Source organism: Rhodococcus sp. NPDC079359 (assembly GCF_040702585.1).
In the GTDB taxonomy this organism is placed as follows: Bacteria; Actinomycetota; Actinomycetes; order Mycobacteriales; family Mycobacteriaceae; genus Rhodococcoides.
This window is the reverse complement of the sequence record NZ_JBFBLH010000008.1, coordinates 1-56,228: the sequence shown is the minus strand read 5'-3', so window position 1 is coordinate 56,228 and position 56,228 is coordinate 1. Positions and strand designations below refer to the sequence as shown.

Genomic DNA, 56,228 nt, shown 5'->3' with positions numbered 1-56,228 from the left:
CTCGTTCTCGGCAAAGGGATACGAGTACGCGACGGACGGGGCATCACCACTGCCCGCCTTGCAGACAGTGAGCCGGAAGGTTCCGCGCAGAGAACCTTCCATCGCGGTCAGCGCCACCTCCCCGTCGCCCATCGCCATGTGCGGATCGCCGACGTAGAACAACGCACCCTCGGCGAACACCGGGAGGTAGAACGTCGATCCGACACCGAGCAAACCGACGTCGATGTTGCCGCCGCCGAGCGTCGGCGGAATCGAGTTCGCGTTGGGTGACGTCAGGCCCGGGTCGCTGGCGAACGCCACGCCCATCATGCCCATGAACGGGCGCAGCGGAAAGCGCACGGCCGCATCGCCGTAACGCATCACACCCTGCCCGTCCTCGACGGCGGTGAACGTGGAGACGTTGCCGTACTGCGTCGGATCACCCGACGGCCTGCCATCGCTGCCGATCGGCGGCATCACCTCGTCCAGGCTGATACCTGCGGGTGCCTCACCGGACGCGGTCACCGCCAGAGAACCCTTGCCGTGCCGGCTCGACACCACGCCGTACGGCACGCGGGGAATCGCCTCGAGCGTCTCGATCTTGAGCACATCACCACGCTGCGCACCTTCGACGAACACCGGGCCCGTCACCACGTGCGGTCCGTCGACGTCGAAGTTGCGGACCGTCCGGTCGTACCCGCCGGCGATGTCGATGGCGTCCTGCAGCACATCGGATTCGGATACACCTTTGCCGCCGAAGAACTCGACGGGATCGCGGCCCTGGTCTTCGAGAATTCCCTCGTGGCTGAGCGCATCGATGGTCACCGTCTCACCGGACTTCATCTGCAGCACCGATTCGGACTCGACCGTCGGGACGTACCCCCACAGAACCTTGTCGACTTCGGAACTCAGGTAGTGATCGCCGGAGATGTCGCCCGCGCCGGGCTGAAGAATCCCGACCGGTGCCGGGGCCGACGAACTCGCGGCGGCGGCGGTCGTCGACGACGACGTCGAACAGGCTGCCGTTCCGGCGATTCCGACGCCCGCGCCCAGCGCTGCCACCGCCTGAATGAATCCGCGACGTCCGATCCCCTTGGTGATCGTCTCCGCTGCCTGCTCCGCCATCGACCGCGCCATGATGCCTCCTGAATTGTCCGAAACCCGAACGTAGACCGGAGGTGTTTCTCGGCAGTTACGATCACGCGTCGCGGCAATTGCTCAGCAGCTCAACTCGGATCGCTGCCGCCGATCGCGGACCACCAGACAGCGGTGACGGCGGCGAGGTCGTCGAGCAAGATTCGACGCGCCACTTCGGAAGGGTTCACCTGATACGTCTGCGCGAGGAACGGATAGTCGATAAAGCGACGTAGGTGGAAAATAGGTGCTCTCCACTCGAATCGGTAGATTCACGACCATGACCGCAGCTGCCACACCCGACGGATTCGCCTACGAACGATTCGACGTCACCGACGCCGGATCCATCGCCACGGTCTTCGCGGCCAAGGAACACCGAGCCGGGCTCTACGTTCTGCACTTCACCGACGGCTCGGCCTACGCGGGCTACGCAGATTCGGTCGCCGCGCGGTTCGCCGCGGACCTCGACGTGTGGGCCGACATCGAGGCACTCGATTTCGCGGCCGGAACTGCAGATCAGCTGGAGCAGCTGCAGGAGCTCGTGTCGCGCCTGACCCGCCTCCGCGAACGCCCTTCCGATCCTGGCGCGATCGGCGAAGCACCGAGCGCGAAATCCGCACTGCCGAAAGAAAGAGCCAAGCGGGCGACGTTGCTCGACACGGCAGTCGGCAAGGCACGCAGGCAGTTCTGGGAACTGTCCGACCACATCGCGTACCCCGCCATCCGCAGCATCGTGGCCGACTACATCAATTCCTCGATCCCCGACCCGGCGAACACCGAGAAGTACCTGTGGCAGATCGCTGCCCTGTCCGAAGACCTCGCCGAGACCGGTCCGCGACGCTTGGTGACGCTGACATGCGGCGGCTTCGAGACGCTCCGCGTCGACGAGATCGTGCACGACGACGACACCATAGAACTCGACCTGCGCATCAACACCAACGTTCCGCGCGACCGCACCGACGAGCAGCTCGAGGTCTCCAACGAGACGGTCAGCGCAGGACGCGGTCCGCACCGGGACGAACGCGTGTGGTCGTGGTCGATCGACCTCGGCGCTCTGTTGGAAGAAGACGTGGACGTCGACCTCGGCATCGACGACGACGCGTTCGACGACCTCGCCTACGGTCTCAACGCCCGGCTGATGCGATCCGGAAACTCAACGGGCGCAGCATCACACAACCACGACCTCGCGTCCGACCTGCTCGCCGAGGCATACCGGCAGCTGTTCGAGACCGAGTGACCGATCGGCTGTGGTACGTCTCGTACGGGTCCAACCTGCTGCGCGAGAGGTTCCATACCTACCTGACCGGGTCCGACGAGCGCTCCGAATTCGGTGCGCACCCACCGGCACCCACTGCGTCACCACCCGCCGAAGAACGATGGCTGTGGATCGATCATGCGCTGTATTTCGCGGGAGTCTCCCGGCGCTGGACCGGAGCGTCCGCATTCATCTGCACGACGGTCGATCCGGCGAATCGCTCTGTAGGGCGCGGATATCTGATCGAGCGAGCCCAGTTCGCTCATCTGGCCGCGGTCGAGAACGTCGTCGCAGCCGTCGATATCGGGGCGACGGAGACGCTCGCCATCGGACAGTGGGCGCAGCTGACAGTGGACCGAGAGGGCGAGAGCTTCCGCGGGAAATATGATGCACTGCTACGGCTTCCGGACATCCACGGAAGGTCCGCCTTCACGCTGACCAGTTCGACCGTGCGCGAGCCCGGCGAACCGTCGAGCAGGTATCTTTCGACCACTCGCCGCGGACTGCTCGGCGCAGACCTCGATCTGGACGTCGACGCCTACCTCTACGCGGCGATCGAACGATCGATGCAGATCACTTCAGCGCATCGAGGTTCGTCTTCAACAGCAGCACGTTGTAGTCCGACCACCGAGAAGCAGTGAAGTACAGGTCTTTTCCGCTCGACATAGGGTGAATGAACGGCGCGTAGATGCCGCCGGCCGTCTGATTGGCGTCGAGGATGGTCCTCGGCGCACTCCACGGACCCTCGGGGTTGTCTGCCGTTCGAGCGACCAGAGTGCGAGAGTTCTCGTCCCCGTACATCATCACGTAGCGGCCGAGGTAGTCGTTCCACGCAACCGACATCTCACTGACCGGGCCCTTGACGACGGCGACTGTATCGCCGATGTTCTTCGACCACTGCTTCGTCGGATCCGGATCCTGCGTCGAGTACTCGTACGCGTCGAGATCCTCGATGTCCGCAGGCGCGACCCGCGAGACGAAGGCGTCGCCGAATCGTCCGTTGGGAGTACCGAACTGGTACAGGTACTCGCCGTCGCGGCCCAGGACGTACGCACTCTGCTGGAACTTGCCCTGGCTTTCGTGGACGTTGGTGAAGCCGGGGATGGTGACACCCTTGTTGACGCGGATGGTCCTGGGATCCGTCGTCCAATTCTGGCCGTTGTCAGTGGATTTCGCGGTCGCGGAGTAATTCGTGACCCAGCGACCGGGTGTGCCCCAGCTCTGCACCGACATGTAGTTGATGAACTGGGTGTTGCCGATCGCGATGGCCGCCGTGGGGATGGTCGTGTCCTCGACGCTGGGTAGCTTTGCGCTCGAGATGATCTCGGCCGCATAGCGTGGGTTGTCTGCACGCACGACGGCACCGGACGTGTTGTCCGCGGGATCGGCTGGACCGATCTCGATGCCCTGCGCCAAGTTCGTCGACGCCTTGTCCGAGCGGAACAGCGCGTTGCTGCGCCACTGGGCATTGCCGGAGGAGCAGTCGCCGAACGTGTCACCGAACGCCATCAGGATCTGGCCGGCACCGTTGTCCCAGCTGATCCCGAGGTCGGTACCGGACATCGCAAGGTCGTTGTAGGTGTTGTTCACACTCTGCGGACCGGTGACCCAAGCGATGCTCTGCGTGTTGCCGGTGATCCGAGGAAGCGGCCCCTGCGGACCCTGCGGGTTCTTACCCGACATGCCCGCGCTGCCCGACGACCCGAACAGCGGAGACGAGCCCGGCCCGCCGAGCCCACCACACGGTTCGGCCGACACGGTGGGCGCAGTCAAAGCGCTGAGTCCGCTCACTGCCAGCGCCAGGACAGCCCCGACAGCGATCTGCCGACTACGTACACGCATAGACGAACCCACCGTTTCCCGTGTGACCCACGATACTGATGTGACTGATGGGACGAGTGTTACGCAAATCTACTGATCGCGCAACAAATCGGGCATGTCGGTACTTGACAAAACACCTACGGAGAGAATGACACTCGTGTGATTAGCCGGCAATCATGCGGGCGTGAGTCGTGTCCAGCGCGAGCAGTGCAGCGCCCTGCACGACGACGGCAGTGCCGTGACCCACGGCCTGGTCAGCAGTGATCCGGCCGCCGAACCGAGGCTTCCTGACGGCGATGTGCGCACCGGTCGCGATGTAGAGAACGTCGAGACCGGCATTGATCCACAGCAGCCGACTCAAACTCGCGGCCGTCGGGGGCTTCGAGCTCAGCGCGCCTGCACCCGCGATCGCCAGATCGATCGCGCCCCACCCCGCCGTCTGCAACCCGAACGCCCGCCGGGCAGGCGAGGACCCGCGCAACGCCAACATCGTTCCGGCGAGCACACTCCCACCGCCCCACACCGCGAGGCGACGGCCGAGCTGCTGGGCAACGATGGGCGCTTCGAGTGCTGTCATGCACTCCAGTGTGCCGCCTCGGGGGAGATGCCGGTTCGTAACGCGCGGTCGGTTGCAGCCGATTCCATGAGCACTGAGCATTCGCGCTCGAAACGAACGGAGCCACCATGCTGAAGAAGGTCCTCGCCGGAGTCGCGCTGGCGATCGGCGGCGCAGTGCTCGTCGCGTCGACAGCGTCCGCAGCACCCGACGACAACCCGTTCGGACCCAAGGACTCGACCGCGAACTTCGTGAGCGCCCTCGACCCTGCGGCATACGGTGCAGCGAGCGCCAAATCGTTGATCGTCAGCCCGTTCGGCACGAGCCAGCAGATCGACTGCTCGTCGTTCCACGGCCAGAGCTGGTGCACCCAGAACGGGCGAGTCCTCACTCAGATTCGAATCCCGGCCGGATCGTCGGAATGGGACTATCGGACGCTCTACGTCTATAACCCGTTCTGATGATCGCCGGCCGCACCCTGTGCGGACTGGCTCTCGTCGCCCTTACCGGTTGCGCTGCAACGCAACCCGAGCCGACCATCGAGGCGGCGGTGAACGTTGCGCCGTCGTCGTTCCCGGCACCTCCTCCCTCCGTCGCATCCTCCGCCATCCCGACCCCGGACGAGGCGACCGCCATCTTCCGCACCGTCTTCGACTGGACCGCCGAGCGGTCCGACCGCGCCGACGCGCTCGAGGGATCTGCCGAGGAGAATGCCGCGGTGTTCGACAGCGGTGGGATCATGTCGGAGGCGTCGTTCGACCGCATCGACGTCGTCGCACCCGGCCGGGTCGAGGCGAGCGGAACGTCCGTCGGGCGAGTGTCCTCCATCGACTTCGTTGTCTCCGAGGGCCGTTGGAAGCTGGAACGCGCAGCGGCGTGCGGAATCACCGGGGCATGTTGACCGACGGATCAGATCACCATCCGAACGGGTCAGAGTCGGACCCGGGCATCCAACTGTTGCCGGGCCCGACCCACCCTCGGGCCTTGATCATCTTCTTCGCTGCGCGCTGACTGCGGCCGATCAGACGGTCGAGGTACAGGTGACCGGCCAGATGGTCGGACTCGTGCTGCAGACACCGCGCCAGGTAGCCGTGCCCCTCGACGGATACGGGATTGTTCTCCACATCGACACCGGTCACGCGGGCCCAGTCCGCACGGCCGGTCGGGTACCGCTCCCCCGGGACCGACAGACACCCCTCACCGTCCTCGGGGTCCGGCATCGTCTCCGGGATCGCCGATGTCCCGAGCACTGGATTGACCACGTGCCCGCGATGACGGACTCCGCCGTCCTGCAGGTCGTAGACGAACACCGCACGCGGATCACCGACCTGGTTGGCGGCAAGACCGGCGCCGTGCGCCGCAGTGTTGGTCTCGAACAGGTCCTCCACGAACGCGGCCAACTCCGCGTCGAACTCGGTGACGGGAGCCGCACAGGTCGTCAAACGTGGGTCGCCGGCAACGAGGATGGGTCGAATCGCCATGCGAGAAGGTTACTGTCGAAGCATGGCTCATTCCCGTCGCTCCCCCACGGCTCACCCCGCGGACAAGGTCTGCGCATCCTGCGGACGGCGAATCGAATGGCGCAAGAAGTGGGAGAAGAACTGGGATGACATCAAGTACTGCAGCGACGCATGCCGGCGGCACAAGGTGAGCACCACCGACAAGGAACTCGAAGACAAGATCCGTTCCCTGCTCGACGCCCGATCCCGCGACTCCACAATCTGCCCTTCCGACGTCGCACGAGCACTGTCCGACGACAATTGGCGTGAGTTGATGGAGCCCGTCCGCCGCGCCGCCCGCCGCATGGTCGACGCGGGAGAAGTCGAGATCACCCAGAAAGGATCCGTCGTCGATCCGTCGACCGCGAAGGGGCCCATCCGCATCCGATGGACGCGCTGACCAGCGACACAGAAGTTGTCGGTGGGTGGGTATAGCTTTCGTGGTGTGAAGACATGGGGGGATGTGTTCGGGCTCGGTGACCAGGATTTGGTCTCCGAGCTCGCTGGCGTGTCCTCCCTCGAAAACGAGCTCGCTGCAACGCGATTGACGCTGCTGGCGGAGATGGACCGGCGTGGTTTGGCTATGAAACTCGGCTACTCGTCGGTCACCCGGTGGTACGCGCGATCGGTGCGCATCACCGACGGGTCCGCGGCCCGTCAGATGGAGCTGGGGCAGTGGCTCACCGACCGGCCCAGCGTGTTGAATGCCCTCGCAGGTGGCGATATCCACGCCGCGCACGCCTCGGCGATCGCCGACGGCTACGCCACCGTGGTGGTCGCCGACCCCACCCTCGACGAACAACGCCGCGAGGCTGTCGTCGCCGAACTGCTCGAAACCGCCATGCGCAGCACCGCCGGGCAGGTCGCCTCCCGCGCGCAGGCACTGGCGCATTCCGCGGCCGAGGACGCCAGAGCCCGCCACGAGCAGGCCGAGAAGCAACGACAAGAACAGGAGCGGACACAGGAGCGGGACCGGGCGACCCGAGCTGATGCCGGTGGCGCGGGTGATGCAGGTGGCTCAAGTGAGCCCGAACCTGCTGGGCCCGATCCTGTTCCAGCTGGACCGCCGCCGATACCGGTGTCGGAGAACCCGGAGTTGAACCGTTTCGATGTTCACCCGCTTGCCAGTGGCCGCTTCCAGATGGGTGGCAACGTCGACCGGCTCCTGGCCGAGAAGCTGCTCACCGCGCTGTCGGCGTTGACCGCGCCGCAGCCCGGCCCTGGAGGTGAACGCGATCGACGTGGTCCGTCGAAGCGGCGGGCGGACGCACTCGATCGGATCCTCGACCGGCACCTGAGCGGTGGTGGCCGCGGATCGGCGGGCGGGTCGCGGGCATCGGTGCACCTGATCGTCCCGCTGCGGGACCTGCTCGCCGACCGCGGACACACGCAATCGAACAGCGCAACAACGGGTTCGACGGCATCCGGTACCGGCGGCCACTCACAAACAAGCGATACCGAGGGCGGTCCCGATCGTGGCAACGGTCGTCGCGTTAGCGGGAAGCGTGCTGGTTTCGGCGACAGTTCACAAACGAGCGATACCGAAACGCCTCCCGTGGCTGGCGCTGACGGCGGGCACCAGGTGAGCAAGAGTCGTGCTTGTTCCGATGCCAGTTCACGGGCCGGTGATACCGAGGCCGGTCCCGATCGTGGCAACGGTCGTCGCGTCAGCGGGAGCAGTGCTGGTGTCGGCGGCAACTCACGGACAAGTGATGCCGACACGGGTCCCGACGATGCTGGCGGCGGTCCCTACGCCAGCGAAAGCAATGCTGGTGCCGGCGGCAACTCACAGACCGGTGATACCGACACGCCTCCCATTGCTCGCGCTGACGGCGGGCACCACGTGAGTGGGAGTGTCGGTGCCGGTCCACGGAACGGTGATCCCCGCGGCGATCGTGTCGGTCCCAGCGCTGGTGCCGGTGACCATTGCGGGCAGAGGTCTGCACCTGAGCCCGGTGATGCCGACTGGCCGTTCCACTTCGACTGGACCGGGCCGATGAGCCGCGCCTTCGCCGAACTTCTCACCTGCGATGCCGACCTCACCCCGGTCATCGTCGACCACCACGGCGTCCCCCTCGCCCTCGGCCGCAGCACCAGACTCGCCAGCGACGACCAACGCATCGCCCTGACCATCCGCGATCGATGCTGCGTGATGTGCGGCCGCCCCGCACAGTGGTGCCAGGCCCACCACATGAAGTTCTGGGAACACGGCGGCCGCACCGACCTGAACAACCTCGCGCTGGTCTGCGGAGAATGCCACCGCCTCGTCCACCACGGCGACTGGCAACTGCTCATGGGCGACGACGGACACCCCTATGCCATCCCACCCGAATCCATCGACCCCACAAGACAACCCATCCCCAGCTACCACCGCCGAAAACGTCGCGCAGCGTGACAACAGGTCAGCTGCGCAGCTCACGCTTGAGCAATTTTCCGCTCTGATTGCGCGGCAATTCGTCGACGAAGGTGACGGTCTTGGGTACCTTGAACGGCGCTATCCGCCCCTTCACGTGGTCGATCAACACCTGCGACGACAGCTCACTTCCGTCCTTGAGCACGACGACGGCCGTCACCGCCTCGATCCACTTGTCGTCGGGCGTCCCGATCACCGCGACCTCGGCGACCGCCGGATGGGTGTAGATCGCATCCTCCACCTCGCGGGACGCGACGAGGATGCCGCCGGTGTTGATGACATCCTTGATCCGGTCGACCACGGTGATGAACCCCTCGGCGTCGCGTGTCACCAAGTCACCGGAATGAAACCACCCATCCGAGAACGCATCTGCCGTCGCCTCCGGCTTGTCCCAGTAGCCGTCGCACAACTGAGGAGAACGGTAGAGAATCTCACCGGGCTCGCCGTCCGGCACATCGTTGCCGTCGGCATCGACGACGCGGGTCTCGACGAAGAACACCGCACGTCCGCACGACGCCGGCCGCGCCTCGTGCTCCTCGGGCTGCAATACCGTTGCCAATGGCCCGATCTCGGACTGCCCGAAGCAGTTGTAGAACTCGATGTCCGGGTACCGCTCACGCAGCCGAGTGAGAACGGTGACAGGCATGATCGAAGACCCGTACTGTGCCTTCTTCAACGACGAGAGATCGCGCGTCGCCAGATCGGGGTGATTGGCGAGCGGAACCCACACCGTCGGCGCCAGGAACAGAGACTTGATCCTCTCCTCTTCGATCCGGCGCAGGATCTCCGGAACGTCGGGCCTGCGCATCAAGCGGACCGTGGCACCCACCGACAGGTACGGCAGCATGAACACGTGCATCCCCGCCGAGTGGTACATCGGCATCACGAGCAGCGGATCGTCGTCCTGGGTGAACCCGAGCGCGATGACGCACGAGACGTACTCCGCGACCAGCGCGCCGTGAGACATCATCGCGCCCTTGGGTTTCGACGTCGTCCCGGAGGTGTAGAGCAACTGAGCGAGGTCGGTCGCATCGGCGACGGGTTCGAGTTCGGAGCCGTCGCCGTCGATTCCCAGCACATCGGGAAGGGAGACCACGTGCTCGATGCTCAGCGTGCCGCGAACCGAATCGAGAGTGCCCGCCAACTCCGGGTCGACCAACACTGCCCGAGAACCCGATTGCTGCAACAGGTACTTCAATTCGTCGCCCACGAGCGCATAGTTGATCGGGACGTGCACCAATCCGGCTCGCGCACAGGCGAGGAACGCGACCACGTACGCGTCGGAGTTGACGCCGTACGCCGCCACGCGGTCACCCTTGTTCAATCCCAACGCGATCAGTCGTCGAGCGGCGCGGGTGACCGCGGTATCGAGTTCTGAATAGGTGTGACTGCGTCCCTCGAATGTCACGGCGAGGCGGTCCGGGAATTTCGCGGCAGACCGCCGCAGGACGCCGTCGACGGTGTTCACTCGTGTTCCGCTGCTCATCACCCGACGTTATAGGACGTCCAAGCATCTCGTGCCGTGTTTGGCTGCCCTCAGGGTTCGATCGATGCCATTGGGGCATGCGGCAAGACATGACAGCGAAACAAGCCCTCGACAGCCTCGAATCTGCCTCGTTCCTCGACGGAGCGAGCAATGCGATCAACAGTGTCCTCAAAACCGCACTGGACGACACCGCCGTCGGCGCAGGTCTACGCGGCCGGTGGATCGGTCACCCCATCCACCCGGCTCTCGTCAACGTCACCATCGGAAGCTGGACGAGCGCCGTCGTCCTCAATCTGCTGAACCACCAGTCCAGGGCGAGCAAGCTGGTCATCTCCCTCGGGCTTGTGTCCGCGCCGGCAGCCATCGCCACCGGATGGGCCGATTGGTCGACGATGAACACCCGCCAGCGCCGCGTCGGGATGATCCACGCGGCGTCCAACGCAACCGGCGTCTTCCTCTTCCTCGGCTCCTACTTGCGGCGCCGGAAGCAAACCGATGGCACCGCCAAGGCCCTGGCCGCTGCCGGTCTGGCAACGGCGAGCGTCGGCGGTCTCATCGGAGGCCACCTCGCCTACAGCTCGACCGAGCAGGAACCGGCTCCGGCAGGCAAGCACAGCATCCGCCGATAGATCAGCAGTTGTTCGGCTCCCCGATCTTCACCGCGGACAGCAGAGCATCACCCTCACCGACGAGCACCCCTGCTTGCGGATCCTGCGCCACAACGATCCAGTTCGAGTCGTTGACCTGCATCCGGCTCGCACCGGACGCGTCGACGCTCCTGGAGTAGAAGATCCCCGCCGCCTGGATCGCGTTCTGGGCGGACTGCAAGTTCATGCACACGACCGAAGGCATGGCGGCGAGGACGGGCTCTGCCGCGGGCGGCTCGGACGCGGTGGTGTCCGGGACAACGATCCTGTCGACCGGCGTCGGTGCGGGCGCGGTCGCCTCGACGGTCACGGTCCGCACTTCGGTCCGGACTTCGGGCTCGGCGGAGTCCGTGGATCCGCAGCCCGCGAGGACGAGCGCAGGAAGGGCAAGCGCGAGGACCGAGTGCACGCGGGAACGACTACTGCTCGTCATGAAAACCCTTCGACCGACCGATGGCCTGGCGCAACCGGTACCCATGGGAGATCGTCAGACCGGTAAGTCTGTTACTTCCCGTCCATCGGTGGCGTTTCCGTACACCGTACGGTAAACTGCGTCGGCCCCGGGCGAACCAGCGTCGGGGGCGGCGAAAGGCGACCGAAGCGCACATGACCCAGGCCCAGCCGACGACACCGACTCAGCCATCCATCGACGAACTGTCCACGATCCTCGTTCGCGGAGCACGCGAGAACAATCTCCGCAACGTGAACCTCGACCTGCCCAAACGCTCGCTCGTCGTCTTCGCGGGCGTCTCAGGGTCAGGGAAGTCATCACTCGTCTTCGACACCATCGCTGCCGAAGCTCAACGGCAGATCAACTCGACGTTCACCGCGTTCGCGCAGACGTTCCTTCCGTCCTACGGCCGTCCCGACGCCGATCTCATCGCCAACCTGTCGGCCGTCGTCATCGTCGATCAGAAGCGTCTGTTCGGCGGCCCGCGCTCGACCGTCGGCACCATCACCGACATCGGCGACTGGCTGCGCATGCTGTGGTCCCGCGGCGTCACCCCGACGATCGGGTTCGCGAACGCGTTCTCGTTCAACGACCCGGCCGGCATGTGCCTCGAGTGCGAGGGGCTCGGCGAGGCGAAGGTCGTGGACCTCGGCGAACTGGTGGACGAGTCGAAGTCCTTGCGCGAGGGGCCGTTCAAGCATCCGGACTTCGAGGTCGGCAAATGGCCGTATCGGGTGTTCGCCGACTCGGGCCTGTTCGATCTCGACGTCCCGATCGAGCAGTACTCCTCCCGCGAGCGCCACATCTTCTTCGACGCGAAACCCGGCGAGTTCGAGGTACTCAACCCCGACGCCGTCATGAAGAGTTACGAGGGGATCGTGTCCCGCTTCCGGCGCAGCTACCTGGCCAAGGACGCCGACGCCCTGAAGGGCAAGGCCAAGCTCGCGTTCGAGCGCATCGTCACGCGCGGGGTCTGTGAATCCTGCGGCGGCTCCCGCTACAACGAGACCATCCGCGGCGCGACCCTGGAGGGCCTGTCTCTGCCCGACGCGTTCTCGATGCAGGTGTCCGAGCTCGCCGACCGCATCGACGGGTGGCAGATCGACGGCCTGGGTACCGTCACCGCCGAAATCGTCACGCAGCTGCGAAGACTCGTCGATCTCGGTCTCGGCTACCTCAGCCTGGACCGCGCGACGTCGTCGCTGTCGGGCGGTGAATCCCAGCGCATCAAGATGGTCCGCCACCTGGGAGCCACCCTCAACGACATGCTCTACGTCTTCGACGAACCGACCACGGGCCTCCACCCCCGCGACGTCCACCGCCTCGACGACATGTTGCTCGCGCTGCGCGACAAGGGCAACACCGTCCTCGTCGTCGAGCACGACCCCGAGGTCATGGCCATCGCCGACCGCATCGTCGAGATCGGCCCCGGCGCGGGAAAGGCGGGCGGCACAGTCGTGTTCGAGGGAACCTACGACGAGCTGCGCCACGCCGACACCAGGACCGGTGCCGCGTTGCGGCGCGAGGATGTCGTATTGCGTACTCCCCGAACTGCTTCGGGCTGGCTGAGCATCACGGGAGCCAGCACCCACAATCTGCGCGACGTCAGCGTCGACATTCCGCTGGGAGTCCTGACGGCCGTCACCGGCGTCGCCGGTTCCGGGAAGTCGAGTCTCATCCACGGGCACCTCCGTGAGGCCGCACCGGACGCCGTCATCATCGACCAGGCACCCATCCGCGGATCGCGGCGCTCTTCCCCCGCGACGTACACCGGTCTGCTCGATCCGATCCGCGCGTACTTCGCCAAGAAGACCGGCCAGCCGCCGTCGCTGTTCTCGCCCAACTCCGACGGCGCGTGCCCCGACTGCCAGGGCAGCGGTGTCATCTTCACCGATCTCGGGTTCACCGACCCGGTGACGAGCACCTGCGAGACGTGCCAGGGCAGGCGATTTCGGTCGGGCGCGATCCGACACACCGTCGACGGCATCAGCATCGCCGATATCTTCGAGATGTCCGTAGAAGACGCCCAGGACTTCTTCGAGGTCAAAAAGATCCGCGACATCCTGCGCCGGTGCCGGGACGTCGGGCTCGGCTACCTCTCGCTCGGCCAGAACCTGTCGTCGCTCTCCGGTGGCGAGCGGCAGCGGCTCAAGCTCGCCACCGAACTGGTCGGGTCGTCACCGGTGCTGGTCCTCGACGAGCCGACGACCGGTCTGCATCCGTCGGACGTGTCGAACCTGATCGCGTTGCTGTCCGGGATGGTCGACGAGGGCAGGTCGGTGATCGTCATCGAACACAACCTCGACGTCATAGCCGCCGCCGACTGGGTCATCGACCTCGGCCCCGACGGCGGGCACAACGGCGGTCTGATCACCTTCACCGGAACCGTCGACGAGTTGGTGGTCTCCGACACCCACACCGGCACGTACCTGGCACGGAGCCTGGGCCGGTGACCACCACCCGATAGTGTTGGCGCTCCAGGGGCATCGGACACACAGGAGTGGCAGTGCAGCGTCGATCGGCACGAATGATCTCAGCAGGGTTCGCGGTCGTCGCGCTGGTCGCGACCGGCTGCGGCAGCACGACGGCCGACTCCCCGCCGGCGACCACCTCGGCTACGGCGTCGAGCGGGGAGTTCCCGAGGACGATCGCGTCGGGCTCGGACGGCGGGACCGTCACCATCGACGCGATGCCTCGTTCGATCGTCTCGCTGAGCCCGACGGCGACGGAGACCCTGTACGCCGTCGGGGCCGGTGAGCAGGTGGCGGCCGTCGACGATCAGTCGGACTATCCCGCCGACGCACCGAAGACCGGGCTGTCGGCGTTCACACCGAGCCTCGAGGCGATCGTCGCGTACGACCCCGATCTGGTGATCACCTCTACCGACCTCGGCCTGGTGACGTCCACTCTGGCCGAGGCCGGTATCCCGACGCTGCTGGTCCCGGCCGCGACGAGCCTCGACGACGCGTACTCGCAGATCGAGCTCGTCGCGGACGCGACCGGGCACGACGCCGAGGGCGACGCGGTGGTCACACAGATGCGCGACCGAATCGATGCCGCCGTGGCGAGTGTCCCCGCGCGCTACGAGCCCCTGACGTATTTCCACGAACTCGACGACACGCTGTACACGGTGTCGAGCGCCAGCTTCGTCGGTCAGATCTACGGTCTGTTCGGTCTGACCAGCATCGCCGACGGCTCCGGCGCAGGCGACTACCCCCAACTGTCCGCCGAATCGGTGATCACCGCGGATCCCGATGTCGTGTTCCTGGCCGACGCCCAATGCTGCGGCGTCACAGCCGAATCGGTTGCGGCTCGACCGGGGTGGGGATCGATGACCGCCGTCCGAGACGGCAGGATCTTCCCGATGGACGAGGATCTGTCCAGTCGGTGGGGCCCCCGCATCGCGGACCAGGTCGAGGCCGTCGCCGCAGTGATGCAGCAGATTCCGGCGTGAACCCAGCGACGATGGGGTAACGCGTCACCCAGCCACAGCCGCCTTCCGCTGCACTGCAGCAGATTCCGGCGTGAACCCAGCGACGATCGGGTAACGCGTCAGCCGGCCACGGCCGCCTTCCGATGTGGTGCAGCAGGTTCCGGCGTGAACCCAGCGACGATCGGGTAACGCGTCAGCCGGCCATGGCCGCCTTCCGATGTGGTGAGACAGATTCCGGCGTGAACCCAGCGACGATCGGGTAACGCGTCAGCCGGCCACGGCGGCCTTCCGTCGTCGTGCAACAGACTTCAGTGTGTCCCGAGGACCGGCCCGATGGCGCGTCCATCGGCAACGGTCCCCTTCGGCAGTGCTGCCGAAGGGGACCGTTGCCGCGCACTGGCCGTGCTCTACACGACGCTGTCGCGCCGCATGGCCTCGATTTCGTCGGCGCTGCAGCCTATTTCGGTGAGCACCTCGTCGGTGTCGGCCCCGTGCTTGCGGCCGGTGTACCTGATGCGGCCGGGGCTGCCACCCATTCGCCACATGACGTTCTGCATCCGGACGGGACCGAGGTCGTCGTCCTCGACGGTCGTCACCATCTCGATGGCGTTGACCTGTGGATCGGACAACAGATCGCTCGGCTTGTAGACGGGAGCGACTGCGGCCCCTGCCTTCTCGAACTCGTCGATCACCACGTCCTTCGTCCGTTCGCCGATCCAGCCGCCGACGTACTCGTCCAACAGGTCCGCGTGGGCGGCGCGCTGACGCCCGGTGGCGAACCACGGTTCGTCGAGCACTTCGGGGTGACCCACCAGCACGAGCACGCGTTCGGCTATCGAATTGGCGCTCGTGGAGATGGCCAACCAATGCCCGTCTGCGGTCTTGTACAGGTTGCGGGGCGCGTTGTTGCTGGACCGGTTCCCGGTTCGCTCCTGATCGATCCCCAGCTGGTCTGCGTAGATGACGCCCGGCCCGACCGCGGCCATGATCGGGCTCAACAGATCCAGATCGATCTGCTGGCCGATGCCGCCGTTGTTGGTGCGGTGCAGCAGAGCCATCGACACGGCCGACGAGCCCGCGATCCCGGCGAGGGAATCGGCCAATCCGAACGCCGGAAGTGTCGGCGGCCCGTCGGCTTCACCGGTCAGGTGCGCGAACCCGCTCATCGATTCGACGAGCGTGCCGAAGGCGGGCCTGGTGGCGTACGGTCCGGTCTGACCGAAGCCGGTGACACGCAACAGGATCAGACCCGGGTTGAGCTCGGAGAGCACGTCGTATCCCAGCCCCCAGCGTTCGAGGGTCCCGGGCCGGAAGTTCTCGACCACCACGTCGGCCTCTGCGGCGAGGCGGCGAAAGAGCGCCCCGCCCTGGGAGTTTCCGAGGTCGAGGGTCATCGTGCGCTTGTTCCGCCCGATCATCGTCCACCAGAGTGGGTGACCGTCCTTGTCCAGACCGTGTCCGCGCATGCCATCCGGCTTGGTGGGGTGCTCGATCTTGATGACCTCTGCCCCGAAGTCGCCCAGGATCTGCGCGACGAGGGGGCCTGCGAGGATCGTCGAGATGTCGAGAACCTTGATGCCCTCCAGTGGGCCCGTCACAGGTACGGACGGTGCAGGTAGCGGCCTGCGGGAGCACCGGCGACGGCACCGTCGGCGAGTACCCGCTGACCACGGACGAACGTGTCGGTCACCTTGGCACCGAGCTCGAATCCCTCGAACGGCGTGTATTCCTGAGCCGACTCGGAATCCTCCGGGCGCACGGTCCAGGTGTGATCGGGGTCGATGAGGGCGATGTCTGCGTCCATGCCGACGGCGATGTCTCCCTTGCCCGGCAGGCCGTAGCGTCGGGCCGGGTTCAGTGACGTGAGCTCGGCGATACGACGCCAGCTCAGGCCGCGCTTGCGTCCTTCGCTGACGAGACCGGGCAGCAGGTATTCCGCACCACCGAAGCCGGACTTCGCGGCGAAGATGTCGCCTCGGTCCTCGGCGAACTTCTTCTCGTCCTTGCAGCAGGCGTGATCACTGACGACCCAGTCGATGTCACCCGCGAGCAGGTGCTCCCACAGCGCTTCGACGTCGTCGCGCGGGCGCAGCGGCGGGTTGACCTTGCCGCCGAGTCCGTAGGCGGTGTCGATGTCGGCCAGCAGGTGCCCGATGGTGACCTCGCGGCGGAAGTTGACGTGCGGGAACGCCTTTGCCATCCGCATCGCCGCGGTCAATGCCTTGCGCGAGGACAGGTGCAGCAGGTTGATGTTGGGCAGCTGCGTCTCGTCGGCGAGGAACGACGCGATGGTGACGGCGAGGCCCTCGGAGTGCGGTGGCCGCGACGCACTGTATGCCGCGAGGCCCTCGAGAGTGCCGTCCTCCTCGACGATCTTGGTGTACGCGCTCATGATCTCCGCGGTCTCGCAGTGCAGCGACAGCGAGATGTGATCGGCCTTGTCGCCCATCTGCTCTCGGGCAGCCTGGATGCCGCGCATGACGAACTCGAAGTGCGCCAGGTCGTAGCGCTCGCCCTCGGGTGTCATGAGGAATTCGCTCTGATCGGTGGACCGGCCGTGCAGCCCGTGGCTGCCGTAGAACATGAAGATCTTGAACGACGTGACGCCGTGATCTGCGATGAGCGCGGGGATTTCGTCGATGTGTTCCTTCGACATCGGCGCGAGGTGGTACGCATAGTCGACGTAGGGGCGTCCCTCGGTGGCCGCGAGAACCTTGGGGAACACATCCGCGTAGGAACCACCGGTGTTCATGTAGTACTGCCCGGTCCGCATGTAGGACAGCGACGTGGTGACGCCGCCCTGGACACACGCCCGCGACTCGGTCTCGGCGTCGTCACCGAGGGAGTTGTAGATACCCCAGTGCTGGTGTGCGTCGACGACACCCGGGAACGCGACCTTGCCGGCCGCGTCGATGACGGTATCCGCTGCCAAGGCATCGATATTCGCTTCGATGCGAGTGAACTTGCCGTCTTCGATCAGCAGGTCCAGAAATTCGCCCTCGTCGGGGGCGTCGGATCCTGGTCGAACTACGCGCGCATTGGTGATCAACAGCGTTGACATGGTGGTCCTTTCGAATTTTTTCACAAGAGTTGGGTTGTTCGAAGCGAACTTGCCGCGAGGTATGCGAGTCCGAGCGCCGGGAGCAGTCCGTTCCCCGCGAGATACCCGGCAGCACCGTGGCCGGAGATGCCCATTGCGGCACCGCCCGAAGCGAACAGACCGGTGATGGCGGAACCGTCGGTGCGGAGAACACGTGCGTTCTCGTCGACGACGAGCCCGCCCTGGGTGTGGAACAACGCGGGCACGATCTTGATGGCTGCGTACGGTCCGGTGAGCGAATGCTCGAAAGAGGTGCGGCCGAACGGATCCGACGCCTCTCCCCGTGAATACTTTTGCACAGCGGCCAGCTCCTCCGCCACTGCCGCAGGTGGAAGCCCCGTTGCGGCAGCAAGGCCGTCCGTGTCGTCGGCCCACACCGCGGCACCCGAGTCGACGGTCTGCTGGAAGTCCTTGAACGACAGGCACTTGTCGTAGATCTCGCGGTCGATGACGACCCAGCCCTCCGAGCCCGGCCTGGCGGCCAGAATGGCTGCGTACTCGGAGTACCCGGTCGTCTCGTCACCGAACCGGTGCCCGGATGCGTCGAGCACGACGCCGCCGTGCATCACCGTCGCCCATCCGACGAGAGTCGTCGCCTGCTTCGAGAGTGCCGCGTGTCCCTGGTACGCATCCAGATACGCCGAATCGGCACCGAGACGGCGCCCGATGGTCAGCGCGTCACCGTTGGAGTGCTCACTTCCGTGATAGCGCGCCGCGGATATCTCCGGTACGTGCTCTGCCACCAACTCGGCGTTGGCACCGTAGCCGTTGGTGGCCAACAGGACTGCGCGCGTCGGAACTCGGTCGACGCTGCCGTCGGGCATCGTGATCGTCACGCCGTCGACGGCCCCGTCGGAATCGACGGACACATCGGTCAGCCGGGCGGGCATCAGCATGTCGATGCGCGGCTCGGCGGCGACCGCTCGCGCAAGATGCTCGAGCATCCCACTGCCGTGACGGCCTTCGACCGTGTGACAACGAAACTGCGAATGGCCGGGGTATGCGAAATCGGTGACGAGCGTGAGGGGCAGCTGCACGTGATCTGCGAGCCATTCCACCAACGGCGCACTGACATCGGCGAGGGTGGACGCCAGCCGCAGATCGGCAGTGCCCTTCGTTTTGCGCAGGACGTCGTCCAGGAACTGTTGCGGCGAATCGTCGATTCCGGCCGCTCGCTGCCACCGTGAGCCGGCACCGGGGATCATGGCCGTGGACATCGCCGTGTTGTTGCCCCGCTTGAAGTGCGCACTGGCCTCGACGACCAGCACGTCGAGCCCCAGCTCGGCTGCACGCAGAGCAGCGACGAGGCCACCGCCCGCGCCGGCCACCACCAGGTCGGGTCCGTCCTCGCTCACGCGGAGACCTGCAGCTCGGAACGCAGACCCAGCAGCCGCAACGCCGTGCCGGTCGGGTCCACCACCTGCGGTGACGTCGGTGGATCGACGAGATCGACGGCAGAGCAGGCGTTGATGGCGATGGTGCAGCGGAGCTTGCCCGCGTGTTCGGAGACCGCTCTCCCCCAGGTGCCGGTGTCTGCGATGTCGTGCACACCGAGCCCGAGTACTCCGGTGGCCTCGGCGACGATCCCGTAGAACCCGAGTCGGCGGTCCAGTTCCGCAGCGATCGCGTCGTTTCTCGCCAGGGCACCGATCCGGTGCCCCTGGGAGGCATAGAACGAGGCCGTCAGCCGGGTGAGGCCGTAGAGCGGCCGAGCGAACGAATCCGCTTCCTCGGCGCAGGGGTCGAGCACGCAGTCGGGCAGGAACCCGTCGGCGTGCGTGTCCGGCACGGAACGAAAGGCCCGTGACAGCACCTGTTCCGACCGTCTGACGTCGAGTTCGGTATCCAGTGCGCTCGGCGCGTCGGGCCCGACGTTACGGAGCTCGACGGTGATCCCCGCGGGCGAAAGGTGGTCGTACCGATCCTGCCGGCGCTGCAGTTCTGCCGCGTCGACGTCGATCGGGGTGAAAGCCAAGAGATGCATGTGAGGTGAACTCCTAAATACCGAGGTAGGCAGCTTTGACCCGCTCGTCGTGTGCCAGTTCGGGCCCGGTGCCGGTCAGCACGATGGACCCGCTCTCGATGACGTAGGCCCGATCGGAGATCGCGAGTGCCTGCGCGGCGTTCTGTTCGACGATCAGTACGGTCACACCCGAGTCACGGATACGCACGATCGCCTCGAGCACCTGAGCTGCCAGCTTGGGAGCGAGCCCGACGGACGGTTCGTCGAGTGTCAGTACTCGCGGCTTGGACATCATGGCGCGGCCGATGGCGAGCATCTGCTGTTGACCGCCGGACATGGTGTCGGCCCGCTGCTCTCGTCGTTCGGCGAGAATGGGGAACAGGGCGTAGACCTGGTCGAGGGATTCCTTCACGCCGCTGCGCTTCTGGGTGTACGCGCCCATCTCGAGGTTGTCGGCCACGGTGAGGCTGCCGAACAACGCCCGATCCTGGGCGACGTGCACCAGCCCCGCTCGCACGATCCGGTCCGCCCGCATCCCGTGAATGGCGTTGCCGTCCAGCATGATTCTGCCACCGGACGTGGACACCATGCCGGAGAGCGCACGCAGCGTGGTCGTTTTCCCCGCGCCGTTCGCGCCGATCAGGGAGACGATCTCGTGCCGATCGACCGAGAGGTTCACCCCGTGCAGGATCTCGAGACGACGGTATCCGGCGTGCAGGTTGTCGATTTCGAGCATCATGCTGTCTTCTCCTCACCGAGGTATGCCTCGACGACGCGGTCGTCGGCAACCACCGTGCGTGGGTCGCCCGAGGTGAGCACCGCCCCCTCGTGCATGACCACCAGACGTTCGGACAGGGCCATCACCGCAGCCATGATGTGTTCGACGAACAGCACCGTCTGACCCTGCTGATGCACCGTGCGCAGCAGTTCGATCATCGGTGCTCGCTCGGCCGGGACGAGCCCGGCGAGAACCTCGTCGAGGAGCACGACGCGTGGCTCCATGGCCAGGGCGCGAGCGAGTTCGAGTCTCTTCAGGCCTGCCGTCGACATGGTCGAGACCTTGCCGCCGACCTGGTCGGACAGTTGCACGCGGTCGAGGACGTCGAGGGCATGCTGCCGGGCGTCTTTGCGTGACTTGCGCTTCGACAGTGCGGCGATGGTGACGTTCTCGAGCACCGACATCGACTCGAAGGGGCGCATGAGCTGGAACGTACGTACCAGCCCGGCGCGCGCGATCTTGCTCGCCGGCCATCCGGTGATGTCCGTACCGTCGAAGATCACTCGGCCTGCTGTCGGGGGCTGCTCACCCGACAGCAGGGAGAACAGGGTCGTCTTGCCTGCCCCGTTGGGGCCGATGATGCCGAGAAATTCGTGCTCGGGCACGTCGAGGCTGACCTCGCGTACCGCGTGGATTCCCGAGAAGGATTTGCTCAGGTTCTCGATGGTCAACAAGCTCATCGGTTCCACCTCTCACGGATCGTGCCGAAGATTCCCTTGGGCAGGAAGATCACGATCGCGATCAGAATCACCGAGTACGCGGCGACGTCCAATCCGATTGTTCCCTGCAGGAATTCGAGGAAGGCGGGCGGGTTTCTGAGCAGTTCGTTGATCAACTCCGACAGCGGCCCGATCACGGCGGCACCGATGACCGGGCCCCAGATCGTTCCGATGCCGCCGATGACGGCCGGCACGATCGCTTCGACGGAAACCGCCGAACCGAAGGCCTGCTCGGGACCGACGAAGAAGTAGTACTGCGTGTAGTAGACCCCGGCTACGGCGGTCAGCGCACAACTCGCCGCCACGGCGATCAACCGATACTTCATCGTGTCGATACCGAGCGAGGCTGCAGCGGTTTCGTCGTCGCGGGTGGCCTGGACGAACTGCCCTGCGCGGGAACGGGTGTAGAAGATGGTGCCGAGAACCGCGAGCGTCAGAATGACCAGCGGAATCCAGACGTAATTGGGGCTGCCCTTCTCGAACTGCAGCATCCACCACGAATCACGCGGCAGGATGGGCACATTGAAGCCCTCGGTCTTGTTGAACACCTCGAGGTTCTGCACCAGCAGCAGAAACATCTGCGCGAAGGCGAATGTCGCCAGTGCGAAGTACGACCCGGCGAGTCGGTAGCGCAGGCACAGGTAGGCGATGAGTGTGCCCACCGTGGCCGAGAGGACTGCCGCGACCACCATCGAGATCCACGGGGAGATTCCGTGCTCGACCAGAAGATACGCACCGGAGTACGCACCGATTCCGAAGAACGCGGCGTGGCCGAAACTGAACATGCCGCCGAACCCGCTCATGATGTTCCACGCCACGGCCATCACGGCGAAGATGAGCGTGCGCACGGCAACCGTCTGGGCCTGCTCGCCGAGGAGCAGCGGCAATGCCGCCACGACGACGAATCCGATGACCAGCGTGATCAATTGGCGGCGTAGCCACGTGTCCTTCAACCGCGGATCGTGCTGCACCGGTGTGGGTGCGCTTCTTGTCGTAGTCATCGGCGCGCTCCGTACAATCCTTCGGGCTTGAGAAACAGAACGAGAACGAACACCGCGAATACCAGGATCAGCGAACCTGTTCCGGGGAGGTACAGCGCGCCGACGGTCTGCACGAGGCCGATGACGAGCCCGCCGACCATGGCTCCGACGACACTTCCGAGTCCGCCGAGAACCACGATGACGAACGCCAGGATGGTGAATTGTTCTCCGACCGACGGCGTCAGGCTGGTGAACGGTGTCATCAACCCGCCGGCAACCGCGACACAGGCTGCGCCGATACCGAAGGTGAGCGCGTAGACCCGACCGATGTCGACGCCGACGAGCTTGGCTCCCTCGGAGTTGGATGCGACTGCGCGGATGGACAATCCGAGCGGCGTCCGCTTCAGTACCGCGGTGAGCGCGACGGCGACCAACGCGGCCCCGATGAACGCGATCACTCGCGGCCACGACGCGACGGCACCGAGCACGTCGAGGGAACCGTCGATCGGAGCCTGCACCGATTGCGGTCGCCCTCCGAAGATCATCAGCAGCACGTTGATGATCAGCAGCGACAGGCCGAGGGTGACCAGGAGCGGGCCGTCGTGACTGCCGCTGATGGTCAGTTTCGTCAACAAAGTTGCTTGAACGACCATGCCGAACAAGAACATCACCGGAACGGCGACCAGTGTTGCAACGTAGACCGGCAACCCGGCGGTGGACAGCGCGTAGACGATGTACATCGCCATCGTCAGCATCGCACCCTGGGCGAAGTTGACGATGCCGAGAACACCGAAGATAAGCGTCAGTCCGACGGAGATCAGTGCGTACACACCGCCGAGAAGGAGTCCGGAGACGACCGACTGTGTGACCAGGCCCTGGTCTTTTCCACCGACGAGGTAGATCACCGCCATGATGACGACGATCGCTGCTGCGACCGGGATACCGGGGTTGAGCCCCGCGAGACCTTTGTTCCCCGCTTTCTCTGCGGTCGAGGTAGCGGCCGTCACTGGCCGGCTCCCGCGGGGAACTGGATTGCGTCCGTTGCGAACTCCTCGGGGAAGACCTGAGCGACTGCTCCGTCGCGAACCTGCATGACGATGACGGTGGCGTTCTTGTTCTGGCCGGTCTCGTCGAACTCGATCGGTCCGTTGAACGCGAGAAGCGGATCCTCGATCGAGACGCCGGAGATGGCGTCGCGCAGATCCTCGGGATCACTCGACGCACCGTCGTTCAGTCCGGCCGCGATGACCTCGACTGCCTGGTAGGACAGCATTGCTGCGGTCTCCATCGGGCGTCCGTACTCGGCCTCGAACCGCGAGCGGATGTCGGTGACGCGGTCGCTGGTGGCGTCGAAGTGGTAGTTGGCGCTCAACACGCCCTCGCCTGCGGCACCTGCGTCACTGGGGAACGAGCTGTCGTCGAACGCGCCGTTGGCAATTCCGTAGACGCCCTTGACGTTCAGGTTCAGCTGCTCGACCGCACGTGCGATCAGCAGCCCGTCCGGGTAGTAGCCGGTGGCGACGATGACGTCGGGGTTGGACACTGCAGCCTCACGCACCTGCGTGGTGGCGTCGGAGAAATTCGTTGCCGGATAGGTGATTTCCTGCACCGACGAGATTCCCTGGTTCGCGGCCTCGGCCTCGAATGCGTTGAAGACGCTGTCGCCGAAGGATCCCTCGATGTGCAGGTAGGAGACGCGGTCGATCGGCTGACCGGTCTGCTCCTCGATCGCGGCGAGCGCCTTGGCACCGTCGGTTCCCATGCTGGACGCATTCGGCTGCATGCGGAAGGAGTACTGGTAACCCTGGTCGAGGATCTTGTCGTCCACCGCCACATCGATCACGAGCGGAACCCGAGATCGCTCGGCAACCGAGGCGACGTTCTGTGTGACGTCGCTCTGGTACGTGCCGATGAGCGACACCGCGCCGTCGTCGATCAGCCGCTGCGCCTCACTCTGTCCGACCTCTGCTTTGCCCTGACTGTCGCCCGACACCAACTCCAACTGCCGACCGTCCATGGACGAAATGCCGCCTGCTGCATTGATATCGGCCACGGCGAGGGCAGCACCGTCGTTCATCAGCCCGCCCACTCCCGCCAGAGCTCCGGTGGTGGGATGAACCGATCCGATCTTGATGGGGCCGGAGTCGTCCGAGCCGGTGGAGGAGCCACATGCTGCCGCACCCACGACTGCAACGGCTGTCAGCACGCCTACGAGCTTCTTCATTGTTGAGTCTGCCTTCCGCGCCCATCGGCGCCGAGTCGAACCACTGGGCGGAACCTATCGTTCCGCTGAGCGCACCATCAGATTGATGATTGATCTCGCTGAAATCGAGTATGGCACGCATCACGGCCTCAGAACAGGCTCTTCCGTCAATTTCTTGTTACGGGTATGGTTCGCTCAGCGGAACGCACGCACATCCGAAAGGTGACACTTATGGTCAGCAGGCCTGCACTGGAGACGTCGACGGGAACAGAGTCCGCCGATCGTGTCGCCGATGTGCTCATCGCCTTCGCGCAATCCGATCGGGCACTGGGCGTGTCCGAGATCGCTCGCACTCTCGACCTGAGCAAGGCTGTGGTGCACCGCATTCTGCAGTCGCTGGCATCGCGGTCGATCGTGCAGCCGGTTGCGGGCGAGTCGACGTATTCCCTCGGCCCGGCGGCGATCGGACTCGGCACCAAGGCGTGGAGCCAGCTCGACGTCCGGTCGATTGCGGCTCCCGTGCTGCGCGCGCTTCGCGCGAACACACGCGAGACCGCAACGCTGTCGGTGCTCGTGGGGCACCGTCGTGTCTATCTCGATCAGTACGAGAGCCCCCAGGAGGTGAAGATGGTGGTCGAGATCGGCCCTCAGTACGCGTTGCACTCGGGAGCCTCGAGCCGAGCGATCCTGGCGTTCCTCCCCGATCGATTCGCGGACGAGGCCTTCCAGGAACTCCGCAGCAGTTCCCCCGACGCCGACGAGACCCGCTTCCGCGCCCGCCTCGCAGAGATCCGTACCAACGGATACGCAACCTCGACGAACGAGCGAAACACCGGTGCAGCGTCGATCGCCGCGCCGTTCTTCGACGCCGCAGGGCACGTACTCGGATCGGTCAGCTCCTCGGGCCCCGCTTTCCGCTACTCCTCGTCCGCGGACGACGAACACATCGTTCATGCTGGTCAGGTCGTCGCGGCGGCCCAGTCGATCACCACCATCCTGGAAGCGCGTGCAGCTCGATGACCCCTACCTCCGCCCGGTCGTTCCTCTACGTACCGGCAAACAAGCCCGAGTTGTTCGACAAGGCCGTGCGCGGTGCCGCAGACGCGGTGATCATCGACCTCGAGGACGCGGTTCCGTTGGCGGACAAAGGCCGAGCGCGTGCCGACCTCGCGGGGTGGTTGGCCTCGACGGCGTCGACCGATACCCAGATCTGGATTCGCATCACCCCCGAATTCATGACGCAGGACCTCGAGGCCGTCGCCGGAGGCGGTGTCACCGGCATCATGGTGGCGAAGTGTTCGGTCGAGTCACTCACGCGCGCAGACCGATTGCTCACCGAGCACAACCTGCCCGGGGTCGAGCTGATCGGGCTGATCGAGACGGCTCACTCCTTGCGCGCTCTGCCGGAGATGGCTCGATGCAACAGAGTGCGAACATTCGGGATCGGTGAAGTCGACCTCCTCGCGGACCTGCGCATCACCCGTTCGGAATCGACGGAAGCGATGATCGACGCACTCAGGCTGAACGTCGTGATCGATTGTGCTGCTGCGGGATTGGCAGCACCGATTGCCCCGACGTCGACCGATTTTCGCGATCTGGACGGGTTCGTCGGCACCACGGCCCGTTTCGTGCAGATGGGTTTCCGGGGCCGGACGGCATTGCACCCCAGTCAGGTTCCGATCATCAATGCCGCGCTCACCCCGACCTCGGACGACATCACCACAGCACGTCGACTGGTGGAGCTGTACGAGGTGTCTCAGGGAGGACCGACCGTCGACGACAACGGCAGATTCGTCGACGAGGCAGTGGTGCGGGGCGCACGGGAAATCCTCGCCCGGGCCTGAACCGACCGAACTGCAGCTCGGGCACCGCCACACGAGTGACGGTGCCCGAGCCGGTGGGACAACTGTTCTATTGTTGCGTGGTCGATTTCAGGTCGGTCAACGGTGCGAGCAGTGTCCCGATATCGGTCAGGTCCCCGAGACGATCGCATCGGCCGGCCAGTTCCTTCAGCTCGACGTCGGAGAGGAACGGCCCCGCGTTGCTGGTGAACTTGGTCGAGACCTCACCGAAGGTCAGCGGCCGTTCGGGTCCGCCACGAGTGGTGAGCACCTCTTCGACCACTACTGTTCCGTCGGTCAGAGTTGCGGTCAGCACCGCCGGGAATTGGTGCGGGAAGATGGCGTCGCACTTCGGGTTCGGAACGACGTCGACCTTGGCCATCAGAGCTCGCCGATCTGCTGACTTCGCCAACTCGTCGGTGTAGTCCTCGAGCGCAGCACCGAGTCCTCCCCCGCCGAGCAAGCCGACCACCACTGCGTACGGTCCGCTGAACTGCGCCATGTACCCGGTCTCGGGCGTGCGTTTGACGTCGATGGGTTCACCGATGGTCCGCAGGTTCGCCGCGGGCACTCCCAGCTCGAGCTTCTCGATCTGCTCCGGCCGGATTCCTCTCGCCCGCAGCGCTGCTCCTGCGTCTATTGCCGCATGGGTGAAGTGATTGGCGGGGTACGGCTTGAAGAAGATTCCGGGAACGGCCCACTCGGAGCCGAGTCCGTCCAGAATCTCGTTGGCTCGGCCAGGTTCGTGCAGCCAGGCCTGGAAGAAGCCGAACCGTCCTTCGAGGACCGTCGGTGGCCCGGTGATCCCATGACGCGCAAGGCCTGCGGCCGAGAGCGCGGAATGCGCAGCCCAACCGCAGTGCATGCGCTTGACGGTGCCCCCGGTGCGATTGGCCTCGATGATGCCCGACGCCATCGACGCGGCAATGCCCATCGTGTCGACGATCTGCTCCTCCGACGCACCACCGATGACAGCGGCAGCCACAGCGCTACCCATCGCACCGCAGATGGACGTCGCGTGCTGTCCGTGCTCGAAGAACACCGAGTTCTTGGTCTCCGGGTCGAACCCCGCCATACCGATGCGCACACACACTTCCAGCCCGATCGCGATGCCGCGGACGAGTTCTCGACCGTCGGTACCGTGCTCCTGAGCAGCCGCGAGAGCCGCGGGCACGACACTGGCGCTCGGATGCAGGATCGATGGAAGATGCGTGTCGTCGAAATCCAGCGAGTGTGCGAGCACTCCGTTGACGAAAGCGGCGAGGGCCGGAGGGAGAGCGATGTCGAGGCCGACCGCGGATGCCGTTGCTGCCCCGCCTTGTTCGCGGGCCCATGCGGTCGCAGCCTTGCTCGTCTCGAGGTCGGTGGCCGCAACCGCGATCCCGAGCGTATCGAGCACCCGCATCCCGACCGAGTTGACGACGGCGTCGGGTAGATCCTGATAGTGGGTGGTCGCGGCGAAACGCGCCAGGTGCTGCGCGAGCGTACGTTCGCTCATGCGGACGTCACCGCCAGCGGCCGTACCGGCGAACCCGTTGCGCCGAAGATGTTCAGGGGAACGAGAACGAACGTGAACTCGAACAGTTCCTGCTGGGAGAGCTCTTCGAGGTCGAGTGCTTCGATGATGTAGATACCGCTCTCCACCAACAGAACTCGGTGCGCGGGGAGCAGCGCGTGACCACCGCCCGGGGCGAGCCGCTCGAACGCGATGGTGTCTGCGCCTGCAGCGTGTACACCCTTGTCCGCCAGCCATTGCGCGCCTGCTTCTCCGACTCCGGGAACTCCGGACGGGCCGCCGACGTACGGCGATCCCTCGGCGAACAACTGCCCCCATCCGCTGCGAATCAGCACGACATCGCCGCGTTCGATCTCGATTTTCTCTGCAGCACATGCCGATTGCAGATCATCGACAGTGATCTCGTACCCGCCCTCGCAGCGACCGACACCGAGGAGCCTCGGGATGTCGAGCAGCACGCCGCGGCGGATCATGGGTTCGATGGTGTGGACGCCGTGTTCGACATACTTGCCGCCCAGGCACGACTGCCCGGCATCGGCACCGCCGTGCAGCTTTCCGTCGTGGCTGACGTGAGCGAGAGCGTCGATGTGAGTGCCCACGTGCGTTCCGGTGGTGATCATGTCGTTCGCGGCGCTGCCGCCGTCTGCTCGAGTCACGTCGCCGTGTCTGCGCGGCAGGGTGTGCCAGAACTGAGGATGATTGGGCGACTGCGGCATCCCGACCCTCAACTGTCTACCGAGATCGACCGCGCGCACGCCCCCCTGGACTGCACGAAGAAGTTGATCGGACATTGCTTCGTCTCCTCGTTCGACGCTGCGTGCGAACCTCACACCAGCGTTGTTTCGTTTCGCTAGCCGGAACGGTTCTGAGCGGTATGGACTCGCGCCGGCGGTAGGCCGAGCCTAGCAGTCGGCAGGTTGCACGTCTCGATCATTGACTCTTTCTTTCTGAGCCTTCTACAGTCCAGTCATGGACGGTTCAACGGCGTTTCGCTCAACGGAACACACGCGCGCGGTCGACGCCTTGGCCACCGCGATGGTCGACCTACGGATGTCACCCCTCCCCGCACCGCTCGGCGATCGAGCGCGGTTGATTCTGTTGGACCTGCTGGGCGTCACCCTTGCCGGTGCCCGCACCGGCGAGATGGTCGAACTACGGAAGAAGTGGGACTCGGAACCAGGATCGACGTACCCGATAGGCGGAAGCACCGGCACCACCATCGAGACTGCGGCCGAGCTCGACGCCATCGCATCGTGCTGCCTCGAGCTCGACGAGGGCAACAAGTACGCCGCCGGACATCCTGCTGCGCATGTGCTTCCTGCAGCGATCGCCGCGACCAGGCTGGCATCGACGCCGATCTCGGGCCGGGCCTTCTTGACCGCCGTCGTGGCGGGATACGAGGTTGCCGCTCGATTCGGCTGGGCTCTGACCCGGCACAGTGCGTGGCACACCCATGGGCACTGGGGTGCCACGGGCGCGGCCACAGCAGCCGCGTCGATTCGTGGTGCCGATGCGAACGAGGTTGCCGCGGCGATCGACTCGTCGTCTGCGTTGATTCAGGTAGCGCCCTGGGCTGTGGTTCTCGACGGCAATTTCTCGCGAAACCTGTGGATCGGCGGTGCCGCACGGGCCGGCGTGACCGCGGCCAGGCTTGCTCGATCGGGGGCAGTGCACAACTCGGGGACCATCGAGCACACCCTGGGCGCTCTGGTCGGGACACTGGACACGTCCCGACTGACCGAGGATCTCGGCGAGCGATGGCTCACGCTGGAGGGCTATACGAAACAGCACGCCAGCTGCTCGTACACGCACGCCGCCGTGGACGCTGTGCAGAGCCTGCGCGCTGACGCCGAATGGTCCGCCGCCGACATCGAACATGTTCGGGTGCTGACACATTCGTTGGCGGAACCCCTGTTCCGCCGACATCCGTCGAACAGGTTGGGCGCGATGTTCTCGCTGCCGTTCGTGGTGGCCGCAGCGTTCGTGTCCGACGCGATAGACGTGGATTCTCTGGATCCCCGAGGTGCGACATTCTCGGCGGCCGAAGCGTTCAGCGCCCGAGTCGACGTCGCATCGTCGAGCGAGCTCGACGCGCTGCTACCAGAGCGCCGAGCCGCCGAAGTGACGATCGAATTTCGGGACGGCACCACACTCTCGGCGACTGCCCCGAATCCGCTGGGCGACATCGACCATTTTCCGATGGATTACGGCGCGGTGCGCGCCAAGATCGCCCGCTTGGTCGGCGAATCCGATACCGCGGTCATCGAGGACATCGTCGACTCCCTCGGCGATACGGAGGACGTTGCGGCGCTGTTGCGCGCACTACCGATTCGCTAGCGTCGACCGATACGCAGCTCGTCGACGAACTCGTCTGCAGCACAGGACAATCTCTGTCGTAGCGAATCCGGCACGGTGACCGTCACCTGAACCAGGTACTGGTCGACGATGTGGTGGACGACGAAGTACCGGGTCCGGGCGAAGAGCAACCGACCGGCGCAGTCGTAGCGACCCGCGATCGAGACGGACGGTAGACCGCAGAACGAACCTCGGTCGTGACTGATCTCGACCCAGCCGGGCAGTGCCCACGCGTCTCCGAAGCCGCACTCCAGTAGGGCATCCGGGTCGACCGACCGTGCGAGCTTCCCGACCAGAACCACCGCATTCGGTACGAATCCGTCGACTGCGTTCGCCGGCGAGCACAGCACCGCGGTGGCGTGTGGGAAGTGAAGCTCTGAAACAGCCTCCCAGTCCGGTAGCACCGGGAGCTCGAGCCCGAACCTGTCGCATTCGTCGCGATGCACCGGTGCCAGTTCGACACCCTGCTGCTGGAGATAGGTGTATACCGTCCTTTGTCGAACCGTCACTGGACAGTGTTCCTTCCACCGACAGTCGTTGCGGCACGGTCGGCGCGGATACGCTCGCGCAGCCTGGGCGGGCGCAGCAACTCCCGCGCATCGTCGTGGCCCAGTTGCGCACGGGCCCAGGGATTGTCGCGGCACCACAGAAGCAGCGCGAGCAGCGAATTCGGTTCGACCTTCTTCTCACACGCCATGATGACCAGCTCCGGCTCGTCGGTCTCGCTCGATCGGCGCGAGACTCTGATCACCGGCAGGTCACCTCGGTGCGGTACTGCTGGATTCGGATGCTCCTCCAGGCGCAGATCCGCAATGTCGCTCCAGGGCACGACCATCACGTCGTTCGACACCTTCCACCCACGACGTCGATAGATCTGTTGGACAATACCTTCGGGGTGCAGAGAGATCCAGGTGCGGTTGACGACGACGAACCCGACCACGAACCACGCCAGGCATGCCGGCGCGCCTATCGCCGTCAGCAACTCTGCCCTCTCTTGGCGAGGGTCCGGTCCGTCGTCTCTGAATACGAAGTAGGACAGGCCCACCACCGACGCGAAGGCGAGTAGACCTGCCCTGGCCACGAAGTCCCCGCGCCCGGGCACCGACAAACCTGCGCCGACGCCTGCAACGTCGACCCGCCGCACGAAACGTGACAATCGCGCAGCTCCGATGCCGGACATCGGCACCGCCATCCCCAAGGGAAGGAGCACGAAGAACGCGAGCCACAACAGTGCCAGGAGGCCGCCTGCGCCCGTCCTGGCAATCACAGGGACGGCAGCAACCAGCAGTCCCACCACTGCCGTACAGATGCCGAAAACCGCTGCGAGCCAGCCGAGGTGAACACTGCGCCACCTCCGCACCCACACAGGTCCCGGATTCGCTGTCGCAGGCATGTTCGCGCCTGTGTCCTCACGATCGGTCATCGCAGTGTCCATTCGAAGACCTTCGAGACGCCGTGGCTGACGGAGCCCCCGACCAGGGCACCCAACGCAACGCCTGCGGCAGCACCGGCAACCGTGCCCGGCCCGGGAAACACCGAACCCGCGGCACTACCGACTCCCACCAGAGCACCGGTCACGTAGCTCGCAGCTGCGAGGCCGGCGGCGGTACTCGCCGTATTGACCGCAATCGCCTCAGCGGGGCTCACCCCCTCATCGATATCGTGGCCAATCGAGGGCACCGTTCCTGCCACCGCGCCGAACGCCCCCAACCCCCGACCGATGTTCTTGGCAACATCGTCGACGGAACCGACACCCGGAAGTTGGAGAGCCCTCCTCGTCACGTCGGTCATACCACCGATGACGGTGGCTGCAACGGTCGTCGGCCAATCCGGCATCCACGAGAAGGACCCGTCCGGGTTTTCGACGAACTTCCCGGCCGGACTACTGAGCGCAAGCCCGGTCAACAGCTTCGTGGGCTCGGCCAACTGCTGCGCAGCGTCGAGTGCGGCCCTGTCTGCCTGTCTCAGAGCTCCCTGAATGTCCTCGGTCAACTGCGCTGCAGCAGAGCGTAGTTCGTCGGCCTTCCGTATCTTTTCTTCACCCAGGACGTCCGGTATCAATGCGATCATCCCGTCTGGATCCACTACACCGTCGGCCCGAACGGCGAACCCGCTCGCCGTCGCCGCCGAGACCTGCGCCTGCAGGTGGTCCTTCGCAGCATCGACCAGTCCTGCTGCGGTCTCGAATGCTCTACCGAGTGAATCGATTTCACTGCACACCGAGCTCATCCGGGAGCATTCGCTCACCACACGCTCGGCTGCGGCGTCGGCTGCTTCGCCGGTCCACGTCTCGGCCAGTACGTCCTGCTCCTCGAGCACTCCGGTGCGCTGGCCGTTGACGCGCTCGACGATCTCCGACAACTCGATCATCGTCTTGCGCATCGACTCCGGTTCCCAACCCGCGACGTGCGGGACCGTCGAGGTCATTTCGGCTGGTCCATCGCTGCGAGGCGGCGGGCGAGTTCGTCGTCGGCGATCTCGTAGTTCTGCCCGACGCCGCGGGCGATGTCCGCGACGCATTCGGCCCGCCCGGCCAGAGCTGCAACAGCTCCGGCCGCCGCGGCTGCTGCCGCCGCACATGCTGCGTGAAAGTCACTACCCTGCAACGCATTCTCCGACGCACGGAACGGAGCAAGAGCATCCACCTCACGGATCACCCCGCCAGTTGCCGACAACACATTCGAGAACTGCCGCAGGATCGCTGGATCCACATTCACTGTCATGACGCTCCCCGAGTTGCACCGTAGCGACGCCCGGTGAATCGGCGTCATCGGGTTTGACGCGAGTGTGCCCCGATCGGTTCCCTCCGGCCGCTTCGAGAAACGTTCATGGGCATCACGGTGATGAGCACCGCTCCGTCATCGCCCAGTCACCGCCCATCGGACCTACCGCGGCATGACTGCCCGCGTCGCGGTGAGTACGGCGGACTCGGCTCAGTGCTGTGGGTCGTAGCCCGGAACTTGCGCCAGAGTCTCGAACGTTCGCGCTCGACCCCATTCCACGTGCGCGAACGCAACAGCGGCAGCCAATTCCGTGTCCCCCTTGGCGATGGCGTCGACGAGGGAGACATGCTCCCCGTGTCGTAGCGACGGATCCCGTTCGAGATTGGCCATGTTGAGTCGATTGCTGCGCTCGCGCAACGGTTCCATGATGACCGGGAACAGCCGGTTGGCGGACAATGCCTCGATCCCCGAGTGCACTCCCGAGCTCGCGTGATGGAATTCGAGCAGATCGCCCCGGTCGAGCGCTGCACCTGCACGGGACACCGCGTCGACCAACGACGACGAGTCCGCGCCCGCCGCCACAGCGGACGCTGCCCGTCGAGCAACGAGCGGCTCGAGCGCGGACCTGATGTCGTACAACTCGTCGACGGAACTTCTGGTCACTCCTGTCACCACGGCAGGGCGTCGCGGCGACAGCGTCACCAACCCTGCTGCTTCGAGCAATGGAAGCGCCTCGCGAATCGGGACCCTCGACACTTGCAGCTCGGTTCCCAGATTGCGCTCGCTCAGCGTTTCACCAGGCCGGAGGCGGCCGTCGAGGATGCGTGTTCTGATCGCGTCGAACACCGATCGCGACAGCGATTCGCGACCTTCCGTGGATGCCATGATGCTTGTATACCAGCGAACTGTAGGTATACCGCGCATCCGCCAGCTTCATCGGCAGGCTTTGCCCAACAAAGACCTAGACAGCAAGAGCCAGGTGAGAGGACCTGGAAACACAAGCGTTACCGCCGAGAAACCATTCGCGGCCCAATGCTCCGTAAATTCTCCGTTGTTGGTATACCACTTAGCGAGAGGCACTGGGATGAGCGTCCCGACCAGGAACGAGAAGCCGTCACCGATCGACCCACCGCCCGAGGCCGGCAGCCTCAGTGAACAGATCGAGGCGTCGTACTCGAAGATCGGCCTCACCACAGCGCACTTCGGCATCGTCGCCATGGTCCTGTTCGGTGTGTTCTTCGATGCCATCGAACAGAATGCCGTCGGCATCACCGGACCGCTCCTGCGTGAATCCTGGGGCCTCGGCGGAACCGAGATCGGACTGCTGAACACCGCGACGTTCACCGCCGTCGCCCTCGGGCGCATCCTGGCCGGAGCGGTGATGGACCGTTTCGGTCGTCGAACCCTCCTCGGCGCAAACCTTCTCGTCTTCGCGTTCGGCTCGCTACTGTGCGCATTCGCACCCAACTACGAGGTGCTGGTGGGCGCTCGATTCCTGGTCGGGCTCGGACTCGGCGGTGAGATCGCCGTCGCGGTGATCATGCTCTCCGAGTTCTTCTCCGCCAAGCATCGCGGTACCGCGGTCGGCATGATCAACGTCGCAGCCGCAGGTCTGGGCAACATGCTCGCCCCACTGTTCGGGGTCATCGTCTTCGCCATCTTCACCGGTGACGACCGCTGGCGTTGGCTGTTCGGTCTGCTGGTACTGCCCGCACTCGCGGTCGTGTTCTATCGCCGCTCGCTTCCGGAAACACCTCGCTTCCTCGCAGCGACGGGCCGGGTGGCCGAGGCCAACACCGTCATCAACCGCCTGGCGCAGGGCAAGCTTCGCGGCACCCTCGACTCCGAGGTTCAGTACTTGAACGTCGACACCACGGTCGATGATCACGCCGCACCGCGCGCACGGTGGACGGAGATGTTCGGGCAGCGTTACCGCAGAAGCACTCTCGCCCTCGGCATTGCCGTCTGCATGTCCTACGCAGCACAGATCTCGATGCTCACGCTGATCCCCGTCATCCTGACCGAGCGGGGAATGTCGATCTCGAGTGCGCTCTGGTACACCCTCGTGATGCAGTCCGGGTCGTTGATCGGCGCGCTGACCGCCGCACTCATCGCTCGCAAACTCCCCCGCAAGGTGACGCTGACCGGTGGCGCTGTGCTCGGTATCGTCGCCGGGCTCGGATTCGGCTTCTTCGCAACGTCCATCGGCCTCGTACTGTTCTTCGGTGCCCTGTTCAACTTCTCGGTCATCATCCTCAACACGACGATCTGGCTGTTTGCACCCGAGCAGTACCCCACACGAATCCGTGGCCTCGCGACGTCGGTGATCCTGGCGCTGGGCTCCCTCTCCGGCGGACTGTTCCCGCTCATTGCCGGAGCCGTACTGGACTCGTCCGGCGTGGGTGCCATGTTCGCGATGCTGGCCGGCCTGTTCATCGTGTGCGGGATTGCCGTGCAGTTCCCGAAAGAGACCTTCGGACAACCGATGCCGGAAGATGGCTGAGCAGTGAAGATTCTCGTGATCAACCCCAACTCGAACACTGCAACGACGCAGCTGCTCGTCGACGTCGCGCGGCGTTGTGTCCACGACACAGAATTCACCGTCGTCGGGGTCACCGCGGGTACCGGACCGGCGATGATCACCGGCACCGAACAGTTGCGTGCTGCCGGACCGGATGTCGTAACCGCGGCCCTCGACGCGATCGAGCACCATGGCCCGGCAGCGGTGATCGTCGGCGCGTTCGGTGATCCCGGTGCCGCCGAACTCCGAACCCTCGTCGACATTCCGGTCGTCGGGATCGGCGAGGCAGGAATCCTGCACGCTGCACGAGGTGGTCGGCGCTTCGCGATCGCCACCACCACAGCCGATCTCGCCGCCCAACTCGATGCACTGACCCGTGCCACCGTGCCCGACGGCGATTTCGCGGGTGTGTTCCTCACCGCGTCATCGCCGTTGGTCCTGGCCGAGGACCTCGCATCGAGCGTCGTCGAACTGGGAGCAGCGGTCGATGCAGCAGTCGCCGCCGGAGCGACGGCGGTCGTCATCGGCGGCGGTCCGTTGAGCGATTCGGCCCGGCGGCTGGCACTGCGCACCGACGTGGACGTCATCGAGCCGGTTCCGAGTGCCGTTGCGATGGTCTTCGACAGAATCTCGAACGCGGTACGCAGCTGAACTATCGACGTCCGAAGGCCCTGGACACCAGCCAGCCCTCGACCATTCCCGAGAGGAAGATGCCCGCGATCGGTGCGTACTTGCGCACCGGTTCGGGCATCAGGCTCATCGCGTTCAATTCGCCGCCCATCGGGCTCGCAACAGCAGCCTTGACAGCTGCAGGCGTGGTCGATTCGGCCGTGGCCGAACCACTGAGCAGCGCACCGAGATTGACGGCGAACTGTTGCAGGACCTTGTTCGACACCGCGACGATCGCGCCCTTGCCGAACGAGACTATCTTTCCGCTGATCACCAGATCGGTATTCAGGGTCAACCGCGATCGATCACCGAGCGCCTCGACCGCCAGATCGACCTGGGCCTCGGCGTCGCCGTTGCCGTGCGAGTCCGCCCCCTTGGCTTCGAGTGTGAGCGTGCGGGTCTCCGCGTCGACCTCGAGGAACCGAATCGTGCCGGCGTACGACGCGCTGATCGGGCCCACTTTGACCTTCACGCCGCCGAGGTAGGTCTCGCCGTCCTTACCGGTGATGGCCGCCCCCGGTACGCAGGTCGCGACTTTCTCGACGTCGTTGATCAGCCGGAACACGTCCTCGGCGGACGCGTCGATATCGAGTGTATTGGTCAGTATCACTTGGGAACTCCGTTCACACAGCCGGCGCAGCGGCGCTGCTCGGCGCACGAGTCGATGGCCTCGACGATGGTCTGGTACCCGGTACAGCGGCAGTAGTTCGACGCCACCACCTCGCGGATCTGTTCCTTGGTGGCATCGGGGTTGTCGGCGAGGTAGCCCTCGGCCAACATCAGGAACCCCGGTGTACAGAACCCGCACTGCAGACCGTGATGGTCTGCGAAGGCCTGCTGCAGATCGTTCAATTCACCGTCGATGCCGAGTGATTCGACGGTCTCGATGTCCGAGTTCTCCACCTGCGCTGCGAACGTCAGGCACGCGCGGGCCGGCTTGCCGTCGATCAGCACGGTGCAGGCTCCGCACACGCCGTGCTCGCAGCCGACATGCGTTCCAGTGAGCTGCAGATCGTGCCGCAGTACGTCGACCAGAGTTCGGCGTGGTTCGGTGATCACCTCACGGACGGTGCCGTTGACGTTCAGTTCGATCAGTTGCTTGTTGCTCATGGCCTGCCCTTCGCCAATGCCGCCTGTACTGCCACGGGGGTGATCGGTGTGTCGTTCAGTTCGACTCCGGTGGAGCGCAATCCGTCGTTGACGGCGTTGAGCACAGCGGCGGGTGCACCGATCGTTCCGCCCTCACCGGCTCCCTTGGCTCCGGATTCGGTGAACAGGCAGGGAGTTTCGAGGTGGTGAATCTCGATGTCCGGAATCTCGCAGGCAGTCGGCACCTTGTAGTCGATGAAGCTGGCACACAGTGGATTTCCGTGATCGTCGTACGACACCTGCTCGAACAACGCCCCGGCGATGCCCTGGGCGATCCCACCCCGGCACTGGCCCTCGACGATCTTGGGGTTGATCGCGACGCCGCAGTCCTCGACGCACACGTACTTCAGGATCTCCACTCGTCCGGTGCCCTCGTGCAACTCGACCACAACGCCGTGGGTGGCGTTGGAGAAGGTGCCGTCGTTGAACACGTCGAAGCTTGCCGTCGCGGACAATCCGGGTTCCACGCCCTTCGGCAGCAGCTGCGCCTTCAGATACGCGACGTCGGCGATGTCCCGGTAGGTGACGTACTTCGAGTGGTCGTCGCGCTGACGTACGCGCCCCGATGCCAACTCGACGTTGTCGTCGCGAGTCTCCAGCAGATGCGCTGCGATCTCACAGAGCTTGTCTCCCAGCTTGTTCGACGCCAACGCCACCGCACTGCCGCCGATGGTGATGGAGCGAGAGGCGAACGAGCCGAAGCCGTAGGTGATCCGATCGGTGTCGCCCTGCACGATCTTGACCTGTTCGACGCCGATGCCGAGGCGATCGGCGACGATCTGAGCCATCGTGGTCTCGTGACTCTGACCGTGGCTCATCGTTCCGGTGGTCACGACGACCGTGCCGGAGGTGTCCATTTTGACCTCCGAGATGTCGAACCCGGGCACCACGTTCATCTTGCGCGCCGCGAATGCGCTGCTGCCGTATCCGGTTCGCTCGCTGAAGCACGAGTATCCGATGCCGATGTGTCGGCCGTCTGCGGTTGCCCGCTCCTGGACGTCGTACCAACCGCCGTCACGGAGGGTCTGCTCGCACAGGTTCAGCGCCTCGAGGTACGAGCCCGGGTCGTAGGTGATGTTGTTGACGCCGGTGTACGGGAAGGCGGTGATGACGTTGCGCCGCCTGATCTCCACCGCATCGAGCTGCAGTTCACGGGCTGCTCGCTCGAACAGCCGCTCCATCACCATGACGTACTGCGGCCGGGACACGCCGCGGTACGGCGCGGTCGGTGCCTTGTTGCTGAACACGGAACGGCCTCGCACCCGGTACGCCGGAACCTGGTACACCCCCGGCATTTCCGCCGAGGCCATCAGCGGCTCGATGCCGGCAGTGAACGGGTAGCAGGAGTACGCGCCCATGTCGCACACGACGTCCGCGTCGAGGCCGAGGATGTGGCCCTCGGAATCGAATGCTGCCCGCACGTCGTACTGCTGTTCGCGCGCCAGGAACGACGCCGTCAGTGCGTCCTTGCGATCCTCGATCCATTTCACGGGACGGCGGAGCTTCAACGCAGCTGCGGCGACGGCGATCTCCTCGCGGCCGACGACGCACTTCTGCCCGAACCCGCCGCCCATGTCGGGTACCACGACGCGCACCTGGCGCTCGTCCAGCCCGAGGCAGAGCGCGGTGACGGTCCGAACCTGGTGTGGCACCTGAGTACAAATGTAGATGATCAGCTGCTCGTCGCGATCGTCCCAGTACGCGATGCATCCGCGGGTCTCGAGTGGAAGCGCGTTCTGCCGGCCGGTTCTGGATTGCACCGACACCACGGTGTGCGCGTCGTCGAAGATCTCGTCGATGCCGTCGGTGGCGAACATCTGCACGTCCACGACGATGTTGTTCGGAACCGAATCGTGAACCAGGGGAACGTCATCGGACATGGCCTGATCTGCGGAGGTGACGGCGGTGACGGTCCGGTACGACACTCGTGCCGCCTCGAGCCCGTCCTCGACGCTGTAGGCATCGGCGGCGACGACGATGGCCAGTGGCTCACCGACGTAGCGCACCACGTCGTGCGCCAACACGGGCATGTCGGTGGGCACGAATTCGCTGAGCGGACGCGACAACTCGGCGCGGATCGGCCGCAGGTCCAAATCCGCCGCGGTGAAGACGCCGCGCACCCCCTCGACTCCGGCGACATCACCGACGTCGAGACCGGTGATCGATCCGGCCGCGACGGTGCTGCGGACGAACTGGGCGTGCAACATTCCCGGCATCGCGATGTCGTCGACGAATCTGCCTCGGCCGGTGAGCAACCGCGGGTCTTCCCGGCGTGCGACCGAGGTGCCGACGAATTTCGGCGTGAGAACCTGATCGACGCTCACGTGGGCACCCCCTGCGATACCAGTGCGTCGCTGCAGGCTTCGGCGACCAACGTGCGCACCAGGGTGCGGCGGTACTCGGCGGTGACCATGCCCTCGTCCTCCAGTTCCAATGATTCGGCTGCGGCATCCGCGCAGTCTGCGAAGGTCCCGCCTGCGGCCAGGACGGCTTCCCCTGCCGGCGATCGCACGGGAGTTGCTCCCACTCCCGCGAGGGCAACCCGTCCGCCGACCACGGCCACGCCGTCGAGATCGAGGGACACCGCTGCGCCCACGATCGCGAAATCTCCCTGCCGCTCTGCGTATTCGGTGACCGCAGCGTGCGGTGCCGGGTTCGGGAACACGATCTCGACGATCATCTCGTCGAACGCGAGATCGGTGGAGTAGTACCCGAAGAAGAACGAGTCTGCCTCGACGGTTCGCCGCCCCCGCACACTCTCGACGACGATGCGGGCGTCGAGCAGTATGGCCAACAAGCACCATTCCGCGGTGGCGTCCGCATGGGCGATGCTGCCCCCGACGGTCCCGCGGGTGCGAATCGGATAGTGCCCCACCCACCGCATGGCCTCGCGAAGGACACCGAAATCCGTTCCCACGTCGCCACATTCGACATCATGGTGGGTGGTGAGCGCTCCGATGTGCAGGCCGTCGGATTCCCGGCGGATGTACTGCAGAGTGTTCAACCCACCCACGTCGACCAGGTGCCCGGGCCGGGCGAGGCGGAAGTTCATCATGGCGACCAGGGACTGGCCTCCGGCGATGATCTTCGCGTCCTCGCCCAGCTCGGACAGCAGCCGCACTGCACCCGAGACATCGCGCGCCCGGTGGTAGTCGAACTGCGCGGGCTTCATCAGACTCGAGCCTCGCCTGCGACGACCTCGGTGGGTTCGTCGACGAGGGTGTCGAGTTCGCGACCCTTGGTCTCGGGTGCGAAGTACGCCATCCAGATCACCGCGAACAACACGAACGCGGTGACGATGCCGAAGGTCAACGGAAGACCCAGGATCGGCCACATGACGGAGCCGAACAACAGCGGCGCGAAGCCGGTTGCGACCCGACTGACCGAGGACGCGTAGCCGAATCCCGAGGCGCGGATGTTGGTGGGGTACAACTCCGAGACGTAGCAGTACAGGACCGGGATGGTCAGCTGAATGACGAATCCGAAGATGCCGAGCCAGATCAGCGCAGCCGACTGGATGTCGAGCATGACGGCGAACATGACCAGCGCGCTACCCGCGATCGGGCCGGACAGTCCGATGACCCACTTGCGTCCGAAGATCTCCACGATGAACGCGGACGTGAGCACACCGACGATGCCGACGCCGGTCATCAGCGTCGTACCGGCGAAGGCTGCGAACTCTCCGTAGCCCTCGGCGCGGAGGATGGACGGCATCCAGCTCAGCGCTGCGTAGTAGAGCAGCATGATGGACACGAAAAGCATCCAGGCTGCGGCGGTGATGCGCGGGCTGTAGCGCCAGACCGACTTCAGCTGCGTCAGAGCGGCTTTCATTCCGCCCGGTCCCTTCGGGGCGGTGTCGGCGACGATGACGTAGTCGACGGCCTCGGATCCGGTACGGGTCACCATGTCGTCGATGACGGCGCGGGCCTCGGCCTCACGACCGACCTTGGCGAGGTAGATGGGTGATTCCGGGATGCCGCGTCGGACCCAGAACAGCAGCAGCGCAGGCAGAACCATGAACAGCAGCATGTAGCGCCAGCGAACGTCGCCGTCGATCGGGACGAGCAGCGTGGCGACGACGCCGCAGATGGTGGCACCGATCGGCCACCAGACATCCATGGCGGAGAGAATCTTGCCGCGAATCCGACGCGGTGAGAATTCGCTGACCAACGCGTAGTCCACCGGGATGCAGCCACCGAGGCCGAACCCGGCGAGGAACCGCAGAATGATGAAGATCTCGAAGCTCGGCGCGAACGCTCCCAGGACCGAGAACAGCGCAAAGATCAACAGCGTCAACGAGAATGCACGCTTACGTCCGACTCGGTCGGCGATCGTGCCCCACACGACGGCCCCGACGGCCATGCCGATCAGGTTGCCGGTGGCGACCAGACCGCGCTCGGCTTGGGACAGGTCCCAGTAGCTTCCGAGCAGCGGGGTCAAGAAGCCGTTGAGCGCCACGTCCCAGGCGTCGAACATGTAGCCCAGCCCGCCGATGATGAAGATCTTGCCCTGCACACCCCATTTCCAGGGGAGTTCCTGTACTACCTGATCACCAGTCTTCATCGCAGCCTCCGGCGCGGTGTTGTGGTCCGAGGTCGTCATCGGACGAACGAGTAATGGAATTTCTCGTCGTCGCTGTCGTCGAGCGGGGTACCGCTCCACAGCCAGTCGTACGAGATGTCGGATTCCCCATCGAACGACGCCAGTGTCGCGTCCCGCTTCTGCTGCTCGGGTCCATCGGGTATGTGATAAAAAGTCTTGTTCTGCAGGCTCGCGTCCTGCACCATCCGCGCGTGCCTGGCCCGGCGAAAGACGTAGCGCGCCAACGCCTCGTCGATCCCGCTCGAGGTGACCTTCGCGAGTTCCTCGGCCAGCACTGCCGCGTCTTCCATGGCCTGCGAAGCACCCTGTGCCTGATACGGCAGCATGGCGTGACACGCATCGCCCAGCAGCGCGACGCGGCCGTCGGTCCACCGCGGGTCGGGCCTGCGGTAGTAGAGCGCCTGGCACAGCACGTTCTCGTCGGCCTTGGAGAGCATCGCGTGGGCGCGATCGTCCCAATCCGGGAATGTCCCCATCAGTTCCTCGGGCCCGACGAGCCGTGGTCCACCGTCGCGGACCTCGTCGGTACACGGAGCCAGCGCAACGACATTGAGGTATTCGCCGTTACGGATCATGTAGTGCACCAGGTGCCGGTCCGGTCCGTACCAGATGGTGCTCTGGTATCGGTCGACGAGCCAGCGAGTGGCCGGATCCTTGACGATGCGATCACCCGGAATGAGTGCGCGATAGGCCATTTCGCCGGAAAACACGAGCGTATCGGGTAGACCGATGAGATCGCGCACCGTCGAGCGAATTCCGTCGGCTCCGATGAGCAGGTCCGATTCGTAGCGCTTACCGGTTCCGGTGACCGCGACAGGCCGCGTCGGATTCTTTCGATCGACCTCGACGACCTTCGCGTCGGTCTCGAACACCACCATCGGGCCCGGGCCGTCGGGGTCGAGACACTGCGCGTGGATGGCAGAGTGCAGGTCTGCGCGGTGATAGTGCCAGTACGGGGCGTTGAACGTCTTCTTGCAGTACTCGCCGAGCGCGGTGAGCGCGATGACCTTGCCGTTCTCCCAGCGCCTTCGCACCTGATCCATCGGCTCGGTCTTGATCGCTTCGAGCTTCTCGCGCATCCCGAGGGCGATGAGGATACGGCTGGCGTTGGGAGCGGTCTGAATTCCCGCGCCCACCTCGCCCAGCTCGGCAGCGGCCTCGAGTACCGTCACCTGAATTCCTCTGTGCCGCAGCGAGAGCGCCGCGGTCAGACCGCCCAGGCCACCGCCTGCGATCACTACTTCGATCGGTGCCATGTCAGCTCTCCACCAATCGACCCTCGGTGACGACATCGATGCCGTCGATGGACACGGTGCAGGCGCGCATTCCGATGTCGAGGTGTGCGTAGGAGTCTCGGCCGAGTACGGGGTGTGGGCCGGTGGACCACAGGAAGCTGCCGGCGAACGCGCGGGCGTCCATGCCCATGATGTCGTCCTTGCCGTACATCGCGGCCGCGAACCAGTCGCCGGTCTTCATCAGTCCCCAGCCCATGTGGGACAGGTAGCGCGCCCACTTGTCGTTGGAGTCGGCGAAGAACATGTTGAGCAGCGCCGCCTCGCCGCCGCCGGTGACCTCGTCGATGTGACCGTTGGTGACCGTCAGCGTCGTCTCGTCTCGGACGTACTCCTTGAACGGCAACAAGATGTCGCCCTCGGACAGCACGATCTTTCCGTTGGAGATCTCCGGCCAGCACAGCACCATCGTCGACGGCCAATGATCCCAGCGGCCCTTGTCGTCGGCGAAGCCCACCTGGAACTCGGGCTGCGAATTGCTCAGTTGCACGGTGAGATCGGTGCCGGCCTCGTTGGTGATGCGCATGGTCGAACCGTTGCGGATCAGGTCGACACCGGCCTGTACTCGCTCCTTGTCGCCGTCCTGGGGCATGTTGCGGATCAACACGTCCGGGGCGTCGCAGACGAAGATGATGCGCGTTCCGGCGGCCAGGATCTCCTGCTGGATGGGCGCGTGGATGAAGCCTTCACTGGTGAGGTCGACCACGAGGTCCGCGCCCTTGAGCATGTCCTGAGCCACCGAACTGTTCATGACCGACACCAGGCCGGGGCCTGCCCCGGTGTGGGTGCTCGGCATCGGCGCCGGACTACCGCCGGGGACCGTTGCCGCGAGCACCTGGGCACCCAGGCTCTGGGCCGCACCGAAGGCAGCCGAGATGTAATCACCGCGGCTCGACGGTTCCGCGAGAATCACCACCTGCTCTCCGGGCTGAACTTTGCACAGCTCGAGCTGACGGGTGAATGCGCGCAACAGATCAGCTGATCGCAGATCGAACATCTCGGTTCCTCTCGTGATCGTTCTCGGTCGTCCGTGTCTCGGTGATACCGCCCAGTAGGGCAAGGTCTTTCAGATAGGGCACTTCGTCGCGTGCGTCGAGCATCTCGCGTCGAGTCACTGTGGCCGATACCGATCCGACGCCCTCGTCCATCTCGACGATGGTGCGCCCCTGCGGTCCGACGATGACGCTGTGGCCCGCGAACCGTGGGCCGTCGCCGGCCTGTCCGGTGAGTCCGGCGGCCGCGACTACGACGCCGTTCTCGAGTGCACGGGACCGGGTGAGTAGCTTCCACACGTGCAGGCGAACGTGCCCGAATGCGGACGGCACGGCGATGACATCGGCTCCTCGCTGGACCAGATCGCGGACCGTCTCGGGAAAGCCTGCCTCGTAGCAGATCACGACGCCGATGGTGCCGAACGGAGTGCTGACCAGCAGTCCGCTCTCCGCGCCAGGAGTGAACACCGATTTCTCTCGGTCCCAGAGAAAACGCTTGTGTCCCACAGCCAGCAGGCCGTCCGGACCCACGACGAGCGAGCTGTCGAAGACGACTCCTGCGGAGTCACGAAACACGATGGCCGTCACCAGAACCGTGTCGGTATCGGCAGCGAGCTCACCGAGCGCGATCGATGTACGACCGGGTACCGACTCGGCCATCGAATCGAGGTCGTCGAGATCGTAACCGCTGGCGAACAATTCGGGTAGGACGATCAGCTTGGACCCGGCGGCGGCGAGCGTACGCACTTCTGCGGCCACTGCATCGATGTTCTGCTGCCAGGCACCGGTCCGCGAACCGGTCTGCACCACAGCGATATCGAACGTGTCGACCACCGGCTGGGTGTCGACGCCGCGCAGGCGGGCCGACGTGGTCATTGCGCCACCCGGTTCATGTCGGTGGTGTAGAACGGGCCGGCCAACCTGCCGAGGAATCGGTGTTGGAGTGTGTCGACATGCAGGTCGGTGGTGAGCAACCCGGGCCTGCTGGTCACCGTCGTCACGGTCCCGAGTACCAGGGTGTCCGAGCCGAGCGCAATTTCCTGCAACGTTCGGCATTCGAGCGAGACCAGGGATTCGAGGACCGACGGAGCCGAGACCGACACCGACGGCACCGCGGTCATCTGCGAGAGCTCGAACTCGTCGATCTCCGCATCGACGGTGGCGAAACTCGCGGTCACCGCATCCACGGTGTCGGCGGACGGAATGTTGACGACGAATTCGCCGGTGTCGCGAATGTTGACCAACGTGTCCTTGAGCTCTCCGGGGGACCCGATGCGCTCGCCGATGGAGATCATCAGCGTCGCCGGATTGCGCGAGGCGACGTTGAAGAAGCTGAACGGTGCCAGGTTGCGAACGCCGTCGCCGGAGACGGTCGAGATCCACGCGATCGGACGAGGTTGCACCGCGCAGGACAGCAGTTTGTACACATCCCCCGAAGACATCGAATCGATGTCGTGGCGGGTGCGATCCGTGAGCTCCAGAGAGTCGCCTACCTGGGAAGTCATCGAAACGAGCCTTCTTTCGCTTGCTGTGCAACCGATCGTGCAACCGATTGCGTTGCTCTGACGATAGAGGGGTTTCGAGCTCGATGTCGAGCTTTGGGCGACAAATCCGGAACCAATTAATGGCACCGTTACACGGGCACCGGCCGCGTAACCTCCGCCTTACTCGCCGCGCAGACCGGCCCGCGCCGAATCGGTTGCACTGTCGGGTCTACGCGGGGGCCCGTACCCCTCCGACGTCCCGTCGACGATGCGCACCTCGTCCTCCCACGGCAGTCGATAGGTTCCGTCGGCCAGGTCGCGAACGTAGGTGTACGGGCAGTCCTGCGCGCCACCGGCCAGGGCAGTGAACCCGCGATGCCCCAGTTGGTAGATGTTGTTCTCGACTCCCCATTCTCGACGTGCCGCATCGGCGCGGGACGGCTCGATCGATACCGTCACCACTCGATCGGGTGTCGAATCGCCGCGCTCGACGATGGTTCCTTCGTAGTCGCACACCATCGCCTCGCCCATCGACGGGATGCCATTGCCGTCCTCCCCCGCCAGACACACCGATGCCGTGTACGCCAAGTTGTGAAAGGCATTGGCCTCGTTGGTGATACGCCAGGACTGCCGCAGCGGAAACTTGTACCCGGCCGTGCGCAGCAGCACGTTGGCACCGCGGTAGCTCGCCTCCCTGGCGACTTCGGGGAACATCCCGTCATGACAGATCAACAACGACAGAACCGAACCCTTGGGCCCCGGGCAGACCGGCAGACCCATATCGCCTGGCTCCCAGGGCTCCTTGGGCGTCCAGGGATGCAGTTTGCGGACGTACAGGGCTACGTCGCCTCGGTCGTCGACGATGATTCCGGAGTTGAACGGCGCCCCGCCCGGGTTGCGTTCCATGATGCTGAAGCACCCCCAGACCTTCGACTCGCGGCACGCGGCACGCAGTTGCTCCACCTGCGGACCGTCCATATCGCACATCACCTCGTCGGATGCCCACGAGGACTTACGTAAGCCGTGCAGCGAATACTCCGGGAACACCACGAGATCCAGGGCCGAGAATCCAGCCTTCGCCTCACGCAACTGCCTGCATACGCGATCGGTCGTCGCATCCACGTCGGCCATGCTGGTGATCAGCGGAACCTGTTGTTGAACCAGGCCGAGTGTGAGCGACGTCGGCGATGGATTGAGACCACCCAAACCTGTCATCGAATGTCCGTTCCTCGAGAGCAACTTGTTGCGCAAACGATTGCGCACGGTGCTAGCTTAGGGGTCATCAGGGGTCGGGGCAGCGCCGACGGAGGACCGAGGGGAACCGCCAGTGGACAGCACTACGTCGGGAAGCGTCACGCTCAAAACGGTTGCAGCTGCTGCGGGAGTGCATGTCTCGACCGTTTCCCGAGCTCTACGACGCGTCGCGCTCGACCCGGCCGGTGCCAGCGCCGGAGATCTGCGATTGTTCGAGCTGGCCCGCGAGATGGAGTACGTCCCCAACCCCAACGCGGCGAGCTTGACCACCAAGAAGTCCACCGCGTTCGGAGTACTCGTCCCACGATTGACCGACGTGGTGCTCTCGGCGATGTACGACGCCATCGAGGAAACAGCGAACCGGGCCGGGTACGAGACCTTCGTCGCCAACACCCACGACGATCCGATTCAGCAGCGTCGCCGCATCGATCTGTTGCTCGGCCGCAACGTCGACGGCCTGATCTTCGGTGATGCTCGCCTCGACAGCGAGAACCTCGAGGACCTTCACCGCCGAGGGATCAAGTTCGTACTCATCAGCCGTAGATACCCGGGGATGACCTCGGTGACGTGCGACGACCATCGGGGCGGCTACCTTGCCGGCGAGCACTTGGCCAGGCTCGGCCACACCCGAGTGGGGATCGTGTCCGGCCCGGCGTGGGCCAGCACCGGAATCGACCGATCGGAGGGCTGCCGAGCTGCCCTCCGCGATGCAGGCATCGACGTTCCCGACGAGTACGTACGGGAAGAGGGCTTCGATCCCGAGGCCGGACGACGCGGGGCCACAGCACTTCTGGCGTTACCGACACCTCCGACCGCGATCTTCGCGACCAACGATTTCAGCGCCATCGGAGTCCTCGGAGTCCTGCGCGAAGCGAAACTACAGCCGGGACGCGACATTGCGGTCGTCGGCTACAACGACATCTCGATCTGCAGCGAATTGACGGTGCCCTTGACGACAATTCACAGTCCGCACCGCGAAATCGGCACACGCGCAGCCGAAATGCTGCTGGCCGTCACCCACGGACTGCCGGTGTCCTCGGTGGCACTCACACCGACACTGGTCGTCCGCGATTCCACGGTTCCGGGGCGAACTGCACCGACACAGTTCTCGCCGGTCGGCGGGTAACCGCAGTCATCGGTGGGCGTAGTGCGACGTGACGGAGATCGCCACGGCGTTCTACCAGCACTTTCCTCGTGACGGCCCTCATCGACGTGCACTTCCATGTTTGGCAGACCCTCGGTCCAGGGAAGGCGTCGAGAAGACGCAGCCGAGGCACATCGGTGCGTCACCGAATTTTGAGGAGACAGTGACATGCCCACCACAGTGGCCGATCAACTCGTTCGAGGACTCGTCGACGCCGGCGTTCAGCGCATCTACGGCATCGTCGGCGACAGTCTCAATCCGGTGGTCGACGCGGTGCGCCGTACCGGTGGATCGGCCAAGGGCGGTATCGACTGGATTCATGTCCGACACGAGGAAGCGGCGGCGTTCGCTGCTTCGGCCGACGCGCAGACCACCGGCACGTTGGCCGTCTGCGCCGGCTCCTGCGGGCCCGGGAACCTGCATCTGATCAACGGCCTCTACGACGCACACCGTTCCGGCGCACCGGTTCTGGCGATCGCGTCGCACATTCCCAGCAGCGAGATCGGCTCGGGCTACTTCCAGGAAACGCACCCCGACCGTCTCTTCGGTGAATGCTCGCTCTACAACGAATTCGTCTCCACTGCCGACCAGGCTCCCCGGGTGTTCCGCGCGGCGATCAACGCCTCCATCACCGGCGGCGGGGTGTCGGTCGTGACACTCCCCGGAGACATCGCCGAGCTGTCGGCGTCCGGCACGATGGATCCCATTGCCGTTCCGTCCACACCGGTCGTCACACCGCCTGCGGCGGACATCCAGAAGCTGGCCGACGCCATCAACAACGCCGAGAAGGTTGCCATCTTCGCCGGCTACGGCGTCAAGGGCGCCCACGACGAGGTGGTCGCGTTCGCCGACACGATCGGCGCTCCCGTCGGACATTCGTTGCGCGGCAAGGAGTTCATCCAGTACGACAACCCGTACGACGTCGGAATGACGGGCTTGCTCGGGTACGGCGCAGCCCATGCGGGTATCCACGACGCAGACCTGCTCATCCTGCTCGGCACCGATTTTCCGTACCAGCAGTTCCTGCCGGAGGACGTCACCACCGCACAGATCGATATCGATCCGACGAAGCTCGGACGCCGAACCTCGGTGCAGTACCCGATCCACGGTGATGTTCTCGCGACGTTGAATGCGTTGCAGCCGTTGGTCACTCGCAAAACCGACCGCCGGTACGTGGAGAAGTGGGTGGACAAGCACAACGACCTCATGGGCAAGACGATCGGCGCATACACCCGCAACGCCGAAAAGCTCGTTCCCATCCACCCCGAATACGCCGCGTCGGTGCTCGACGACCTCGCCGCCGACGACGCCGTCTTCACCACGGACACCGGAATGTGCAACGTGTGGACCGCGCGCTACATCAACCCCACCGGCAGAAGGGCCTTCGTCGCGTCGATGCTGCACGGTTCCATGGCCAATGCCTTGCCGCACGCCATCGGCGCGCAATTCGCCAACCCGGGCCGCCAGGTCGTCTCGATCTCCGGCGACGGCGGGTTCTCGATGCTGCTCTCCGAACTCCTGACCGTCGCGATGTACAAGCTGCCCGTCAAGATCGTGCTGTTCGACAATTCCACACTCGGCATGGTCAAGGCCGAGATGCTCGTCGACGGTCTGCCCGACTTCGGCGTCGACGTGCCGCAGGTCGACTACACCGGCATCGCTGCCGCCGCCGGCATCCACGCACAACGCGTCGAACAGCCCGGTGACATTCGCAGCGCACTCGAAACCGCTTTTGCGGTCGACGGTCCGGCACTGGTCCAGCTGATCACCGACCCGATGGCGCTGTCGGTGCCGCCGACCATCACCGGGGAGCAGATCAAGGGATTCGCGCTCGCGATGAGCAAGGTCGTGCTCAACGGTGGCGTCGGCGAGGCAGTCCGGATGGCCAAGTCGAATCTGCGCAACGTGCCACGGCCGTAGCAACGTCTCGTACGCAGCGGTGCGATCATCGAGGTGATCGGGCGGGCAGTTATTGTCGACACACCGCCCAAACCGGACACCTCGATCCGGTAACCGACCGTTCCGGAAGGCACAACCATGGCCATCGACTACACCCGCAAGCCCTCGACCGGGCAGAACCCAGCGCAGCAAAGCGGAGCTCCCGTCAGCCTGAGCAAAGTGACGCTGTCCAAGGCGTCACCGACGATCAGCCTCACCAAGTCCGGTGAGAAGCAGGGTTCGATGCGGGTGAACCTTAATTGGTCGACCGGCGCACCCGCGGCACAGCCGAAGAAGAAGGGCTTCCTGGCCAAGCTGGCCGCGGCGTCGTACGGCTCCGGCGGTGTCGATCTCGACCTCGGCTGCCTCTACGAACTGCGCGACGGTTCCAAAGGCGTCGTCCAGGCACTCGGAAACAGCTTCGGTTCACTGCAGGATGCCCCGTTCATCGCGCTCGACGGTGACGATCGCTCCGGTTCGGTCAGCGGCGGCGAGAACATGCACATCAACCTTGCCCATCCCGAGAAGTTCGCTCGAATCCTGATCTTCGCGATGATCTACGACGGCGCACCGAACTGGGCCGCAGTGGACGGAGTGGTGACGCTCTACCCCACCAGCGGACCGCAGGTAGAGGTACGCCTCGACTCTGCCGAGAACTCCGCGCGAATCTGCTCGATCGCGTTGTTGGAGAACACCTCTGCGGGCATTACCGTCACCCGCGAGGTCGAGTACATCCAGGGGAGCCAGGCCGATCTCGACAAGAAGTACGGCTGGGGACTGCGCTGGGCGGCGGGCCGCAAGTAGTCAGAGAGGTTGCGGCGGAATCATTTCCAGCCGGACGCCGATCAATCGAACCTCTCTCGTGTGGTCGAGGCGATCGACGAGCGCCACCGCAGCAGAGGTCAGAATCTCCGGATCGAAGGTCGGCGCGCCGACGATCGGTGCGCTGACGGTATGCGTCTCGAACGGCGCGTAGCGAATCTTCAGTGCAGCTCGAACTGCCGGCCGGTTCTCGGCCTCGATGTCGGCCAACACCTTCGACGTCAAACCGGCCACCTCGTCTCGGATGACCGCCCAGTCGGCGACGTTGGTCTGGAACGTGATCTCATGACTGTGCGACCGTGCAACCCACGGCTCGGACGTCACCGGTGCGAGGTCGATGCCTCGTCCTTTCGTACCGAGCCACGGACCGATCTTCGGCCCGAACGCGGCGGCGAGGTCCGCGTCCTCGGCATCGGCAAGTTCTCGGACTGTCGAGATGCCGAGGGCGGCCAGCCTCTTCGAGATCTTCTTGCCGATCCCCCACAACGCATCGGTACTGCGATCGCCCATCACCTCGAACCAGTTGTCCTGTGTGAGCCGGTAGACGCCCTGCGGCTTGTCGAAATCGGTGGCGATCTTGGCTCGTAACTTGTTGTCCCCGATACCGACCGAGCAATGCAACCCCGTCGCGTCGAAGACAGCGTCGTGCACTGTCTTCGCTACCCCCTCGGGGTCATCGGTCTCGACACCGAGAAAAGCCTCGTCCCAACCGATCACCTCGACGACGAATCCCAACGTCCGCAGAGTGTCCATCACCATCGCCGACGCCTCGTCGTACGCCGGCTTGTCCACGGGGAGGAAGACGGCGTCGGGAATCTTCTTCGCGGCGACGCGCAGTGGCATTCCGGATCCGACGCCCTTCGCACGCGCCTCGTAGGAGGCGGTCGAGACCACCCCACGCTCGGTGGGATCTCCCCTGCCGCCGACCACCACTGCCTTGCCCGCCAGATCCGGATTGCGGAGCACTTCCACGGCAGCGATGAACTGATCGAGGTCGACGTGCAGTACCCATCGGTGCCGCGCTGAGTCGGTCGGTGTACTCCCGGTCATAGTGCTCAGTCTGCCCGTGGTGTCTCATGACGCCATGACGAAATCGATATCTCGCACCATCGGGCGAGTAGTACTGGGAGCGTTCCTAGTCTTCGCCGGCCTCAGTCATCTCTTCTGGGCGCGCGAGACGTTCGCAGCGCAGGTTCCCGAGTGGGTGCCGCTGAGCACCGACTTCGTCGTACTGGCATCGGGCGTCGTGGAGATCGTGCTCGGCTTGGCACTGCTGTTCTGGACGGCTCGCGCGCCGCTCGTGGGTTGGGTGGTCGCAGCGTTCTTCGTCGCGGTCTTCCCCGGCAACATCTCACAGTTCCTCACGCACACCGATGCGTTCGGCCTCGACTCCGACACTGCGCGAGGAATCCGATTGCTGTTCCAGCCCCTGCTGATCCTCTGGGCACTGTGGTGCACCGGGGCATGGGCGCAGTACCGACAGTCACGACATGGACGCAGCAGGAGTCAGTAGGTCGACCGTTGCTCTGCTGGGGCAATGCCGTGGTGCAACTGCGCCACGTCAGGGTGCGCTCGCGTTCGGGACTTCCACGCGTTTTCGCCGTAGGTGCGGTAGATGGGGTTGTCGGGATCGTTCTCGACGCCTCGTGACTGCAGCGCCAACTCCGGTGGCAGTTCGATGACAGGTACGACGGCATCGAGGGCGGGGCTCAGGAAGTGTGGCACGGAGACTCGATCGGTGCCGGGCCCGGGCGCGACCACCCGATGCCGCGTCGCCCGTAGATAGCCGCCGGTCGCCACTTCCAACAGCTCGCCGATGTTGACGATGAACGCCCCGTCCATTGGCGGCACGTCGATCCAGGTGTCGGGCGTCGTCTCCACCTGCAGGCCGGTCGAGTCCGGCTCGACGAGCAGCAGCGTCAGCACCCCGGAGTCCTTGTGCGCACCGACGCCCTGCGAATGATCGGAAGTGCCCGGGTAACGCACGACCTTCATCAGTGTCGCGGGCGCGGTGGCGAAAGCGTCGTCGAACGCGGTCTCGGGCGCTCCCAGGGAATGTGCCCAGTGCCGAAGCAGCCGGAGTCCAAGACCCGACACCGTCCGTTCCCACTGCTCGAACGTCTCTCTGAATCGTGCGGGCTGCGAAGGCCAGAGATTGGGGCCCTGAAGATTCCAGTAGCCCGCCGCACCCTCGATCGCCGGACGTTCGGGACCGATGTCGATCTGCTCCCGCCAATCCACCCGACCGTTGGTCAGCTCGCCACCCACCCGCGAGTAACCGCGGAAGTGCGGGCTCTTCAGCTGACTGATCTCGTCCTTGACATGGTCCGGCACGGCGAAGAACTCACGCGCTAGGCGAAGCACATCGTGCATACGTGCGTTCTCGATCCCGTGTCCGACGAGATAGAAGAAGCCGGACCCGTGAGCCGCTTCACGCAGCGACAGCTCGAACGAGCGGGGGTCGTCATCGGCCAGACCGAGATCCAGAACGGGAAGCATGCTCGCAATTGTCCTCCGCACCTGACGCGTCGGCCAGCACTGTTGAGGTTCGATGAATATCGGCGCGTGGATGCCAGACTGGACGCCATGAGCCCTGAAGCACTCGACATCACCGTCGTCGGTCACGGCGCAGCGACCTACCCACCAGAGCAGTGCACACTCTCGCTCACCGTTCGCACCGACGGCCGCACGGCGGAGTCCGCGTCCGAACCCGCTCAGCAACTCGTCCGGGAACTCACGAGACTGGTCGAGCCGCTCTACAACAGCGACGGCGGACCGATCGATCGTTGGTCGGTGGATCAGGTGCGCCACTCGCGCCACCGCCCGTTCAACAACGACGGAGAACAACTCCCTTACGTCTACCAAGCCGAGGCGTCGGTGGAGGTGCAGTTCAGCCAACTCGATCTGGTGGACGCGTTCGTCTACGCAGCCTCTGCACTGGAAGGAGTGTCGATCGACCACTTCGGCTGGGACCTCACCGAATCCAGCAGAACCGCTCGTACTCTCGCGGTCCGAGAACTCGCTGTGCGCGACGCCGTCTCCAAGGCCGAGGCCTATGCATCGAGCCTGGGCCGTACGGGCGTGAACGCTGTGGCGATAGCCGACCCGGGCCTGCTTCCTGGGACCACCGAACATGGTGGAGCCGAGCCCTCCGCTCGCATGTTCGCCGCGCAGTCGACCCCTGCCGGATTCGCACTGAAACCCGAGAACATCACGATCTCCGCGAGCGTGCACGCCCGGTTCACGGCCTCCTGACGCGTCGCGCCTAGGCTCGAATCATGAATCGAGACGATGCCCGACGCCTCTGGCCGCGGCCGCCGCTGCTGCCGCGTCCGATCCTGATGGATCAGCGCTGGGAACGGCTCGTCTTTCTGCATTGGCGAGTTCCGAGTTCGGCCGTCGCCCCGCTGTTGCCTCGCGGGTGCACGCCCGACGAATTCGACGGCTCGTCATGGGTCGGGCTGATCGGCTTCCATATGGTCGGTGCCGGCCTCGGTTACCGTCACCCCGTTCCGTACTTCGGCACGTTCGGTGAGATCAACGTGCGCCTGTACTCGATCGACGCGGAAGGTCGACGCGGCGTCGTGTTCCGATCCCTCGAGGCATCCAGACTCGCAGTCGTTCTGGGCACCAACGCCGCTCGCATTCCCTATCGCTGGTCGTCGATCGACATAGACGACGACACGACGACAATCGGCTATCGAAGTCGGAGACTCGCTCCCCCGCGTCGCGGTGCCACAACGGACTTCGGAATCGTCCGAGGAACTCGCGATATGTCCGAGGACGCACTCGCGGTCTTCCTCACCGCGCGATGGGGCTTGCACACATCGTTGGCAGGGCGATTGCTCTACGTACCGAACGTGCACCGACACTGGCAGCTGGTCGATGCTCAACTCACCCACTGCTCCGACGAGCTCGTCGCTGCGGCAGGCCTACCCGATGTCAGTACCCGGCCACCCGACTCGGTGCTGTACTCCCCCGGTGTAGAAACTCAGTTCGGCAAGCCCTACACCGTGCGCGGCCGGTAGAAGATAACGTGCCCCGAGGATAGTTCGACGACCCAATCTCCCTCTGTGGCAGCACCGTCCGAGTGGGAGCTCGACGTCACACTCTCCCGCAGTACGAGATACCCGGCGTCGAGCGCGAGGTCGAACAACAGCTTCGTGCCGTCGGAGAATTCGACGGCAGGATCGTCGCCGGTCGAGAGTCGGACCACAGAGGCACCGATCGAAGGAAGCCTTTCGACGGTCGGGGTCTCCGCCTTCGGGTGCTCGGGTGCGGGCCACGATTCGACGGCCCCTCCCGGTCCACACAACACGGTCGAACCGTCCACCGCGGTGTACTCCCAGGATTCGACTTCGTCTCGCGGGGCGGCCACCACCCTTTGCCTGCCCTCGAACGTCAGACGGAGAACACCGGATTCGTCGTAGTCTGCGTCCTCGCATACAAGACCGTGCAGTGTTGCGAAAGCTCGTAGACCCTCGAACTGATTGTCTTCATCGACAGTGAGGCCATCGATCACTACCTCACTGAAAGCAACGCTGGCACCGTTGTCGAACTCGATACTCAGATCGAAATCGAGCAGAATTCTGCTGACACGGCGCCGTTCGACGGGAAGTTTCATCGACATCGACTGTGCCACAGAATCTCGTCGACACCCACAAAGCCTCGCCGGGGAGAGGATGTTGGACCCGGCGGCGAGCGAATGCGCGCGCGTTCGTCGGGTGCGCGGGAATTGGTGAGTGGTCGGGGCGCGATTGTGCGCGCGGATGGCGAACGCGCGCGCGTCTGTGTCGGGACCACCATCGTAGGCAACTCGGGGGCGACAGTGTGGAGCCGGCACCCGGGTCCAAACCCTGATCGTCGCGAATGCGCGCGCGTTCGTCGGGTGCGCGGGGAATGGTGAGTGGTCGGGGCGCGATTCCGCGCGCGGATAGCGAACGCGCGCGTGTGTGTGTCGGAGGGGGTGGGGGCTGGGGTGCCGGGCAGCTCGTGGGTCCGCTATTGCAGGCATGGCAGTTGCTGCCGCCTATGCATCGCCGCGAATGCGCGTGCGTTCGCCGGGTGCGCGCGGATAGCGAACGCGCGCGCGTCTGCGCTCGTATTCGTGGTCCGCGGTCGCGTCGTCTGACCGCATCCAGGTCCAGGCCTGGGCTGTAAGCGAATGCGCGCGCGTTCGTCGGGTGCGCGGGAATTGGTGTCTGGTCGGGGCGCGATTGTGCGCGCGGATGGCGAATGCGCGCGCGTCTGCGTTCGTAAGAGCGTCCGCGGTCGCGTCGTCAGTCTGCCCGCCGAGGTCAGGCCCGGATCGTCGCGAATGCGCGCGCGTTCGTCGGATGCTCGTGGATAGTTTGTGGTGTGTGTGGTTTCGAAATGCAGAATGGCCCTCGACCGTGGTCGGGGGCCATTCTGGGATGTTGTGTTCGGCGGTGTCCTACTCTCCCACACCCTGTCGAGTGCAGTACCATCGGCGCTGGAGGGCTTAGCTTCCGGGTTCGGAATGGGACCG

At 65.0% G+C, this 56,228-nt stretch carries 55 protein-coding genes, 1 rRNA gene and 1 pseudogene (1 of these 57 running past the window's edge); 21 read left to right on the top strand and 36 right to left on the bottom strand.

Features of this window, described 5'->3' with window-relative positions; genetic code table 11:
- On the bottom strand, positions 1–1,116 hold the 5' portion of the coding sequence (locus tag AB0362_RS18945) for an acetamidase/formamidase family protein (RefSeq protein WP_068047037.1). Its footprint begins 246 nt before the window's first position; the window shows 1,116 of its 1,362 coding nt (coding positions 1–1,116); the start codon lies at positions 1,114–1,116; the stop codon falls past the left edge of the window.
- 277 nt (positions 1,117–1,393) lie between these two features.
- Here AB0362_RS18945 and AB0362_RS18940 point away from each other — a divergent pair, with 277 nt between their 5' ends.
- Positions 1,394–2,350, top strand: a complete 957-nt coding sequence (locus AB0362_RS18940; protein WP_231893684.1) for a hypothetical protein — start codon at positions 1,394–1,396, stop codon at positions 2,348–2,350.
- Entirely contained in the window at positions 2,347–3,009 is a 663-nt protein-coding gene (locus AB0362_RS18935; RefSeq protein WP_149407863.1) for a hypothetical protein, read from the top strand. The genes AB0362_RS18940 and AB0362_RS18935 overlap by 4 nt, the downstream gene beginning before the upstream one ends.
- Here AB0362_RS18935 and AB0362_RS18930 read toward each other — a convergent pair.
- Complete coding sequence (locus AB0362_RS18930) at positions 2,942–4,210, bottom strand: DUF4185 domain-containing protein (protein ID WP_149407864.1); 1,269 nt, start codon at positions 4,208–4,210, stop codon at positions 2,942–2,944. The two genes, AB0362_RS18935 and AB0362_RS18930, sit on opposite strands and share 68 nt — an antisense overlap.
- A gap of 142 nt (positions 4,211–4,352) precedes the next feature.
- Entirely contained in the window at positions 4,353–4,766 is a 414-nt protein-coding gene (locus AB0362_RS18925; RefSeq protein WP_068047047.1) for a hypothetical protein, read from the bottom strand.
- Positions 4,767–4,873: 107 nt separating this feature from the next.
- Between AB0362_RS18925 and AB0362_RS18920 the strand changes: the two genes are divergently transcribed.
- Both AB0362_RS18920 and AB0362_RS18915 read left to right on the top strand, forming a co-directional pair.
- On the top strand, positions 4,874–5,206 hold the full coding sequence (locus tag AB0362_RS18920) for a hypothetical protein (protein ID WP_068047049.1): 333 nt from the start codon (positions 4,874–4,876) through the stop codon (positions 5,204–5,206).
- Positions 5,206–5,646 (top strand): hypothetical protein, encoded by a 441-nt coding sequence (locus AB0362_RS18915; RefSeq protein WP_317549281.1) that lies wholly within the window; start codon positions 5,206–5,208, stop codon positions 5,644–5,646. The genes AB0362_RS18920 and AB0362_RS18915 overlap by 1 nt, the downstream gene beginning before the upstream one ends.
- Before the next feature lie 13 nt (positions 5,647–5,659).
- Here AB0362_RS18915 and AB0362_RS18910 read toward each other — a convergent pair whose 3' ends face one another.
- Entirely contained in the window at positions 5,660–6,226 is a 567-nt protein-coding gene (locus AB0362_RS18910; RefSeq protein ID WP_149407866.1) for a peptide deformylase, read from the bottom strand.
- Here AB0362_RS18910 and AB0362_RS18905 point away from each other — a divergent pair.
- The 3 genes and pseudogenes from AB0362_RS18905 to AB0362_RS18895 form a co-directional block, all read left to right on the top strand.
- Positions 6,210–6,377 (top strand): annotated as a pseudogene (locus tag AB0362_RS18905) (DUF2256 domain-containing protein); the annotation flags it as partial. The gene AB0362_RS18910 and the pseudogene AB0362_RS18905 sit on opposite strands and share 17 nt — an antisense overlap.
- A gap of 15 nt (positions 6,378–6,392) precedes the next feature.
- On the top strand, positions 6,393–6,644 hold the full coding sequence (locus AB0362_RS18900) for a DUF3253 domain-containing protein (RefSeq protein WP_255183390.1): 252 nt from the start codon (positions 6,393–6,395) through the stop codon (positions 6,642–6,644).
- Positions 6,645–6,689: 45 nt separating this feature from the next.
- Positions 6,690–8,639, top strand: a complete 1,950-nt coding sequence (locus AB0362_RS18895) for a DUF222 domain-containing protein (protein WP_262498606.1) — start codon at positions 6,690–6,692, stop codon at positions 8,637–8,639.
- Positions 8,640–8,646: 7 nt separating this feature from the next.
- On the opposite strand, the gene AB0362_RS18890 is transcribed toward AB0362_RS18895, so the two are convergent.
- The gene (locus AB0362_RS18890) at positions 8,647–10,143 is read right to left on the bottom strand and encodes an acyl-CoA synthetase (RefSeq protein ID WP_317810785.1); all 1,497 of its coding nucleotides are present in this window, start codon (positions 10,141–10,143) and stop codon (positions 8,647–8,649) included.
- 89 nt (positions 10,144–10,232) lie between these two features.
- On the opposite strand from AB0362_RS18890, the gene AB0362_RS18885 reads away from it, so the two are divergent.
- On the top strand, positions 10,233–10,772 hold the full coding sequence (locus AB0362_RS18885; RefSeq protein ID WP_317810786.1) for a DUF2231 domain-containing protein: 540 nt from the start codon (positions 10,233–10,235) through the stop codon (positions 10,770–10,772).
- 1 nt (position 10,773) lies between these two features.
- Here AB0362_RS18885 and AB0362_RS18880 read toward each other — a convergent pair whose 3' ends face one another.
- A complete protein-coding gene (locus AB0362_RS18880) occupies positions 10,774–11,223 on the bottom strand; it encodes a hypothetical protein (RefSeq protein ID WP_300515111.1) in 450 nt (149 codons plus the stop codon).
- A 173-nt stretch (positions 11,224–11,396) separates the two neighbouring features.
- On the opposite strand from AB0362_RS18880, the gene AB0362_RS18875 reads away from it, so the two are divergent.
- Positions 11,397–13,694, top strand: a complete 2,298-nt coding sequence (locus tag AB0362_RS18875; protein WP_317810787.1) for an excinuclease ABC subunit UvrA — start codon at positions 11,397–11,399, stop codon at positions 13,692–13,694.
- Between the two features lie 74 nt (positions 13,695–13,768).
- Entirely contained in the window at positions 13,769–14,695 is a 927-nt protein-coding gene (locus AB0362_RS18870; protein WP_317810788.1) for an ABC transporter substrate-binding protein, read from the top strand.
- Positions 14,696–15,081: 386 nt separating this feature from the next.
- On the opposite strand, the gene AB0362_RS18865 is transcribed toward AB0362_RS18870, so the two are convergent.
- Genes AB0362_RS18865 through AB0362_RS18825 form a run of 9 tightly spaced genes read right to left on the bottom strand, consistent with a single transcriptional unit; the run spans position 15,082 to position 24,438 of the window.
- Entirely contained in the window at positions 15,082–16,272 is a 1,191-nt protein-coding gene (locus AB0362_RS18865) for a CoA transferase (protein WP_317810789.1), read from the bottom strand.
- A complete protein-coding gene (locus AB0362_RS18860; RefSeq protein ID WP_317810790.1) occupies positions 16,269–17,735 on the bottom strand; it encodes a dihydroorotase family protein in 1,467 nt (488 codons plus the stop codon). Before AB0362_RS18860 ends, AB0362_RS18865 begins: the two co-directional genes overlap by 4 nt.
- A gap of 20 nt (positions 17,736–17,755) precedes the next feature.
- Entirely contained in the window at positions 17,756–19,129 is a 1,374-nt protein-coding gene (locus AB0362_RS18855; protein WP_317533728.1) for an FAD-binding protein, read from the bottom strand.
- Entirely contained in the window at positions 19,126–19,758 is a 633-nt protein-coding gene (locus AB0362_RS18850; protein WP_317533729.1) for a hydantoin racemase, read from the bottom strand. The genes AB0362_RS18855 and AB0362_RS18850 overlap by 4 nt, the downstream gene beginning before the upstream one ends.
- A gap of 13 nt (positions 19,759–19,771) precedes the next feature.
- Positions 19,772–20,476, bottom strand: coding sequence for an ABC transporter ATP-binding protein (locus AB0362_RS18845; RefSeq protein ID WP_068047080.1), 705 nt, complete (start codon positions 20,474–20,476; stop codon positions 19,772–19,774).
- A complete protein-coding gene (locus AB0362_RS18840; RefSeq protein WP_317533730.1) occupies positions 20,473–21,195 on the bottom strand; it encodes an ABC transporter ATP-binding protein in 723 nt (240 codons plus the stop codon). Before AB0362_RS18840 ends, AB0362_RS18845 begins: the two co-directional genes overlap by 4 nt.
- Complete coding sequence (locus tag AB0362_RS18835) at positions 21,192–22,235, bottom strand: branched-chain amino acid ABC transporter permease (RefSeq protein ID WP_068047081.1); 1,044 nt, start codon at positions 22,233–22,235, stop codon at positions 21,192–21,194. The genes AB0362_RS18840 and AB0362_RS18835 overlap by 4 nt, the downstream gene beginning before the upstream one ends.
- A complete protein-coding gene (locus AB0362_RS18830) occupies positions 22,232–23,221 on the bottom strand; it encodes a branched-chain amino acid ABC transporter permease (protein WP_094670731.1) in 990 nt (329 codons plus the stop codon). The genes AB0362_RS18835 and AB0362_RS18830 overlap by 4 nt, the downstream gene beginning before the upstream one ends.
- Positions 23,218–24,438 (bottom strand): ABC transporter substrate-binding protein, encoded by a 1,221-nt coding sequence (locus AB0362_RS18825; RefSeq protein ID WP_068051173.1) that lies wholly within the window; start codon positions 24,436–24,438, stop codon positions 23,218–23,220. Before AB0362_RS18825 ends, AB0362_RS18830 begins: the two co-directional genes overlap by 4 nt.
- A 210-nt stretch (positions 24,439–24,648) precedes the next feature.
- Between AB0362_RS18825 and AB0362_RS18820 the strand changes: the two genes are divergently transcribed.
- Together AB0362_RS18820 and AB0362_RS18815 are read left to right on the top strand one after the other, a co-directional pair.
- On the top strand, positions 24,649–25,437 hold the full coding sequence (locus AB0362_RS18820) for an IclR family transcriptional regulator (protein WP_068051171.1): 789 nt from the start codon (positions 24,649–24,651) through the stop codon (positions 25,435–25,437).
- A complete protein-coding gene (locus AB0362_RS18815; RefSeq protein WP_317533731.1) occupies positions 25,434–26,261 on the top strand; it encodes a CoA ester lyase in 828 nt (275 codons plus the stop codon). The genes AB0362_RS18820 and AB0362_RS18815 overlap by 4 nt, the downstream gene beginning before the upstream one ends.
- A gap of 67 nt (positions 26,262–26,328) precedes the next feature.
- Here AB0362_RS18815 and AB0362_RS18810 read toward each other — a convergent pair whose 3' ends face one another.
- Together AB0362_RS18810 and AB0362_RS18805 are read right to left on the bottom strand one after the other, a co-directional pair.
- Complete coding sequence (locus tag AB0362_RS18810) at positions 26,329–27,756, bottom strand: MmgE/PrpD family protein (protein ID WP_317533732.1); 1,428 nt, start codon at positions 27,754–27,756, stop codon at positions 26,329–26,331.
- Positions 27,753–28,565, bottom strand: coding sequence for a cyclase family protein (locus AB0362_RS18805; protein ID WP_068051189.1), 813 nt, complete (start codon positions 28,563–28,565; stop codon positions 27,753–27,755). The genes AB0362_RS18810 and AB0362_RS18805 overlap by 4 nt, the downstream gene beginning before the upstream one ends.
- A gap of 178 nt (positions 28,566–28,743) precedes the next feature.
- Between AB0362_RS18805 and AB0362_RS18800 the strand changes: the two genes are divergently transcribed.
- Positions 28,744–30,111: an MmgE/PrpD family protein gene (locus AB0362_RS18800; RefSeq protein ID WP_317533733.1), complete on the top strand. Its 1,368-nt coding sequence runs from the start codon at positions 28,744–28,746 to the stop codon at positions 30,109–30,111.
- Here AB0362_RS18800 and AB0362_RS18795 read toward each other — a convergent pair.
- The 5 genes from AB0362_RS18795 to AB0362_RS18775 all read right to left on the bottom strand — a co-directional run bounded on the left by AB0362_RS18795 (position 30,108) and on the right by AB0362_RS18775 (position 33,737).
- The gene (locus AB0362_RS18795) at positions 30,108–30,638 is read right to left on the bottom strand and encodes an LpqN/LpqT family lipoprotein (RefSeq protein WP_317533734.1); all 531 of its coding nucleotides are present in this window, start codon (positions 30,636–30,638) and stop codon (positions 30,108–30,110) included. The two genes, AB0362_RS18800 and AB0362_RS18795, sit on opposite strands and share 4 nt — an antisense overlap.
- Positions 30,635–31,552 (bottom strand): hypothetical protein, encoded by a 918-nt coding sequence (locus tag AB0362_RS18790; RefSeq protein WP_317533735.1) that lies wholly within the window; start codon positions 31,550–31,552, stop codon positions 30,635–30,637. The genes AB0362_RS18795 and AB0362_RS18790 overlap by 4 nt, the downstream gene beginning before the upstream one ends.
- Positions 31,549–32,556: a hypothetical protein gene (locus AB0362_RS18785; RefSeq protein ID WP_317533736.1), complete on the bottom strand. Its 1,008-nt coding sequence runs from the start codon at positions 32,554–32,556 to the stop codon at positions 31,549–31,551. The genes AB0362_RS18790 and AB0362_RS18785 overlap by 4 nt, the downstream gene beginning before the upstream one ends.
- A complete protein-coding gene (locus AB0362_RS18780; protein WP_317533737.1) occupies positions 32,553–32,852 on the bottom strand; it encodes a type VII secretion target in 300 nt (99 codons plus the stop codon). Before AB0362_RS18780 ends, AB0362_RS18785 begins: the two co-directional genes overlap by 4 nt.
- Positions 32,853–33,062: 210 nt before the next feature.
- Positions 33,063–33,737 carry a GntR family transcriptional regulator gene (locus tag AB0362_RS18775; protein WP_094639859.1) on the bottom strand — a complete coding sequence of 225 codons (675 nt, stop codon included), beginning with the start codon at positions 33,735–33,737 and terminating at the stop codon, positions 33,063–33,065.
- 199 nt (positions 33,738–33,936) lie between these two features.
- On the opposite strand from AB0362_RS18775, the gene AB0362_RS18770 reads away from it, so the two are divergent.
- Complete coding sequence (locus AB0362_RS18770; RefSeq protein ID WP_094639858.1) at positions 33,937–35,355, top strand: MFS transporter; 1,419 nt, start codon at positions 33,937–33,939, stop codon at positions 35,353–35,355.
- A gap of 3 nt (positions 35,356–35,358) precedes the next feature.
- A complete protein-coding gene (locus AB0362_RS18765) occupies positions 35,359–36,024 on the top strand; it encodes an aspartate/glutamate racemase family protein (protein ID WP_317533738.1) in 666 nt (221 codons plus the stop codon).
- Position 36,025: 1 nt separating this feature from the next.
- Here the strand turns inward: AB0362_RS18765 and AB0362_RS18760 are convergent, their stop codons facing one another.
- From AB0362_RS18760 to AB0362_RS18715, 10 genes are all read right to left on the bottom strand, one after another.
- A complete protein-coding gene (locus AB0362_RS18760; protein ID WP_317533739.1) occupies positions 36,026–36,652 on the bottom strand; it encodes an SRPBCC family protein in 627 nt (208 codons plus the stop codon).
- Entirely contained in the window at positions 36,649–37,152 is a 504-nt protein-coding gene (locus AB0362_RS18755) for a (2Fe-2S)-binding protein (RefSeq protein WP_149407882.1), read from the bottom strand. The genes AB0362_RS18760 and AB0362_RS18755 overlap by 4 nt, the downstream gene beginning before the upstream one ends.
- Positions 37,149–39,515 (bottom strand): xanthine dehydrogenase family protein molybdopterin-binding subunit, encoded by a 2,367-nt coding sequence (locus tag AB0362_RS18750; RefSeq protein ID WP_317533740.1) that lies wholly within the window; start codon positions 39,513–39,515, stop codon positions 37,149–37,151. Before AB0362_RS18750 ends, AB0362_RS18755 begins: the two co-directional genes overlap by 4 nt.
- On the bottom strand, positions 39,512–40,363 hold the full coding sequence (locus tag AB0362_RS18745) for an FAD binding domain-containing protein (protein WP_317533741.1): 852 nt from the start codon (positions 40,361–40,363) through the stop codon (positions 39,512–39,514). Before AB0362_RS18745 ends, AB0362_RS18750 begins: the two co-directional genes overlap by 4 nt.
- A complete protein-coding gene (locus AB0362_RS18740; protein WP_231893678.1) occupies positions 40,363–41,793 on the bottom strand; it encodes an MFS transporter in 1,431 nt (476 codons plus the stop codon). The genes AB0362_RS18745 and AB0362_RS18740 overlap by 1 nt, the downstream gene beginning before the upstream one ends.
- Complete coding sequence (locus tag AB0362_RS18735; RefSeq protein WP_317533742.1) at positions 41,790–43,049, bottom strand: FAD-dependent monooxygenase; 1,260 nt, start codon at positions 43,047–43,049, stop codon at positions 41,790–41,792. Before AB0362_RS18735 ends, AB0362_RS18740 begins: the two co-directional genes overlap by 4 nt.
- Before the next feature lies 1 nt (position 43,050).
- Positions 43,051–44,082 (bottom strand): hypothetical protein, encoded by a 1,032-nt coding sequence (locus AB0362_RS18730; protein WP_283347516.1) that lies wholly within the window; start codon positions 44,080–44,082, stop codon positions 43,051–43,053.
- On the bottom strand, positions 44,060–44,953 hold the full coding sequence (locus tag AB0362_RS18725) for a carbon-nitrogen hydrolase family protein (RefSeq protein WP_317533743.1): 894 nt from the start codon (positions 44,951–44,953) through the stop codon (positions 44,060–44,062). Before AB0362_RS18725 ends, AB0362_RS18730 begins: the two co-directional genes overlap by 23 nt.
- Positions 44,950–45,582 carry a flavin reductase family protein gene (locus AB0362_RS18720; RefSeq protein ID WP_317533744.1) on the bottom strand — a complete coding sequence of 211 codons (633 nt, stop codon included), beginning with the start codon at positions 45,580–45,582 and terminating at the stop codon, positions 44,950–44,952. Before AB0362_RS18720 ends, AB0362_RS18725 begins: the two co-directional genes overlap by 4 nt.
- A gap of 159 nt (positions 45,583–45,741) precedes the next feature.
- Positions 45,742–46,776 carry a formamidase gene (locus tag AB0362_RS18715; protein WP_317533745.1) on the bottom strand — a complete coding sequence of 345 codons (1,035 nt, stop codon included), beginning with the start codon at positions 46,774–46,776 and terminating at the stop codon, positions 45,742–45,744.
- Positions 46,777–46,888: 112 nt separating this feature from the next.
- Here AB0362_RS18715 and AB0362_RS18710 point away from each other — a divergent pair, with 112 nt between their 5' ends.
- The 3 genes from AB0362_RS18710 to AB0362_RS18700 all read left to right on the top strand — a co-directional run bounded on the left by AB0362_RS18710 (position 46,889) and on the right by AB0362_RS18700 (position 50,701).
- Positions 46,889–47,941 (top strand): LacI family DNA-binding transcriptional regulator, encoded by a 1,053-nt coding sequence (locus AB0362_RS18710; protein WP_317533746.1) that lies wholly within the window; start codon positions 46,889–46,891, stop codon positions 47,939–47,941.
- A 186-nt stretch (positions 47,942–48,127) separates the two neighbouring features.
- Positions 48,128–49,879, top strand: a complete 1,752-nt coding sequence (locus AB0362_RS18705; RefSeq protein WP_317533747.1) for a pyruvate dehydrogenase — start codon at positions 48,128–48,130, stop codon at positions 49,877–49,879.
- 117 nt (positions 49,880–49,996) lie between these two features.
- Positions 49,997–50,701, top strand: coding sequence for a Tellurium resistance (locus AB0362_RS18700; RefSeq protein ID WP_068051137.1), 705 nt, complete (start codon positions 49,997–49,999; stop codon positions 50,699–50,701).
- On the opposite strand, the gene AB0362_RS18695 is transcribed toward AB0362_RS18700, so the two are convergent.
- Positions 50,702–51,769 carry a DNA polymerase IV gene (locus AB0362_RS18695; protein WP_317533748.1) on the bottom strand — a complete coding sequence of 356 codons (1,068 nt, stop codon included), beginning with the start codon at positions 51,767–51,769 and terminating at the stop codon, positions 50,702–50,704.
- 34 nt (positions 51,770–51,803) lie between these two features.
- Here AB0362_RS18695 and AB0362_RS18690 point away from each other — a divergent pair, with 34 nt between their 5' ends.
- Entirely contained in the window at positions 51,804–52,232 is a 429-nt protein-coding gene (locus AB0362_RS18690) for a DoxX family membrane protein (RefSeq protein ID WP_149407892.1), read from the top strand.
- Here AB0362_RS18690 and AB0362_RS18685 read toward each other — a convergent pair.
- Entirely contained in the window at positions 52,226–53,218 is a 993-nt protein-coding gene (locus AB0362_RS18685) for a 2-oxoglutarate and iron-dependent oxygenase domain-containing protein (protein WP_317533749.1), read from the bottom strand. The genes AB0362_RS18690 and AB0362_RS18685 overlap by 7 nt on opposite strands.
- 87 nt (positions 53,219–53,305) lie before the next feature.
- Here AB0362_RS18685 and AB0362_RS18680 point away from each other — a divergent pair, with 87 nt between their 5' ends.
- Both AB0362_RS18680 and AB0362_RS18675 read left to right on the top strand, forming a co-directional pair.
- Positions 53,306–53,974 (top strand): SIMPL domain-containing protein, encoded by a 669-nt coding sequence (locus AB0362_RS18680; RefSeq protein ID WP_300522450.1) that lies wholly within the window; start codon positions 53,306–53,308, stop codon positions 53,972–53,974.
- A gap of 23 nt (positions 53,975–53,997) precedes the next feature.
- Positions 53,998–54,747 carry a DUF2071 domain-containing protein gene (locus AB0362_RS18675; protein ID WP_283347500.1) on the top strand — a complete coding sequence of 250 codons (750 nt, stop codon included), beginning with the start codon at positions 53,998–54,000 and terminating at the stop codon, positions 54,745–54,747.
- On the opposite strand, the gene AB0362_RS18670 is transcribed toward AB0362_RS18675, so the two are convergent.
- A complete protein-coding gene (locus AB0362_RS18670) occupies positions 54,726–55,343 on the bottom strand; it encodes a DUF6188 family protein (protein WP_317810791.1) in 618 nt (205 codons plus the stop codon). The two genes, AB0362_RS18675 and AB0362_RS18670, sit on opposite strands and share 22 nt — an antisense overlap.
- Positions 55,344–56,140: 797 nt before the next feature.
- Positions 56,141–56,228 (bottom strand): 5S ribosomal RNA (gene rrf, locus AB0362_RS18665); the annotation flags it as partial.

Excerpts from the sequence above, each read along its gene's own strand:
- AB0362_RS18940 (WP_231893684.1), top strand. The coding sequence starts at position 1,394 with ATGACCGCAGCTGCCACACCCGACGGATTCGCCTACGAACGATTCGAC.
- AB0362_RS18930 (WP_149407864.1), bottom strand. The coding sequence starts at position 4,210 with ATGCGTGTACGTAGTCGGCAGATCGCTGTCGGGGCTGTCCTGGCGCTG.
- AB0362_RS18925 (WP_068047047.1), bottom strand. The coding sequence starts at position 4,766 with ATGACAGCACTCGAAGCGCCCATCGTTGCCCAGCAGCTCGGCCGTCGC.
- AB0362_RS18920 (WP_068047049.1), top strand. The coding sequence starts at position 4,874 with ATGCTGAAGAAGGTCCTCGCCGGAGTCGCGCTGGCGATCGGCGGCGCA.
- AB0362_RS18915 (WP_317549281.1), top strand. The coding sequence starts at position 5,206 with ATGATCGCCGGCCGCACCCTGTGCGGACTGGCTCTCGTCGCCCTTACC.
- AB0362_RS18910 (WP_149407866.1), bottom strand. The coding sequence starts at position 6,226 with ATGGCGATTCGACCCATCCTCGTTGCCGGCGACCCACGTTTGACGACC.
- AB0362_RS18890 (WP_317810785.1), bottom strand. The coding sequence starts at position 10,143 with ATGAGCAGCGGAACACGAGTGAACACCGTCGACGGCGTCCTGCGGCGG.
- AB0362_RS18885 (WP_317810786.1), top strand. The coding sequence starts at position 10,233 with ATGACAGCGAAACAAGCCCTCGACAGCCTCGAATCTGCCTCGTTCCTC.
- AB0362_RS18880 (WP_300515111.1), bottom strand. The coding sequence starts at position 11,223 with ATGACGAGCAGTAGTCGTTCCCGCGTGCACTCGGTCCTCGCGCTTGCC.
- AB0362_RS18875 (WP_317810787.1), top strand. The coding sequence starts at position 11,397 with ATGACCCAGGCCCAGCCGACGACACCGACTCAGCCATCCATCGACGAA.
- AB0362_RS18870 (WP_317810788.1), top strand. The coding sequence starts at position 13,769 with ATGATCTCAGCAGGGTTCGCGGTCGTCGCGCTGGTCGCGACCGGCTGC.
- AB0362_RS18860 (WP_317810790.1), bottom strand. The coding sequence starts at position 17,735 with ATGTCAACGCTGTTGATCACCAATGCGCGCGTAGTTCGACCAGGATCC.
- AB0362_RS18850 (WP_317533729.1), bottom strand. The coding sequence starts at position 19,758 with ATGCATCTCTTGGCTTTCACCCCGATCGACGTCGACGCGGCAGAACTG.
- AB0362_RS18845 (WP_068047080.1), bottom strand. The coding sequence starts at position 20,476 with ATGATGCTCGAAATCGACAACCTGCACGCCGGATACCGTCGTCTCGAG.
- AB0362_RS18840 (WP_317533730.1), bottom strand. The coding sequence starts at position 21,195 with ATGAGCTTGTTGACCATCGAGAACCTGAGCAAATCCTTCTCGGGAATC.
- AB0362_RS18835 (WP_068047081.1), bottom strand. The coding sequence starts at position 22,235 with ATGACTACGACAAGAAGCGCACCCACACCGGTGCAGCACGATCCGCGG.
- AB0362_RS18825 (WP_068051173.1), bottom strand. The coding sequence starts at position 24,438 with ATGAAGAAGCTCGTAGGCGTGCTGACAGCCGTTGCAGTCGTGGGTGCG.
- AB0362_RS18820 (WP_068051171.1), top strand. The coding sequence starts at position 24,649 with ATGGTCAGCAGGCCTGCACTGGAGACGTCGACGGGAACAGAGTCCGCC.
- AB0362_RS18815 (WP_317533731.1), top strand. The coding sequence starts at position 25,434 with ATGACCCCTACCTCCGCCCGGTCGTTCCTCTACGTACCGGCAAACAAG.
- AB0362_RS18810 (WP_317533732.1), bottom strand. The coding sequence starts at position 27,756 with ATGAGCGAACGTACGCTCGCGCAGCACCTGGCGCGTTTCGCCGCGACC.
- AB0362_RS18805 (WP_068051189.1), bottom strand. The coding sequence starts at position 28,565 with ATGTCCGATCAACTTCTTCGTGCAGTCCAGGGGGGCGTGCGCGCGGTC.
- AB0362_RS18800 (WP_317533733.1), top strand. The coding sequence starts at position 28,744 with ATGGACGGTTCAACGGCGTTTCGCTCAACGGAACACACGCGCGCGGTC.
- AB0362_RS18790 (WP_317533735.1), bottom strand. The coding sequence starts at position 31,552 with ATGACCGATCGTGAGGACACAGGCGCGAACATGCCTGCGACAGCGAAT.
- AB0362_RS18785 (WP_317533736.1), bottom strand. The coding sequence starts at position 32,556 with ATGACCTCGACGGTCCCGCACGTCGCGGGTTGGGAACCGGAGTCGATG.
- AB0362_RS18780 (WP_317533737.1), bottom strand. The coding sequence starts at position 32,852 with ATGACAGTGAATGTGGATCCAGCGATCCTGCGGCAGTTCTCGAATGTG.
- AB0362_RS18775 (WP_094639859.1), bottom strand. The coding sequence starts at position 33,737 with ATGGCATCCACGGAAGGTCGCGAATCGCTGTCGCGATCGGTGTTCGAC.
- AB0362_RS18770 (WP_094639858.1), top strand. The coding sequence starts at position 33,937 with ATGAGCGTCCCGACCAGGAACGAGAAGCCGTCACCGATCGACCCACCG.
- AB0362_RS18755 (WP_149407882.1), bottom strand. The coding sequence starts at position 37,152 with ATGAGCAACAAGCAACTGATCGAACTGAACGTCAACGGCACCGTCCGT.
- AB0362_RS18745 (WP_317533741.1), bottom strand. The coding sequence starts at position 40,363 with ATGAAGCCCGCGCAGTTCGACTACCACCGGGCGCGCGATGTCTCGGGT.
- AB0362_RS18740 (WP_231893678.1), bottom strand. The coding sequence starts at position 41,793 with ATGACGACCTCGGACCACAACACCGCGCCGGAGGCTGCGATGAAGACT.
- AB0362_RS18735 (WP_317533742.1), bottom strand. The coding sequence starts at position 43,049 with ATGGCACCGATCGAAGTAGTGATCGCAGGCGGTGGCCTGGGCGGTCTG.
- AB0362_RS18730 (WP_283347516.1), bottom strand. The coding sequence starts at position 44,082 with ATGTTCGATCTGCGATCAGCTGATCTGTTGCGCGCATTCACCCGTCAG.
- AB0362_RS18725 (WP_317533743.1), bottom strand. The coding sequence starts at position 44,953 with ATGACCACGTCGGCCCGCCTGCGCGGCGTCGACACCCAGCCGGTGGTC.
- AB0362_RS18720 (WP_317533744.1), bottom strand. The coding sequence starts at position 45,582 with ATGACTTCCCAGGTAGGCGACTCTCTGGAGCTCACGGATCGCACCCGC.
- AB0362_RS18715 (WP_317533745.1), bottom strand. The coding sequence starts at position 46,776 with ATGACAGGTTTGGGTGGTCTCAATCCATCGCCGACGTCGCTCACACTC.
- AB0362_RS18705 (WP_317533747.1), top strand. The coding sequence starts at position 48,128 with ATGCCCACCACAGTGGCCGATCAACTCGTTCGAGGACTCGTCGACGCC.
- AB0362_RS18700 (WP_068051137.1), top strand. The coding sequence starts at position 49,997 with ATGGCCATCGACTACACCCGCAAGCCCTCGACCGGGCAGAACCCAGCG.
- AB0362_RS18695 (WP_317533748.1), bottom strand. The coding sequence starts at position 51,769 with ATGACCGGGAGTACACCGACCGACTCAGCGCGGCACCGATGGGTACTG.
- AB0362_RS18690 (WP_149407892.1), top strand. The coding sequence starts at position 51,804 with ATGACGAAATCGATATCTCGCACCATCGGGCGAGTAGTACTGGGAGCG.
- AB0362_RS18685 (WP_317533749.1), bottom strand. The coding sequence starts at position 53,218 with ATGCTTCCCGTTCTGGATCTCGGTCTGGCCGATGACGACCCCCGCTCG.
- AB0362_RS18680 (WP_300522450.1), top strand. The coding sequence starts at position 53,306 with ATGAGCCCTGAAGCACTCGACATCACCGTCGTCGGTCACGGCGCAGCG.
- AB0362_RS18675 (WP_283347500.1), top strand. The coding sequence starts at position 53,998 with ATGAATCGAGACGATGCCCGACGCCTCTGGCCGCGGCCGCCGCTGCTG.
- AB0362_RS18670 (WP_317810791.1), bottom strand. The coding sequence starts at position 55,343 with ATGAAACTTCCCGTCGAACGGCGCCGTGTCAGCAGAATTCTGCTCGAT.